At 33.2% G+C, this 57,671-nt stretch carries 54 protein-coding genes (2 of these 54 only partly in view); 25 read left to right on the top strand and 29 right to left on the bottom strand.

Annotated elements, in window-relative coordinates; all coding sequences use genetic code 11:
• Positions 1-216 carry the 3' end of an HTTM domain-containing protein gene (locus AA088_RS10200; RefSeq protein WP_046744874.1) on the top strand. 1,152 nt of this gene lie to the left of the window's left edge, so the window shows 216 of its 1,368 coding nt (coding positions 1,153-1,368); the start codon falls outside the window, past its left edge; it ends in the stop codon at positions 214-216.
• The gene (locus tag AA088_RS10195) at positions 197-2,623 is read left to right on the top strand and encodes a TonB-dependent receptor domain-containing protein (protein WP_082106683.1); all 2,427 of its coding nucleotides are present in this window, start codon (positions 197-199) and stop codon (positions 2,621-2,623) included. The genes AA088_RS10200 and AA088_RS10195 overlap by 20 nt, the downstream gene beginning before the upstream one ends.
• A gap of 70 nt (positions 2,624-2,693) precedes the next feature.
• On the opposite strand, the gene AA088_RS10190 is transcribed toward AA088_RS10195, so the two are convergent.
• The gene (locus tag AA088_RS10190; RefSeq protein ID WP_046744873.1) at positions 2,694-3,515 is read right to left on the bottom strand and encodes a tetratricopeptide repeat protein; all 822 of its coding nucleotides are present in this window, start codon (positions 3,513-3,515) and stop codon (positions 2,694-2,696) included.
• Positions 3,500-4,123, bottom strand: coding sequence for an RNA polymerase sigma factor (locus AA088_RS10185; protein ID WP_162199683.1), 624 nt, complete (start codon positions 4,121-4,123; stop codon positions 3,500-3,502). The genes AA088_RS10190 and AA088_RS10185 overlap by 16 nt, the downstream gene beginning before the upstream one ends.
• Positions 4,124-4,146: 23 nt before the next feature.
• Here AA088_RS10185 and AA088_RS10180 point away from each other — a divergent pair, with 23 nt between their 5' ends.
• Positions 4,147-5,085: an NAD-dependent epimerase/dehydratase family protein gene (locus tag AA088_RS10180; protein ID WP_046744871.1), complete on the top strand. Its 939-nt coding sequence runs from the start codon at positions 4,147-4,149 to the stop codon at positions 5,083-5,085.
• 35 nt (positions 5,086-5,120) lie between these two features.
• Here the strand turns inward: AA088_RS10180 and AA088_RS10175 are convergent, their stop codons facing one another.
• From AA088_RS10175 to AA088_RS10130, 10 genes are all read right to left on the bottom strand, one after another.
• Positions 5,121-6,752, bottom strand: a complete 1,632-nt coding sequence (locus tag AA088_RS10175; RefSeq protein ID WP_046744870.1) for an ArnT family glycosyltransferase — start codon at positions 6,750-6,752, stop codon at positions 5,121-5,123.
• Positions 6,749-7,369 carry a lipid-A-disaccharide synthase N-terminal domain-containing protein gene (locus tag AA088_RS10170; protein WP_046744869.1) on the bottom strand — a complete coding sequence of 207 codons (621 nt, stop codon included), beginning with the start codon at positions 7,367-7,369 and terminating at the stop codon, positions 6,749-6,751. The genes AA088_RS10175 and AA088_RS10170 overlap by 4 nt, the downstream gene beginning before the upstream one ends.
• Positions 7,366-8,079: a glycosyltransferase gene (locus AA088_RS10165; RefSeq protein ID WP_046744868.1), complete on the bottom strand. Its 714-nt coding sequence runs from the start codon at positions 8,077-8,079 to the stop codon at positions 7,366-7,368. The genes AA088_RS10170 and AA088_RS10165 overlap by 4 nt, the downstream gene beginning before the upstream one ends.
• Before the next feature lie 97 nt (positions 8,080-8,176).
• The gene (locus AA088_RS10160) at positions 8,177-8,650 is read right to left on the bottom strand and encodes a DUF6428 family protein (RefSeq protein WP_046744867.1); all 474 of its coding nucleotides are present in this window, start codon (positions 8,648-8,650) and stop codon (positions 8,177-8,179) included.
• A gap of 20 nt (positions 8,651-8,670) precedes the next feature.
• On the bottom strand, positions 8,671-8,997 hold the full coding sequence (locus AA088_RS10155) for an ArsR/SmtB family transcription factor (protein WP_046744866.1): 327 nt from the start codon (positions 8,995-8,997) through the stop codon (positions 8,671-8,673).
• A 795-nt stretch (positions 8,998-9,792) separates the two neighbouring features.
• Positions 9,793-10,977 carry a class I SAM-dependent methyltransferase gene (locus AA088_RS10150; RefSeq protein WP_046744865.1) on the bottom strand — a complete coding sequence of 395 codons (1,185 nt, stop codon included), beginning with the start codon at positions 10,975-10,977 and terminating at the stop codon, positions 9,793-9,795.
• A 3-nt stretch (positions 10,978-10,980) separates the two neighbouring features.
• Positions 10,981-12,069 (bottom strand): AI-2E family transporter, encoded by a 1,089-nt coding sequence (locus AA088_RS10145; RefSeq protein ID WP_046744864.1) that lies wholly within the window; start codon positions 12,067-12,069, stop codon positions 10,981-10,983.
• A gap of 35 nt (positions 12,070-12,104) precedes the next feature.
• Positions 12,105-12,620, bottom strand: coding sequence for a TrmH family RNA methyltransferase (locus AA088_RS10140; RefSeq protein WP_046744863.1), 516 nt, complete (start codon positions 12,618-12,620; stop codon positions 12,105-12,107).
• A gap of 4 nt (positions 12,621-12,624) precedes the next feature.
• Positions 12,625-12,969, bottom strand: coding sequence for a cyclic-phosphate processing receiver domain-containing protein (locus AA088_RS10135; RefSeq protein ID WP_046744862.1), 345 nt, complete (start codon positions 12,967-12,969; stop codon positions 12,625-12,627).
• Positions 12,970-12,971: 2 nt separating this feature from the next.
• Positions 12,972-13,613, bottom strand: coding sequence for a DUF4159 domain-containing protein (locus AA088_RS10130; protein WP_046744861.1), 642 nt, complete (start codon positions 13,611-13,613; stop codon positions 12,972-12,974).
• Between the two features lie 40 nt (positions 13,614-13,653).
• On the opposite strand from AA088_RS10130, the gene AA088_RS10125 reads away from it, so the two are divergent.
• Positions 13,654-14,397: a DUF1223 domain-containing protein gene (locus AA088_RS10125; RefSeq protein WP_052752854.1), complete on the top strand. Its 744-nt coding sequence runs from the start codon at positions 13,654-13,656 to the stop codon at positions 14,395-14,397.
• A gap of 52 nt (positions 14,398-14,449) precedes the next feature.
• Here the strand turns inward: AA088_RS10125 and AA088_RS10120 are convergent, their stop codons facing one another.
• Together AA088_RS10120 and tsaD are read right to left on the bottom strand one after the other, a co-directional pair.
• Positions 14,450-15,157, bottom strand: coding sequence for a 16S rRNA (uracil(1498)-N(3))-methyltransferase (locus AA088_RS10120; protein WP_046744860.1), 708 nt, complete (start codon positions 15,155-15,157; stop codon positions 14,450-14,452).
• Positions 15,158-15,256: 99 nt separating this feature from the next.
• Positions 15,257-16,279, bottom strand: a complete 1,023-nt coding sequence (gene tsaD / locus AA088_RS10115) for a tRNA (adenosine(37)-N6)-threonylcarbamoyltransferase complex transferase subunit TsaD (protein ID WP_046744859.1) — start codon at positions 16,277-16,279, stop codon at positions 15,257-15,259.
• A 175-nt stretch (positions 16,280-16,454) separates the two neighbouring features.
• Here tsaD and AA088_RS10110 point away from each other — a divergent pair, with 175 nt between their 5' ends.
• From AA088_RS10110 to AA088_RS10090, 5 genes are all read left to right on the top strand, one after another.
• Positions 16,455-20,903, top strand: coding sequence for a translocation/assembly module TamB domain-containing protein (locus AA088_RS10110; RefSeq protein ID WP_046744858.1), 4,449 nt, complete (start codon positions 16,455-16,457; stop codon positions 20,901-20,903).
• A 270-nt stretch (positions 20,904-21,173) separates the two neighbouring features.
• A complete protein-coding gene (gene pfkA, locus AA088_RS10105; protein WP_046744857.1) occupies positions 21,174-22,160 on the top strand; it encodes a 6-phosphofructokinase in 987 nt (328 codons plus the stop codon).
• Between the two features lie 30 nt (positions 22,161-22,190).
• Positions 22,191-23,186: a type I glyceraldehyde-3-phosphate dehydrogenase gene (gene gap / locus AA088_RS10100; RefSeq protein WP_046744856.1), complete on the top strand. Its 996-nt coding sequence runs from the start codon at positions 22,191-22,193 to the stop codon at positions 23,184-23,186.
• Positions 23,187-23,269: 83 nt separating this feature from the next.
• Positions 23,270-24,139: an N-acetylglucosamine kinase gene (locus tag AA088_RS10095; protein WP_046744855.1), complete on the top strand. Its 870-nt coding sequence runs from the start codon at positions 23,270-23,272 to the stop codon at positions 24,137-24,139.
• Positions 24,140-24,142: 3 nt separating this feature from the next.
• On the top strand, positions 24,143-24,514 hold the full coding sequence (locus tag AA088_RS10090; protein ID WP_046744854.1) for a methylglyoxal synthase: 372 nt from the start codon (positions 24,143-24,145) through the stop codon (positions 24,512-24,514).
• A 12-nt stretch (positions 24,515-24,526) separates the two neighbouring features.
• Here AA088_RS10090 and AA088_RS10085 read toward each other — a convergent pair whose 3' ends face one another.
• The 4 genes from AA088_RS10085 to AA088_RS10070 all read right to left on the bottom strand — a co-directional run bounded on the left by AA088_RS10085 (position 24,527) and on the right by AA088_RS10070 (position 27,903).
• Entirely contained in the window at positions 24,527-25,564 is a 1,038-nt protein-coding gene (locus AA088_RS10085; RefSeq protein ID WP_046744853.1) for a GMP reductase, read from the bottom strand.
• 96 nt (positions 25,565-25,660) lie between these two features.
• Positions 25,661-26,353 (bottom strand): RluA family pseudouridine synthase, encoded by a 693-nt coding sequence (locus tag AA088_RS10080; protein ID WP_046744852.1) that lies wholly within the window; start codon positions 26,351-26,353, stop codon positions 25,661-25,663.
• A 153-nt stretch (positions 26,354-26,506) separates the two neighbouring features.
• Complete coding sequence (panB, locus tag AA088_RS10075) at positions 26,507-27,325, bottom strand: 3-methyl-2-oxobutanoate hydroxymethyltransferase (protein ID WP_046744851.1); 819 nt, start codon at positions 27,323-27,325, stop codon at positions 26,507-26,509.
• A gap of 98 nt (positions 27,326-27,423) precedes the next feature.
• Positions 27,424-27,903, bottom strand: a complete 480-nt coding sequence (locus AA088_RS10070) for a GyrI-like domain-containing protein (RefSeq protein ID WP_082106677.1) — start codon at positions 27,901-27,903, stop codon at positions 27,424-27,426.
• Between the two features lie 98 nt (positions 27,904-28,001).
• Here AA088_RS10070 and AA088_RS10065 point away from each other — a divergent pair, with 98 nt between their 5' ends.
• Positions 28,002-28,460, top strand: coding sequence for a nuclear transport factor 2 family protein (locus AA088_RS10065; RefSeq protein WP_046744850.1), 459 nt, complete (start codon positions 28,002-28,004; stop codon positions 28,458-28,460).
• A gap of 69 nt (positions 28,461-28,529) precedes the next feature.
• Here the strand turns inward: AA088_RS10065 and AA088_RS10060 are convergent, their stop codons facing one another.
• On the bottom strand, positions 28,530-29,948 hold the full coding sequence (locus AA088_RS10060) for an L-serine ammonia-lyase (protein WP_046744849.1): 1,419 nt from the start codon (positions 29,946-29,948) through the stop codon (positions 28,530-28,532).
• 366 nt (positions 29,949-30,314) lie between these two features.
• Between AA088_RS10060 and AA088_RS18320 the strand changes: the two genes are divergently transcribed.
• Both AA088_RS18320 and dnaK read left to right on the top strand, forming a co-directional pair.
• The gene (locus AA088_RS18320; RefSeq protein WP_157547138.1) at positions 30,315-30,491 is read left to right on the top strand and encodes a hypothetical protein; all 177 of its coding nucleotides are present in this window, start codon (positions 30,315-30,317) and stop codon (positions 30,489-30,491) included.
• A 147-nt stretch (positions 30,492-30,638) separates the two neighbouring features.
• Positions 30,639-32,546: a molecular chaperone DnaK gene (gene dnaK / locus AA088_RS10055; RefSeq protein ID WP_046744848.1), complete on the top strand. Its 1,908-nt coding sequence runs from the start codon at positions 30,639-30,641 to the stop codon at positions 32,544-32,546.
• A 50-nt stretch (positions 32,547-32,596) separates the two neighbouring features.
• Here dnaK and recQ read toward each other — a convergent pair whose 3' ends face one another.
• Together recQ and AA088_RS10045 are read right to left on the bottom strand one after the other, a co-directional pair.
• Positions 32,597-34,702 (bottom strand): DNA helicase RecQ, encoded by a 2,106-nt coding sequence (recQ, locus tag AA088_RS10050; protein WP_046744847.1) that lies wholly within the window; start codon positions 34,700-34,702, stop codon positions 32,597-32,599.
• Positions 34,703-34,916: 214 nt separating this feature from the next.
• Positions 34,917-35,564 carry an alpha/beta hydrolase gene (locus AA088_RS10045; protein WP_316931683.1) on the bottom strand — a complete coding sequence of 216 codons (648 nt, stop codon included), beginning with the start codon at positions 35,562-35,564 and terminating at the stop codon, positions 34,917-34,919.
• 73 nt (positions 35,565-35,637) lie between these two features.
• Between AA088_RS10045 and AA088_RS10040 the strand changes: the two genes are divergently transcribed.
• The 5 genes from AA088_RS10040 to AA088_RS10020 all read left to right on the top strand — a co-directional run bounded on the left by AA088_RS10040 (position 35,638) and on the right by AA088_RS10020 (position 40,327).
• Positions 35,638-36,057, top strand: coding sequence for a hotdog fold thioesterase (locus AA088_RS10040; RefSeq protein WP_046744846.1), 420 nt, complete (start codon positions 35,638-35,640; stop codon positions 36,055-36,057).
• 12 nt (positions 36,058-36,069) lie between these two features.
• Positions 36,070-37,161: a chorismate-binding protein gene (locus AA088_RS10035; protein WP_046744845.1), complete on the top strand. Its 1,092-nt coding sequence runs from the start codon at positions 36,070-36,072 to the stop codon at positions 37,159-37,161.
• A 33-nt stretch (positions 37,162-37,194) separates the two neighbouring features.
• Positions 37,195-38,943 (top strand): 2-succinyl-5-enolpyruvyl-6-hydroxy-3-cyclohexene-1-carboxylic-acid synthase, encoded by a 1,749-nt coding sequence (gene menD / locus AA088_RS10030; RefSeq protein WP_046744844.1) that lies wholly within the window; start codon positions 37,195-37,197, stop codon positions 38,941-38,943.
• Positions 38,944-39,036: 93 nt separating this feature from the next.
• Positions 39,037-39,378 (top strand): DUF2853 family protein, encoded by a 342-nt coding sequence (locus AA088_RS10025; RefSeq protein WP_046744843.1) that lies wholly within the window; start codon positions 39,037-39,039, stop codon positions 39,376-39,378.
• 118 nt (positions 39,379-39,496) lie between these two features.
• Positions 39,497-40,327, top strand: a complete 831-nt coding sequence (locus AA088_RS10020; RefSeq protein ID WP_046744842.1) for a CvfB family protein — start codon at positions 39,497-39,499, stop codon at positions 40,325-40,327.
• Between the two features lie 83 nt (positions 40,328-40,410).
• Here the strand turns inward: AA088_RS10020 and AA088_RS10015 are convergent, their stop codons facing one another.
• The 3 genes from AA088_RS10015 to AA088_RS10005 all read right to left on the bottom strand — a co-directional run bounded on the left by AA088_RS10015 (position 40,411) and on the right by AA088_RS10005 (position 43,624).
• Entirely contained in the window at positions 40,411-41,142 is a 732-nt protein-coding gene (locus AA088_RS10015) for a LamG domain-containing protein (protein ID WP_046744841.1), read from the bottom strand.
• Between the two features lie 76 nt (positions 41,143-41,218).
• The gene (locus AA088_RS10010; RefSeq protein WP_046744840.1) at positions 41,219-42,475 is read right to left on the bottom strand and encodes a hypothetical protein; all 1,257 of its coding nucleotides are present in this window, start codon (positions 42,473-42,475) and stop codon (positions 41,219-41,221) included.
• A 30-nt stretch (positions 42,476-42,505) separates the two neighbouring features.
• The gene (locus tag AA088_RS10005; RefSeq protein ID WP_046744839.1) at positions 42,506-43,624 is read right to left on the bottom strand and encodes a C1 family peptidase; all 1,119 of its coding nucleotides are present in this window, start codon (positions 43,622-43,624) and stop codon (positions 42,506-42,508) included.
• Positions 43,625-43,727: 103 nt separating this feature from the next.
• Here AA088_RS10005 and AA088_RS10000 point away from each other — a divergent pair, with 103 nt between their 5' ends.
• Both AA088_RS10000 and AA088_RS09995 read left to right on the top strand, forming a co-directional pair.
• A complete protein-coding gene (locus tag AA088_RS10000; RefSeq protein ID WP_046744838.1) occupies positions 43,728-44,567 on the top strand; it encodes a 1,4-dihydroxy-2-naphthoyl-CoA synthase in 840 nt (279 codons plus the stop codon).
• A gap of 134 nt (positions 44,568-44,701) precedes the next feature.
• Positions 44,702-45,307 carry an outer membrane beta-barrel protein gene (locus AA088_RS09995; RefSeq protein WP_082106675.1) on the top strand — a complete coding sequence of 202 codons (606 nt, stop codon included), beginning with the start codon at positions 44,702-44,704 and terminating at the stop codon, positions 45,305-45,307.
• A 20-nt stretch (positions 45,308-45,327) separates the two neighbouring features.
• Here AA088_RS09995 and AA088_RS09990 read toward each other — a convergent pair whose 3' ends face one another.
• A complete protein-coding gene (locus AA088_RS09990; RefSeq protein ID WP_162199682.1) occupies positions 45,328-46,143 on the bottom strand; it encodes a DUF695 domain-containing protein in 816 nt (271 codons plus the stop codon).
• A 155-nt stretch (positions 46,144-46,298) separates the two neighbouring features.
• On the opposite strand from AA088_RS09990, the gene menA reads away from it, so the two are divergent.
• The 5 genes from menA (at position 46,299) to AA088_RS09965 (ending at position 50,537) form a co-directional block, all read left to right on the top strand.
• Positions 46,299-47,228: a 1,4-dihydroxy-2-naphthoate octaprenyltransferase gene (menA, locus tag AA088_RS09985; RefSeq protein ID WP_046744835.1), complete on the top strand. Its 930-nt coding sequence runs from the start codon at positions 46,299-46,301 to the stop codon at positions 47,226-47,228.
• Positions 47,229-47,255: 27 nt separating this feature from the next.
• Positions 47,256-47,936, top strand: a complete 681-nt coding sequence (locus AA088_RS09980; RefSeq protein WP_046744834.1) for a metal-dependent hydrolase — start codon at positions 47,256-47,258, stop codon at positions 47,934-47,936.
• 95 nt (positions 47,937-48,031) lie between these two features.
• Complete coding sequence (locus AA088_RS09975) at positions 48,032-49,072, top strand: o-succinylbenzoate synthase (RefSeq protein WP_046744833.1); 1,041 nt, start codon at positions 48,032-48,034, stop codon at positions 49,070-49,072.
• 10 nt (positions 49,073-49,082) lie between these two features.
• Positions 49,083-50,018, top strand: a complete 936-nt coding sequence (locus AA088_RS09970) for a CPBP family intramembrane glutamic endopeptidase (protein WP_046744832.1) — start codon at positions 49,083-49,085, stop codon at positions 50,016-50,018.
• Between the two features lie 75 nt (positions 50,019-50,093).
• Positions 50,094-50,537, top strand: a complete 444-nt coding sequence (locus AA088_RS09965; RefSeq protein WP_046744831.1) for a DUF2500 domain-containing protein — start codon at positions 50,094-50,096, stop codon at positions 50,535-50,537.
• A gap of 125 nt (positions 50,538-50,662) precedes the next feature.
• Here AA088_RS09965 and AA088_RS09960 read toward each other — a convergent pair whose 3' ends face one another.
• The 3 genes from AA088_RS09960 to AA088_RS09950 all read right to left on the bottom strand — a co-directional run bounded on the left by AA088_RS09960 (position 50,663) and on the right by AA088_RS09950 (position 54,950).
• Positions 50,663-50,896 carry a hypothetical protein gene (locus AA088_RS09960; RefSeq protein WP_046744830.1) on the bottom strand — a complete coding sequence of 78 codons (234 nt, stop codon included), beginning with the start codon at positions 50,894-50,896 and terminating at the stop codon, positions 50,663-50,665.
• 216 nt (positions 50,897-51,112) lie between these two features.
• Entirely contained in the window at positions 51,113-53,041 is a 1,929-nt protein-coding gene (locus AA088_RS09955) for a DUF3857 domain-containing protein (RefSeq protein ID WP_046744829.1), read from the bottom strand.
• A gap of 13 nt (positions 53,042-53,054) precedes the next feature.
• Positions 53,055-54,950: a DUF3857 domain-containing protein gene (locus AA088_RS09950; RefSeq protein ID WP_046744828.1), complete on the bottom strand. Its 1,896-nt coding sequence runs from the start codon at positions 54,948-54,950 to the stop codon at positions 53,055-53,057.
• A 154-nt stretch (positions 54,951-55,104) separates the two neighbouring features.
• Between AA088_RS09950 and AA088_RS09945 the strand changes: the two genes are divergently transcribed.
• On the top strand, positions 55,105-56,193 hold the full coding sequence (locus tag AA088_RS09945; RefSeq protein WP_046744827.1) for an AMP-binding protein: 1,089 nt from the start codon (positions 55,105-55,107) through the stop codon (positions 56,191-56,193).
• Positions 56,194-56,544: 351 nt separating this feature from the next.
• On the opposite strand, the gene AA088_RS09940 is transcribed toward AA088_RS09945, so the two are convergent.
• Positions 56,545-57,671: the 3' portion of an acyl-CoA carboxylase subunit beta gene (locus tag AA088_RS09940; RefSeq protein WP_046744826.1), read on the bottom strand. 502 nt of this gene lie beyond the right edge of the window; 1,127 of the gene's 1,629 nt are visible here — the last part of the coding sequence; its start codon lies beyond the right edge, outside the window; it ends in the stop codon at positions 56,545-56,547.

Below are 57,671 nucleotides of genomic sequence, written 5' to 3'. Positions count from 1 at the left end.
CCCGATTTTATTCTCGAATATGCACATTATTTGGGAAATCATTTTACGAGTCAAGGACATGAAAATGTAGGAGTATATGTAGAAAGTTACGTGGCACTAAACGGACGTTTGAGTCAGCCATTTATCGATAAAAACGTCGATTTATATCAACAAAAAGAATCATTCAAACATAAACATTGGATTTTACCATTTAACGATGAAATTAAAGGATTTTAGCATACTTAGTATACTTTGTTTGTTCAGTATTTCCCTTGCTGCACAACAAAAAATTTCTGGAACAGTAATTTCTGCTACAACAAATCAACCAATTGCAGATGTAGCAATTTATGATGCAGGTTCTGGAAAATTAGCAGCAACAAATGAATCGGGTTATTACGAATTTGTGACAGAAGAAAAAAAGTTGACAGTAATTTTCTTTTCTTATGAATTTGAAGTTTTTGAAAAACAACTCACAGTTGCACAAGACATGCTGCTTAACGTAACATTAAATCCGCTAGGAGAACAACTCTCTGAAGTGCAATTGAATGTACGTAAAAAGAAAGTATTTGCTCTCAAACGTTTAAAAGATGTGGAAGAAACTGCCATCTATGCAGGAAAAAAAACAGAAGTTGTTTTAGTAGAGCAGTCAATGGCAAATTTGGCGTCAAACAATGCGCGACAAATTTATAGTCAAGTAGTTGGATTGAATATATATCAAAATGATGATGCTGGTTTGCAATTAAATATAGGCGGTAGAGGATTAGATCCTAATAGAACAGCAAATTTTAATACACGTCAAAATGGTTATGATATCAGTGCAGATGTGTTGGGATATCCAGAAAGTTATTATTCGCCACCAGCAGAAGGATTACAAGAAATTCAAATTATCCGTGGTGCAGCATCTTTGCAATACGGAACACAATTTGGCGGACTGGTCAATTTTGTGATGAAAAAACCAAATCAAGCCAAACCTTTCGAATTCATTACTAGAAATACCATTGGTAGCAATAACTTGTTTACAAATTTTACGAGTGTTAGTGGAACAAGTGGAAAATTTAGTTACTATTCATTTTTTAATTACAAAAAAGGAGATGGATTTCGTCCTAACTCCGAATTTGAATCTAAAAATGCGTATGTTCATTTAGGATATCAATTAAGTGATCAAACCAAAGTAGAAGCAGAAGTAACCTATTTGCGTTATCTAGCAAAACAAGGAGGCGGATTGACTGATGCTATGTTTGCAGACAATCCTTTTCAAAGCAATCGTGAACGCAATTGGTTTCAAATTGATTGGTTGTTGTATAACGTGAAATTTGCACATCAATTTTCGGATGACACCAACTTTACATTTAACTTTTTTGGACTAAATGCCTCTAGAAATGCTCTTGGATTCCGTAGCAATCGTGTGAATCAAGTTGATCCAGGTGTTGAACGTGATTTGATTAAAGGAGATTTTAATAATTTTGGATTTGAAACTCGTCTTGTAAGTAAATATGAAGTTTTTGGAAAAGAAGCGACATTCTTAGTCGGGTCAAAATTCTATAAGGCAGACAATACGGGACAACAAGGTCCAGGTTCTGCGGGAAGTGATCCTAATTTTGAATTCCAATTAGACGATTATCCCAATTACCCAAATCAATCGGCTTACGATTATCCAAATTTGAATATTGCAGTTTTTGGAGAGAATATTTTTTATGTAAATGATAAATTATCAATTACACCAGGTTTTCGTTTTGAACACATTAAAACTGAAAGTGATGGGTTTTTTAAACGAATCAATACAGATGCAGCCGGAAACGTAATATTGAATGAAACAGTAGACAATAGTGAAGTGCGTGAACGTTCTTTTGTGCTTCTCGGGTTAGGAGCGAGTTACAAACCGACAAAATCAATAGAAATCTATGGAAATGTATCACAAAACTATCGTTCGGTAACGTTTACAGATATTAGTATTATCAATCCTGCGTTTGCAATTAGCCCAACCATTGACGACGAAAAAGGAATGACAATTGACTTAGGTTTGCGTGGAAATTACAACAATAAAATCTCGTATGATATTGGTGCTTTTGGATTGTTTTACAATGACCGAATTGGTTTTATTCAACGTGCATTTGCCGATGGAAGTGTGAAGAGCGAACGTGGCAATATTGGAAACGCAGTCATGTATGGAATTGAGTCTTTGGTAGATTTCAACCTGAACGAATTGTTTCTCAAAAATGAAGAATATAGCTTTAATTATTTTATCAATGTTGCTTTGACCGATTCAAAGTATACTGATTCGCAAGAAAATGGCGTAGAAGGGAACAAGGTAGAATTTGTACCCAATGTGAATTTAAAAACAGGGTTGCTATTTGGGTATAAAAACTTACTATCAAACATTCAGTATACATATATCTCACAACAATTTACAGATGCGTCCAATGCGGTAGAAAGTAACTTGAGTGGTGTAATTGGGGAAATTCCAGCCTACGATATTTTAGATATTTCGCTGTCATATACGTATAAAAATTTCAAACTTGAAACTGGAATTAATAATGTGTTGGATAATGAATATTTTACGCGTCGTGCTACAGGATATCCAGGTCCCGGAATCATTCCGTCCAACAACCGGAACTTTTATGCAACCTTGCAGGTAAAGTTTTAAATATTTGTGTTTGAAATTTTAAAAAACGAAAGCAGTAAAGTTAGATAAAACTGTACTTTAAACCTCTTTGCTAATCTAGTTTACGTACTAATATTTTAGCTTTTTGATAGTTGAAATCGTCAGGGTTATCCGTGTTTTTTTGTAGCGCTTTGATGGCATTTTCTTTGTCGTTCATTTTGAGATATATCATGGCTTCGTACCAAGTCCCTTGAGAACTAATCAGAGAATTTTCCAAGTTTGCCAATTGTTGAAATGTAGCGATTGCTTTTTTGTTTTCATCTAGTTTATCATAACACGCACCTAAATACAATACACTATACGGATACAGTTCATCAGTGGCTTCAATTGTGCTAAAAAGTGCCACCGCTTCTGTATAATTACCTCGTTTAAAAGCTATTTCTGCATTAGAGAAAGTATTTTTTGGCTGACTTTTTTCTATAAAAGAAGGCAATTCTTCCCAGTTTACATATTGATTATAATACGTAGCATATGAATTAACACTTTGAAAAAAATAGATTGTCACAAATAATATAATCATTCCGGCAATGCCAAAGTAACGATAATACTTTTGAATAGGTTTTACTTTCGTTTTTTGATTAAAATATACTTTTTCTGCTTTTCGGATATTTATAGATAAATCTTGATATTCTTTACTACGCAATTTAGCTTTCAATACATTGATTTCAGAACGGTTCAAATTGTCTTTAAATAGCGAATAATCTTCCGAATTATCAAATGTTTCATATAATCCTATTTGTAAGCGCAATTCATTTCGTAATTCTTCATCAGAAGCTAAATTTTCTTCAAATTGTTGGCGTTCGATACCAGTCATTTTGCCTTTTAAATAGCGTTCTAGATCTTCTAAAAGTTTTTCGGTTAGTTTTGAAGCCATTGCTTTATTTTTTGATATGTTTGATCTTCTTTAATTAATTTAATTAGTTTTGCTCGACACTTAAATACGCGCTGTCGTACCGTATTTATCGAGGCATAGGCGTATTCTGCAGCCAATTCTTCATAACTCAATCCGTTAAAATAACTACTTAAAATTTCTTTGCAATTTTCAGAAAGTTCGTCGAATTTTTTTATATAAAAATCGTGCATTTGTTGTTCAAGTATAAACGTACTTAATTCTTCTTCTTTATCTGTAAGGGTAATTGAATCGTTTTTTATTACCTGATTTTTTAAACTTCTTTTCCAGATATTTTTGCAAACCACAAAAAGATACGCTTCAAACGATTTAATTTCCGTTCTTTTTTCTTTTTGTGTCACAATAATATACAGTAATCCGTCGTGAAAAACATCCGAAGCATCTTGAGAATCGCCTCTGTTTTTTAATACATACGCTTGCACTTTAGGAAATAATTTGGTGTAAATTTCTAGTGTAACTTTTTCATTTCCAGTTATAAGACCTGTAATAAATCTTTCACTATCTTCCATAAAACTACTGATGATTAAAAAAATAAACAAGGCATTCCATAAATTATTTATACTTTTATGCATCAAATACATTACCCAAGCTATTAATGAAGATACTTATCACAGGAATCGCCGGATTTATCGGTTCGCATGTTGCAGAACATTTACATGAATTAGGACACGAAGTAGTCGGAATAGATAACTTCTCAGATTATTATCCAATAGCTTTAAAAACGGAAAATGCAAAAGTACTAACTACTAAAGGAATTCAAATTATAAAGGCTGATTTACGCGAAAGTTCTGCTACGTATGAGTTGCCAAATGATGTTGAATATATATTTCACTTTGCAGCACAACCTGGTATTGCGGCAACTTCTACTTTTCATGATTACTTAACTAATAATGTAATTGCAACACAGCATTTGCTCTCTTATGCTTTAGCTCAAAATTCACTTCGGATGTTTGTAAATATTGGAACTTCGTCTATTTACGGACTCAATGCCACTTTTCCCGAAACAGTAGCGCCAAAACCTGCTTCACATTATGGGGTAACCAAATTGGCAGCAGAGCAATTGGTTTTATGTAGTTCTAGGCTTAATCAGTTGAAATCGTGTTCTTTACGATTGTATTCGGTATATGGTTCACGGGAGCGACCAGACAAGCTGTTTACCAAATTATTAGATTGCGGATTGAATGGTAAAAAATTTCCATTATTTGAAGGAAGTTTATCTCATTTACGAAGTTTTACTCATGTGAGTGATATTGTAAAAGGAATTGTAAGCGTTATTGGAAAGGAATCTATTTGTAATGGAGAAATTTTCAATATTGGGACTGAAGCAGAATATACTACACAACAAGGTGTTGATGCTGTAGAGAAATTAGTAAACACTACCATTGAATTTGAACATTTGCCACCGCGTTCAGGAGATCAACAACGAACCAAAGCCAATATTGACAAAGCAAGAAGACTTCTAAATTACAATCCGACAGTATCGCTTGAAGAAGGTGTTGCTGAGCAACTTACTTGGTTTCAATCTCTTAAATAGCTGAATTCAATTGCGAATTTAAAAACAATACGACATTAATTTTGTTCAATTAAATACATTTCAGTTCGTAAACGATCTTTATATCCACTATTTTCAGCATTTACCGGATTCAAATCGTAGGTTCGCATGTACATAATCTTTGCGTTAGGAAAAGCTTTCTGCAAACTTTTCTTAGCACCAATCATAATGAGAGCTTTAAATTTTGTTTCTTCTGGAGTTTTTAAATCATGACTATGTAGCAGCGGAATTTTTTGTCCATAATCCCATACCAATTCAGGGGACTGAATATTAAACATATATACAGGAATGTTTTCTTCAATAGTTTCTTGTGGAATTGTAGCCAATGATTTATATGCAGGATTGTCTAAAAAAGAATTTGCCAATGGAAAACCAAAAGTAATGGCAGACATTAAAAAGGCAATAATTAGATAAAAAACCAATTGTATTTTTCGTTGAATCAAATATTTAAGGATAAAAATACCAATCAAAAACAAAACGAATGAAGTCAAAAAGAACGGTGTGTAAAAACCTGTAAGCTTTTCTTTTAAAAATACATAGCCAGCAATAGGAAACGCAATACCTACGATTCCAATCAATCCAAAATTGAGATATACTGGAATACGTTCTACATTTTTCATAGTTGTTTTGAAACTTTCAAAAACATATGTAATATAAAAGCTTGTCGTGTATGCTAATGGTATGAGAACAGGCAGTAAATATCGCGATTTTTTTTCTGGTATAATAGACAATAAGATTACAGCAAAAAGTGTCCAGAACAGGCTAAATTTATACGCTTTTAAGTTCTTTACACGTGATTTTAAGTACGGATATAACAAACTTACAAAGGCTACGACTGTCCAAACTCCTGACTGTACAAAGAAACTCCAATAATAATAAAATGGCCGCACATTACGATCTTTCCAAGCTGTCGTTTCCTTTTCTGCAATTGCTTTGGCTGTTTCTCCATCAAAAGTATTAATGTACAATGGCCACCAAACAGACAAAATAATAGCAATAAGTACTAATACAATCAATGGAACCCATTTTTGCTTAAAATTAGAATAGTGATATACTATGCTATACGAAATAATGAATGGTAAAAATAAAGCAAAGTGAGAAACGGGACCTTTACTCATAAAAGATAAACCGATAAATGTTCCTGCCAGAAGCGCATTACGCCAAATCGTTTCATTGCTAGAAAAGAATTGAAAAATATAATAAATTCCAATAATCATAAAGCCGTGCGCAAAAATATCCCACGTACCATTTCGACCAGCAAATATGAGGTAAAATGATGTTGCTAACACAAGCGCATTAATAAAAGCTTGTTTTTTATCTTTTAAAAAGTAAATACCAAATCGATAGGAAAAAAATACAAGCACCAATGTAATAATTGCAGAAGGAATTCGTAAAGCAGCCAAACTTTTGAAACTTACCAACATCCCAGCAATTGCAGCTAACCAAGTAGGAAGTGGAGGTTTCTCGTAGCGAGGTTCGCCGTTCATAGTGGTTAATAACCAATGATCATCTGTAACCATTTCACGCGCAGTAATAAAATTTCGAGCTTCCATGATGTTGGGATATAATACATCCAAGTTCATGAAAAAAATAAAGAAACAGACAATGATTAATATCCAGACGTAATTTTTTTCGTGTAGTAAGTTCATGATTGATTTCTTAAAAGCATCATATTTCGAACATACGTAATTATTCCAAAAATATGACCTGCAATTAGTATTGGATCTTTCCTAAAAACAGCATACGTAAAAATTAAACTTGCTCCAAGTAAGCTTAACATCCAAAACCCTAAAGGTAAACTAGATTGTTTTTGTTTTTCAGAATAAATCCATTGATAAATAAAACGTAAGGTAAAAATAATTTGCCCAACAATTCCCAACACAAACAACCAATCTGCAATAGCTTCATTATTGAATAAGTTGTATAAATCTTGTTTGTTATTGTTATACCCAATGATAATTATGATTAAAGGAAAAATCAATATAAAATTGCGAACAAATCGATGCATCCTTCGCCATTCTCCTTGTAATTGCATATTTCTCACATAAATGAAATAAGTAAGCATTTGACCAAGCATAATAGCAAAGTCGTTTCGAAGATAACCGTAAACAAAGAGTAAAAAGGAAGCAATTAAACTAAGTTTCCAAAACAGAGAAGGTGTCAATACCTTTTTATTTCGTTCAGAAATGATCCATTGTAACAGTGTTCTGGCTGAAAATAATAGTTGAGCAATAGCGCCAATTCCGTAAATGAGCCAAGTCATCATCCTTTTTTAGCTATCGAATAGTTGATGTACTTCTTTTTCATCCAAACATACGCAAAACAGTCCATTAAAGGACCTAATAAACGATTCCATAATCCGTATTTGGCTTGCCCAGCAATTCGAGGAAAATGTTGTACAGGCACTTGCTTTACTTTTCCTTCTTGAAGAAGAATCATAGCAGGTAAAAAACGATGCAATCCTTTAAACATAGGAATTCGTTTAGCATAGTCAGTTTTTATAATTTTCAACGGACAGCCTGTGTCGTCCATACCGTCACTAGTAAATGCACGGCGAATACCATTTGCTATCTTTGATGACATATTTTTTACAAATGAATCCTTCCTATTAGCTCGAACACCTGTAACTAAATCGTATGCATCAATATGTTCTAGCAACAAGTTAAAATCGCTAGGAGTCGTTTGTAAATCCGAATCAATATAGCCAACCAGACTGGTTTGTGTCTCGTCAAAACCAGCTTTAATAGCAGCACTTAATCCACGGTTTTCAGCAAAAGAAACATAATTAAAAATAGGACTGTCTAAACAGATTTTTTCAATCATTTCTTGACTTTTATCCTTTGATCCATCGTTCACAAAAAGTACTTGTACAGGGATAGGAGCCGATTGAGCGTAAGCAGTAAGCTCTTTTTCAACTCTTTCTAAATTATCTTCTTCGTTATATACAGGAACGACGATAGTAAGTGCTTTGTCCATTTGAAAAAACTTTGTGGCTTTATAGCATATAATTTGCGCCAAAGGTATAGTTTTTTTGTAATATCGACTCTACAGAAAAGAATTTAATAACAACTACTTAGCAACAACCCGAATCAGGATTACAACAAGCGTTCATATTTGCTTGCAAGTCTGAAAGTTTCATTTTAGGCTTTTGGGTTGGAATTCCGCAGGCATCTTTCGCTAAGCAATCCGTTTGCTTTTGAGTGAGTACAAAATGCCCATTTTTAAAATCAAGACCATATTTTCCAATAGTTTCTGCTTGATATTCTACTTCAACTTCCAAATCTTCAATACCTAAAACTTCCTCAGAAAGTTTAATGATATTCAATAGTTTAGCAGGTTCCAAGTGGTGATCTATATCATCTGCAGACCATAACTGAAAATTAACCAATCGTTCAGTACGAACAGTTCCACCACAATCAATAAAATGTTTAGAAACTTTTCCAACTTCAGTAACATGAAAATGACTTTCAACTTTTTGTGAGTTAGGTAAATAAAAATCTAAAGTTTCTAGATGTGCTAACTGTTTTTTTACTTCTGATAATTTCATAATTGTTTATTTTATAGTGACTAACACTTTTTAGAGGTTGTTATTGAATGTGTAATTGTACGTAAATGCTCTAGTACTTCGTTCCATTTTTTTAAGTTGATACAATAGCAAATATTCTTACCTGTTATTTCTCCTTGTATTAGACCTACTTTTTTAAGTTCTGATAAATGTCTCGAAATAGTAGGTTGTGCTAAAGGCAGTTCCATCACAATGTCGTTACAAATACATGATGGACTTTTGGCTAAAAATGCCATAATAGACAAACGTGCAGGATGTCCTAATGCCTTTAAAATTTCTGCCATAGAATTGATTTCTTCTGAAAATCCTATTGTTTTTGTTATTCCCATATTGCAATATTAGAATATATTATTTAATTTTTAATTCTTTTTAATGTTAAAATTTAATAAAAAAGGGAGAAAATGTAGAAAAAGAAAGGGAGGCCCTACCATAAACCTCCCTTCTGTGTTGTATTTGCATACAACTATAAAAATTCGACATCGAATTTTTAAACTTACTGCTTAGTTAACGTGTATTATTATGGCTTACTAAATAATACTGAGTAAAAATATATTGTTTTCTATGATGTAAGTCTGACTATACTTGGTGATTGAGCCTATAAAACTATTGAATCCTTTATATAAAAAAGTCAAATTTTAACGCCATTCTATAAACTCCCCATTTCATCGTTCAACGTTCTTTATTGTAGGTTTTTTCTTTATATAAAAACTATTTAATTTGTTTATAAAGCTGTAAAAAAGCATGTGTTAAAAGACAAAAAGGCCGTATCATCCATAATAGGTGATACGGCTTTAAGTATCGTTAATTACTAGTTACCTAAAAGGATATTCAAACTTAGGAAATGTGTTGTAGTTCTGTATCTGGCGAAAAAGAAAAAATAAGAGAATCGTTGAAACGTCAAATTTGCCGACAGAAAACAGATAATGAGAGAAAAATCGAAATAGTAATAGAAAAGCGGTCTTTATAAAAGAAGTAAGGGGAACTTTTATCAAGTTCCCCAAAGTATAGTGGATTCCCCTAAATCCCTAAAACTGTATTGCATGTACCAAAAGTATGCAGAACTCTCTATTATGTGATAAGGTGACATATTATAAAAGCTACGGTAAAACCGTAAAAGCGTTTTCTTACACTTTTTTACAGTAGATCACGACTTTTTGATTTGTATGTAAGGTTGTGAAAAACAAGAAGTTATCACTTCCATCCGCAATGGACAATTTTTTTCTAATCGTCGCTACAGATTCTGGAAAATTTCGAGTCGTAATATTTGCTTTACTTATACCCAGTTCCTTTTTGATTACTTTTTTTGAGTAAGGAAGTATTTTTACTATTTCAAAGCGCCTTCCTGGAAAAGAAATTAGTGTTTGAGAAGTGTATAAATGTGAATGCTGGTGCAGTTTTTTTAAAGAGTATTTTTTTGCAACACTTGAAAACCCTCCAGCTTTCATTATAGCTGCATTGGGCTCGTATAGATATTGTTGCGGAAAATTGTATGTAACTTCAGTATTGCTTTCTTCTGAAAAGTGAAAACTAAATTCTTCCTGTTTGTCTTGTATTAAGTTTACAGTCTGAATTCGTACATCTGTGGTTTGTTTGTTTTTATTTACTACCCAAATCAATTCTTTTACTTCATTTTGCAATGCTACAACGTGAACTTCATTAACATTTGATAAGGCACGTAATCCATTAGTAATATCTAATAGAGGAGATGTTTTAATAAGTAGGGTAGTTGCTTTTTCGAGTAATAGGTTTTGATATGTTACTACGTCTGGCAAACAATCTTCTAAAAGGAATACTTTTCCTTTAGCTTCGTTTCTACGTGACGGATCAACATACAAACAATCATAAGTCTGTTTGTTTTTTTGTATATATTCAATTCCGTCTGAATGTACCGTTTTTATATTAGAAACTCCTAGTACCTTATAATTATGAGCAACAATTTGCGATAACTGTAAAGAGATTTCGCAGTGCGTTACATGGTCAAAATGTTTTGAGAAAGCCAAACAATCTACACCAAAACCACCAGTAATATCAATGAATTGGCTTCCTTGAACCAAGCTCGCTTTGTAAGCAGCCGTTTTTTCAGAGGAAGTCTGTTCAATATTTAATTTGTTTGGGTAGTAAATATTTTTAGTAGAAAACCATGTAGGCAGCTTTTTTTTACAACGAACTTTGGCTTCAATTTGCTCTAAGATTTCTGTAAAAGCAATACCATTTAGTTCTTTGTACTTTAAGAGAAGTTTGGTCGGATTGTCGTACAAATGTTCTTCAATGAATTGTTGAATCTCAGGTGTCAGAATTGCTTCGTTCAAAAGTTATAAGTCTTTGGTAATGGATTTTACAAATTTATTTTCAGATAAGAATTCTTTCAAAATCACTTTGATTGCTGTATAAGAAGGTACAGCAACGACCATACCTATAATACCAAATAAAATTCCCCATATTATAATAACTAGGAAAATTTCTAACGGATGTGATTTTACAGAATTAGAAAAAATAAGTGGCTGACTCAAAAAGTTATCAATCAATTGTCCTGCTATAAAAAAGATCATTACGCCAATAGTATTAGGTAGAATAACAGAACTAAAATCAGCTTCTAAGTTGCTCGTCATACATAACAATAAGATAAGTACACCACTAAATAAAGGTCCTATATATGGAATTAAATTCAATAAAGCTCCTAAAAAAGCAATTACAATGGCGTTTTTGATTCCGAAAATAAGCAATGCTATAGTATAAATTACAAATAGAATTAAGATTTGGAAAACCAATCCAACAAAGTAGCGCGATAGTAAATCTTTGATTTTATAAATTGAATTATTAACTCTTGTTTCGTTGCGATGAGGTACAAATACCAAAATCCCACTTTCTAACAGTTTACTGTCTTTTAGTAAAAAGAATGAAATAAAAAGTACAGATAGCAAGCCAATACTAAAGCTTCCTAATCCGCTGATAAGGGAATTGAAAAAGTTAGGAATAATGGAATAATCAAAGTTTGCGAATATTTTTGAATCTTTTATAGACTGTTCTAAATCAATATTTTTGGTTGATAAGTATTCTGAAATTTGCATATACAAACTTTCTACATTTTCCTGTAAAGCTTCAATATTTAGCAAAGATAGATTATGCCCTTGTTCTACAATGAGAGGAACAAACATTGAAATCAATCCAACAAAGAGTCCAATTAACAAGGTCATTGTAAAAATTACGGCTAATGTATTTGAAAATTTTAAGCGTCTTCTAAGGAAAATTACGATAGGCCGTCCAATCAATGAAATGACTGCCGCAATAGCAACATACACTATAACAATTTGAATTTTGTATAAAAAATAGAGCAATAAAAAAACGCCTAAAATAACCCCAAGGGCTTTTAAAATTCCGTTAGCAATAGTATTTGATGTCATTTTAATAGGTTTAAAGCTAAAATTAACATAAAAATTTATTTAGCCATTAGATATTGACGCGTAATTTCATAAAAAACAATATTTGTAGCTTGTACTACATTCATACTGCTATTTTGTCCAAACATATCAATGTGTACAATTACATTTGATTCGTATAGAGTTTCAGGATTTATGCCAAAGTTTTCATCGCCAATGACCAAAGCAATTTTTTCATATTGAGAAAAATCAATTGTGTGAATAGATTGACTCTTTTCGGTAATTTCTAATGAAATAATTGTGTAACCGTTGTTTTGTAATTGTTTAATGACTGAATGAATATCTTCAGTAATTTCAAAAGGAACTACTTTTTCTGTTGCGCGTGAAGTTTTTGTCATTCTTCTACCAAATACAGGAATATTTTCTCCGCAAAAAAAGATTTTTTCTATGCCAAAAGCATCAGCAATGCGGAATAACGAACCTATATTCGGTGCATTGGAAACTTGATCGGAAACCAAAACAATTGGAAACGAACGTTTTTCAAAATGTGTTGTGTAATGGGTAAGTTGCGACATGAAATCAGCGAGAAGTATATTTTAAATGATTGATGTAATTTGTTAACAAACCTTCTATTTGCTTAGCAGCTACTGGGTTTGCAGAATGAACATAAAATTCGAGATTTCTTAAATCTATACCAGAATGATACACTAGCCATTTTGCAGCTGCGTAGCCGTCTTCAGCTAGTTCTCCTTTAGCATTTAATCCCAAGTCATTATCAAAACTTATATAATTTGGAAGCCCATTTTCTTGTATATAACTAATAAATTTTTCATACGTACGAACCACCACGAAGTCAAAATTATCAGGGTTTTTATATACCATTTCGGGCACACGAATATCATCCAAAAAAAGATTATAACTCATATTTAGTGTTTAAACGCATAATTGATAATATTTGCCCCCATTTGCAAAGCTTTCAAACGAACTTCATCAGAATCGTTGTGAATTTCTTTATTTTCCCAACCATCACCTAAATCACTTTCAAAAGTAAATAATAATACCAATCGGTTTTCATAAAACAAACCAAAGGCTTGTGGACGTAATCCGTCGTGTTCATGAATTTTAGGTAACCCTTTTGGAAATGAATAGGGTTGCTTGAAAATTGGATGATCTGCAGGAATCTCTCTCAATTCTTGATTGGGAAATACTTTTTTTAATTCTTTTCGAATGTACTGGTTCATGCCATAGTTATCATCAATATGTAAAAAACCACCAGAAGTCAAATAGTTGCGTAAGTTAGTTGCGTCTTCATCTGAAAAGAATACATTTCCATGTCCTGTCATATGAACAAATGGATATTGAAACAAATCTGTACTGCCAACTTCTACTGTTTGCGGTGTTGTTTTGATTGTAGTACGAATATTTTCATTACAAAACTTAATCAAGTTTGGCAATGCTGTAGGATTAGAATACCAATCGCCACCACCAGCATATTTTAAAATAGCAATCTCTTGTGATGTTGCAAGTGAACAACTTAGTAGTAGAAGTAAAATAGTAAGCTTCTTCATTTTTAATCGTCTTATGTATTGCAAGGTAAACTTTCAAACGATGAAACGAAAATATTTAATAACACTTTCACTTTTTACACTTCTTTTTTTGACTTCTTTTATTGAGGACAATGAAAAAAAGAATCCATCTACAGTAGTTTTAGAACTATTCACATCGCAAGGATGTTCTAGTTGTCCCAAAGCAGATGCATTGTTAGGTGCGATAGCGAATGATTATACCAGTAAAGATATACTTGTATTGTCATATCATGTGGATTATTGGAACTATATAGGCTGGAAAGATCCATTTAGCAAAAAAGAATTTACCCAGAAACAGCGCGAATATGCATTAAAGTTTAATGATAACAGTATATATACTCCTGCAGTTGTCATTAACGGACAAGAACATTTTGTAGGTTCGAATCGTTCTAAAATGATGTCAAAAATTAAAGAATATCAACAAAAAATGTCCCCATATTTTGTAGCGCTTCAGGCAAAAAAAGAAACGACTAATTCAGTTGTTTTTCAATATGAAATAGAAGGAGATATTTCTGATTTAAACGCAAGAATAGTATTAGCAATCAAAGAAAGATTGACAAAAGTAACTCGTGGTGAAAATGCTCATAAAACACTTTCGAATCATCATATTGTTGTGCTTGAAAGTAATATTGCAGAAGTGTTAAAAAAGGGAAAGGTTGTTGTTCAAATTCCAGAAATAGTGAATGATAAAGATAAGTTAATCGCTTTTTTGATTTTGGAGAACAATCAAAAAGATATTTTAGGCGGAACTAAGTTACAGTTGTAAATAGATTTTATTTCTTAAATGAGCATTGAACCAATTATATTGCAAATGCGTATTATTTCTGATTCATAAATGCAACAGAATGACATGCAACAATTGCAGCTGTTTCAGTGCGTAATCTTGTATCGCCTAAGGTAACAGGAATATAATTTTTTGCAATTGCAGATTCGATTTCGGTTGGAGAAAAATCGCCTTCAGGACCAATTAAAATCGTAACATCTTTATTAGGTTGCAGTACTTGTTTGAGCGATTTCTTATGGGTTTCTTCACAATGTGCAATAAATAATTGCTCGTCGGTATGTTCTTTTAAAAAATCAACAAAAGAAATTGCAGGTTTTAATTCTGGAAAATACGCACTTAATGACTGCTTGGTGGCTGATTGCAAAATTTTAGTATAGCGTTCTTCCTTAATAACTTTTCGTTCCGAATGATCGCAAATAATAGGTGTAATTGTATCAATACCAATCTCTGTTGCTTTTTCCAAAAACCATTCATAACGATCGTTCATTTTTGTAGGTGCTACTGCCAAATGCAAACGGTAGTTTTTAGGCTCTTGAAACTCACAAGAAATTATTTCAACCGTGCAATTGCGTTGATCGCTAATTAAGATTTTTACCTTGAAAAAATAACCTTTTCCGTTGGTAGTATGCAATAGATCATCTTCTTTTTTACGCAACACTCGCACAATATGTTTACTCTCTTCTTTGGAAAACGTATAATGTTTTGTAGTTGCTGTAATTTCAGGAGTGTAAAAAAGTTGCATTTTTAATTATGAATTTTGGATTGAGAATGTTGAGAGGTGCATAAAAAAATATTTGAAATGCATAACAGGTCACATCAAGTACCATTAATTATTTAAAAATCAAATTTTAATTCGCGAACTCGCTGTTACTGCTTGATTTGTAAAATCTTTTTGTAAATATTTTAAATAACCTACAATTCCAATCATTGCAGCATTATCTGTCGTGTATGCAAACTTTGGAATATGCGCTATCCAGCCATACTTTCGTTCACCATCTTTCAATGCTTGGCGAATGGCAGAATTAGCTGAAACACCACCGCCAATTGCTATGGTTTTAATACCTGTTTGTTTAGATGCTTTTTTAAGCTTATCAATAATGATATTCACAATAGTATGTTGAATAGAAGCGCAAATATCTTTCAAATTCTCTTTCACAAAGTCTGGATTTTCCTGAGTTTGTTTTTGTACAAAATATAAAATTGCAGTTTTCAATCCTGAAAAACTAAAATTTAATCCAGGTACTTTAGGTTTTGGAAAAGAAAATGCTTTTGGATTTCCTTCACGAGCCAATTTATCAATAATGGGACCTGCAGGATACGACAAACCAAGAATTTTACCGCTTTTATCATACGCTTCTCCAACGGCATCATCAATCGTTTCTCCAATCACTTCCATGTCAAAATGATTTTTTACCACGACAATTTGTGTATGTCCACCAGAAATAGTCATCGCAATAAAAGGAAACTTCGGGATTGTTTGTGCTTCATCTTGAATGAAATGAGCTAATATGTGCGCTTGCATATGGTTTACTTCAATCAGAGGAATATTCAACCCTAAAGCTAACGATTTGGCAAAAGAAGTTCCTACTAATAACGAACCCATTAAGCCAGGTCCACGCGTAAAAGCTATGGCTGTTAGCTGTTTTTTGTCGATATTTGCTGTAGCTAACGCTTGATGTACAACAGGAACAATATTTTGTTGATGTGCTCGTGAAGCCAATTCAGGAACAACACCACCATACGCTTCATGTATTTTTTGATTGGCAACTACATTTGACAAAACAGTGTCGTTTCGCAATACAGCAGCAGACGTATCATCACAAGATGATTCAATAGCTAAAATATATACATCTTTTGTGCTCATATGTATTGTAAAGGCATAAAAATTGATATAGTTTCACAAAGATATGCTAAACATCGTGTTTTGTATTATTTTTTTTATGAATTTGCAGTATCAAAACAGATATATAAACTGAACTGTCATTAAAAAAGTCTGGAAAATAGTCAAACGTGTGTTGGTAGCAATTTTGCTGCTGTTTATGCTATTGCTTATTTTATTTTCAATACCAGCTGTACAAACTTCTCTTGGAAAAAAAGCGACCAATTGGTTGAATGATACTTATAAGACAAATATAAATATTGATCGTATCGGATTAAAATGGAACGGCGATATATCTCTTCGAAATATATATATTGAAGATTATCTGAAAGATACGTTAATTCATGTAAATCGGTTAGAAACATCTATTCTAAGCTTTAGAAACTTAGTAAATAACAAATTGCAATTTGGAACGGTTAATATTGAAGGACTTACTTTAAATATTTACACAGAAAAAGATTCTACCGACACAACTTTAGATGTTTTTATTGCCAAGCTAGATTCTGAACCTATAGATAGCACACCATCGAACTTTTTACTGACAAGTTCTAAAATGAATCTAAGCAATAGTAAATTTCGTTATACAGATGCCAACAATAGTTCGCCAGAAATGCTCAATTTTTCTGAGTTAGGCGGAACGGTCAATCAATTTAAAGTACAAGGGCCAAATGTGCATGGAAATGTGCAAGGACTTACATTTTTAGATAGTAATGGGTTGCGAATTGAAGAAATGAACACCGCGTTTGATTATACACTTAACCAAATGCGTTTTGATGAATTGACCGTAAAAACTAAGGGTTCTCATTTAAAAGGAGTAGTTGTTTTTGATTACGATCGAAAAGATTTTGCAAACTTTTTGGACAAAGTTCAAGTAACCGCAAAATTTGAAGATTCTGAAATCGATTTTAGTGAACTCAATTATTTTTACGATGAATTCGGAAATAAAAAAGGTTCTTTCAGTACCGAATTAACCGGTGTTTTGAATGATTTTACCACTAAAAATTTCGAATTTACTTCTCCTAGTACAGTTATTAAAGGAGATATTCGCTATAAAAACTTGTTCAAATCTTCTGCACCTTTTTATATGAAAGGTGATTTTGATCGATTATCTTCTAATTACTATCAATTGCGCACATTTTTGCCAAATATACTTGGAAGAACATTGCCTTCATCTTTTCAAAAGTTTGGGCAATTTAATATTCAAGGAGTTTCAGAAATTACAGAAGAAGAAATCGATGCACAATTAACAATTCAGACTGAAATAGGAAGCTCTATATCAGATCTTACTTTAACAAACATTGATGACATTGACAATGCTTCCTATGAAGGAAACATTACGTTGAAAGATTTTGATTTAGGTGTATATATTGATGATCCTACTATAGGAAAAGTAACCTTAGATGCGTTTGTTGATGGAAAGGGATTTAAAAAAGAAAATCTTAACACTGAAATAATAGGGAAAATCAATTCTATTAATTACAATAATTACAGTTATAAGAACTTAAACATTTCAGGAGTATTAAAAGATCAATTGTTTGATGGAAATTTAACCTCCAATGATCCTAATGCCAAATTCAACTTTCAAGGATTGGCAGACTTATCAGGGACTGAAAATGAATTTCGCTTTCAAGCTTCTATAGATTTGTTAAACTTAAACAAATTGAATTTTATCAAACGCGATAAAATATCTGTACTCAAAGGTGATGTTGTTATTGATGTGATAGGAAACACTATTGATGACATGGCAGGAGATGTTTTCTTTAAAAAAATAGCATATACCAATCAAAATGGAACGTATGCATTCGAAAATTTCACAATCAATTCAGAGTTTGAAGACGACATACGAAAAATAACTGTTGATTCACCAGATATCATTCAAGGAACGGTAACAGGTCGCTTTTACTTTGAAGAAGTTATTGACCTTGTTCAAAATTCTGTGGGTAGTATTTATGCTAATTACAGACCAATTGATGTACAACCGAATCAATATTTAACGTTTAACTTTAAAATCTATAATAAAATTGTAGATGTATTTTTCCCTGAGGTGAGTTTGGCTCAAAATACAACACTTAAAGGAAGTATTATTGGAAACGAAAATAAATTCAAACTCACCTTCAAAACACCACAAATTATAGCGTATGATAACACGATTGATGATGTGGAATTACAAATTGACAATAAAAATCCATTATTTAATACCTATCTTGAAATAGCAGGTTTAAAAACTAAATGGTATGATGCGAAAGAGTTTCGTTTGATTAACACAACATTGAATGACACTTTATTCTTTAAGACAGAGTTTAAGGGCGGAAAAGATTTTGCAGATAACTATAATTTAAGCTTCTACCATACTATTGATAATACTAACAAATCTGTAGTAGGAATCAAAAAATCAGATGTATCTTTTAGAGGGAATACTTGGTATATTAACGCAAATAACAATCGGAAAAATCGTTTCATTTTTGACAAAGAATTAGATTCTATCTATATTGAAAAATTTGTCATGAACCATCAAAAAGAAGAAATTCAACTTGAAGGACAATTGTTTGGAGAAAATAACAAAAATATCAATCTACAATTCATCGACGTAGGTTTAGAGAAAATTACTCCTTCTATTGATAGTATTCGTCTAGGAGGTATTGTGAATGGAAAACTTGATATCAAGCAAATTAATGGTGGTTATATTCCAAAATCAAAACTAAATATTGCAAATTTAGAAGTAAATGATAAAAAGCTAGGAAACTTAAATATTGACATTACAGGCGATGATTTATTAGAACAATTTGATGTAAATGCCAAACTTGTCAATAAAAATGTTGAATCACTTCTAGCTGAAGGAACAATAAACTTTTCTGGAGATCAAAACACTATTAATGTAGCAACTACGATTGATAAATTTGATATTTCACCATTTAGTCCTTTGGGCGAAGATGTCATCCAAGACATTCGGGGATTAATATCAGGAAAAGCGCAAATACAAGGAAATCTGAGGAATCCTGCTGTAAATGGAGAATTAAGTATTTTGGGAGGAGGTTTATACATTCCGTATCTCAATGTCGATTTGGATATGGCAAATAGTTCTGTAGTCAAATTGTACAATCAAACATTTGAATTTGTTGATGTAACAGTACTAGATACACAAGATTATACAAAAGCTCAATTGGATGGAACAATTTCACATACAGCTTTTGGCGATTGGCGATTAGGGTTGCATCTCATTACAGATCGTTTGTTAGTACTCAATACAACACTTGATGATGAAGAAGAAACCTTATATTATGGAACAGGCTATATAAGTGGTGAAGCTTGGCTTACAGGACCAACAGATCAACTCACAATCAAAGTAGAAGGCACAACAGAAAAAGGAACATCTCTTAAAATTCCAATCAGTGATGTTGCTTCTGTTGGAGATGCATCTTTTATAAAATTTGTGACCAAAGAAGAGTTTTATGATCCAGAAAGACAAGAAGAAAATATAATTGATGATTTTAAAGGTGTAGAACTAGCATTTGAACTGGATGTAACGCCTGAGGCTGAAATAGAAATAGAAATAGATCGAAAAGCAGGGAGCTCTATTAAAGGAAGTGGGTTTGGAAGTTTGTTGATGGAAATCAACACCAATGGTAAATTCAATATGTATGGTGACTTTATTACGTATAAAGGAGAATATAATTTCAAGTACAGAGGAATTATCAACAAAAAATTCACCCTAAAACCTGATGGAACGATAACTTGGGAAGGCGATCCATTTAAGGCACAATTAAATGTTGAAGCTGTTTACAATTTGCAAGCCAATCCAGATGTCTTATTAGACACACCTACGTATAATAGAAAAATACCAGTAGAAGTTGGTATCAAACTTACAGGAGATCTTATGAAACCTGATCCTGTATTTAATATTTCTTTCCCAACAACGCAAGGTGTGGCAGAATCTGAATTGACGGATTTCTTATTAAATGATGATGATAAACGTAGATTGCAAGCACTTTCATTGCTTTCGCAAGGGCGTTTTGTAAATGAGGTCAATATCAATCAAACAGCAGTAACTGGAAACTTAATAGAAACTGCTACCGGACTCTTTAATGAGGCTTTATCAGGAGAAGGAAATGGTAAATTGGACGTGAATCTTAATTATAGTCAAGCTGATCGTTCCTTAAATCTTGAAACGTCTGATCAATTAGGACTTACGGTTTCAAGTCAGATTAGTGATAAAATTACGTTCAATGGACAAATAGGAGTTCCTGTAGGAGGTGTAACTCAAACTGCTATTGTAGGAGATGCGCAGATAGAAATTTCACTAAACGAAGATCGTACACTGACAGCAAAAATTTTCAATCGACAAAATCAAATACAATACGTAGGTGAAGTAGAAGGTTTTACACAAGGAATTGGGCTCTCTTATCAGGTAGATTTTGATACCTTAAAAGAATTAGTTGATAAAGTATTCAAAGGAAAAAAGAAACGTGCCGAAGAAACCCAAGAGTCAAAGGAAGAAACCAACCAAGTCGGCGATCAAGTCGTAAACTTTTCCAGTAAAAAAGACGTAAAAAAAGAAGCTAAAAAAGCAACAGAAAAAAAGTCTGAGAAAAAATCAGACAAAGAAAAATAAATACGTTTTTCACTATATTCTTTACGCAGTTTTTTTACATAAAATCCAATCTTTCCAAAGCAAAAATAAACAAGTAGCTCAGTGTAAAATCGCTCATTTTCAATAATGCAAACATTGATAAAAGTGAAAAAAAACCTAAGCAAAACGTTAAAATTCTGAGAACTTATTAACGAAAACGTTTGAAATTTCTCAACAATTTAAAATTCGCGTAAAGCGTGCTACAAAATCAAAATAAGTTTCCTAGCTTTACTACTCTAAACAAAAAATTGCATGCAACATAACATCAAAAAAATAGGCGTAATGACCTCTGGAGGCGATGCTCCAGGAATGAATGCTGCGATCAGAGCAGTGGCACGTGCTTGTGCGTATTACAACATACAATGTGTTGGATATTATCGTGGTTATCAAGGCATGATAGAAGGTGATACTGTTGAATTGTCTGCACGTAGTGTAAAAAATATAGTTAGTAAAGGAGGAACCATATTAAAATCGGCTCGTTCTATGGAATTTAAAACCAAAGAAGGACGAAAAAAAGCATACGACAACCTTAAAGAACAAGGTGTTGATGCTATGATTTTAATAGGTGGAGATGGAACTTTTACAGGCGGAATGATTTTTAGCTCCGAATATGATATTCCAGTAATCGGAGTTCCAGGGACCATAGATAATGACATTTTTGGAACAAACTTTACCATTGGATATGATACTGCATTAAATACGGTAGTTGAAGCCATAGATAAAATTCGTGATACAGCTAGTTCTCACAACCGATTATTCTTTGTAGAAGTAATGGGAAGAGATGCTGGTTTTATTGCATTAAATGCAGGAATTGGAGCAGGAGCAGAAGAAATATTAATTCCTGAAGAAGATTTAGGATTAGATCGTCTATTAGAATCTCTTCAACGTAGCCGTCGTAGCGGAAAATCCTCGAGTATTGTAGTGGTTTCAGAAGGTGATAAAATAGGAAAAAATGTCTTCGAATTAGCAGAATATGTAACTGAAAATTTGCCTGATTATGAAGCCCGCGTATCTGTGTTAGGACACATGCAAAGAGGAGGAAAACCAACGTGTTTTGATAGAGTTTTGGCGAGTAGACTAGGAGTAAAGGCAGTAGAATTGGTGCTTGACGGACAATCAAACGTGATGGTAGGTCTTGCAGATAATAAAGTAGTGGTAACTAGTATAGAAAAAGCTGTAAAAGGAAAACATACCATTAATAAAGAATTACTTAAAATCTCTGATATTCTATCAGTGTAATACTAAAAATACAAAGCAAAAGAAAATAAAATGACAAAATTAGGAATTAACGGATTTGGACGAATAGGAAGAATAGTTTTTAGAGCAACACTAAAGCGTGACAATGTGGACGTGGTAGCGATTAATGACTTACTTGACGTCAATCATCTAGCATATTTATTAGAATACGATTCAGTTCATGGACGTTTTGATGGAAAAATTGAAGTAAAAGATGGAAACTTAATTGTTGATGGAAAAACAATTCGTGTTACTGCCGAAAGAGATCCACGTAACTTAAAATGGGATGAAGCAGGAGTTGATGTAGTAGCAGAATGTACAGGAATTTTCACTACATTAGAAAGTGCTGATTATCACATTCAAGCAGGAGCAAAAAAAGTAGTAATTTCTGCTCCTTCTAAAGATGCTCCAATGTTTGTAATGGGCGTAAATCATCATGAAGTAAAAGCTACTGATAATATTGTTTCCAATGCATCTTGTACAACCAACTGTTTGGCTCCAATAGCAAAAGTATTAGATGACAATTTTGGAATTGAAGAAGCTTTAATGACAACAATTCACGCATCAACATCTACTCAATATACTGTTGATTCTCCTTCAAAAAAGAACTATCGTCTTGGACGTTCTGCAATGGTAAATATCATACCGACTAGTACAGGAGCAGCAAAAGCGGTTGGAAAAGTAATTCCAAAACTAGATGGGAAATTAACTGGGATGGCGTTTCGTGTACCTACGGTAGATGTGTCTGTGGTTGACTTAACCGTTAGACTCGAAAAAGAAACGTCATATGAAGAAATCAAAAAAGCATTTAAAACGGCTTCTGAAGGCGAATTACAAGGAATTTTAGGATATACTGATGAACCAGTGGTATCTCAAGATTTTGTAAGCGATGAACGAACTAGTATTTTTGATGCAGAAGCAGGAATCGAACTAACTCCTAAGTTTTATAAAATCGTTTCTTGGTATGACAATGAGTTTGGATATTCAAACAAATTAGTAGACTTAGCATTATACGTAAACAATTTATAAGAAACCTTTAAAAGCGTAGTCATGCTAATTTTTGACTACGCTTTTTTATTTTATAAAAAAAGACATCATTATACACTCACTCTATGATTTTAGTAGTAGATAGCGGCTCCACCAAATGTGATTGGATTGCAGTAGACAAAGAAGGGAATCAATTATTAGACAAACTTCGAACCAAAGGATTAAATCCTGCTATTCTTACGGAGAAAAAGCTAAAAAAAACCATTAAAAAAAGTAAAGAACTCTCTGCACATCGTCATACTGTGACACATATCTTTTTCTATGGAGCTGGATGTGGAACAGAAAATCCGCGCCTATTACTAAAAGGTGTTTTGGAAGACTTTTTTCCAAATGCATTGGTAGAGGTCAACGAAGATACATTAGCAGCTGTATATGCTACGATTAATCATGCCGATGAAGCAGCAGTAGTTTGTATTCAAGGTACTGGTTCTAATTGTAGCTATTATGATGGAAATCAATTGCATCAACGGGTAAATTCGTTGGGATATACCTTAATGGACGATGCAAGCGGAAATTACTACGGAAAACAATTAATTCGTGATTACTATTTCCATAAAATGCCAACAGCTATCCGAGTTGCTTTTGAAGAACGCTACAATTTAGATAGTGATTACATTAAATACAATCTCTATAAACAACCCAATCCTAATGCATATTTAGCCAACTTTGCAGAATTCATGTTTCTGAATAAAGACTCCGATTATGTAGTTGAATTGATAAAAAAAGGATTTCGTCTCTTCGCAGAAAATATGATTATGCAATTTAAAGAAGAAATCAAAACAGTTCCTGTTCATTTTGCAGGTTCAATAGCGTTCTTTTCAGAAGCTGAAATCAGAGAAGTAGCTCAAGAGTTTGGATTTACCGTTGGTAATTTTATTCGCAGACCAATTGAAGGTTTAGTAGCTTTTCATACGAAACAATTAAGAAAAAGTTAGTTAATGGAAATTGCAATTATTGCGCATGATGGGAAAAAAGCAGAAATGGTTCAATTTCTTAACGAACATGCGGAAATATTACATAGCAAGAAAATTAAATTAATAGCAACTGGTACTACCGGTGGAAAAGTTGAGAAAGCAGGTTTTGAAGTTTTAAAACTACTTTCTGGGCCACATGGAGGTGATGCTCAAATAGCTGCGCGTGTGGCCGAAGGAACTTGTAATTTGGTATTGTTTTTTCGTGATCCGCTAGAAAAACATCCACATGAGCCAGATGTATTAATGTTAATGCGTTTGTGCGATGTGCATAATGTTCCGTTAGCCACTAATCCAGCTGCAGCTGAATTATTGATGAAAGCAATTTCAGTGCAATAAAATAGTAAGTTGTTAAGAATAAACTCTATTCTCTTGTTCTGATACACGTATAAAAGTGGTGCGTTTTGTCAATTCTTTTAAACGAGAAGCACCTACATAAGTACATGTACTTCGAATACCTCCTAAAATATCCTGAACAGTAGCAGATACAGGACCTTTCAATGGTATTTCGACAGTTTTTCCTTCAGAAGCTCGGTAATCTGCTACACCACCAACATGTTTTTCCATTGCCGTTGCAGAACTCATTCCATAAAATTGTTTGTACTTTTGGCCATTTCGTTCAATCAATTCACCTCCACTTTCGTCATGTCCAGAAAGCATTCCACCAAGCATGACAAAGTCTGCACCAGCGCCAAAAGCTTTGGCAACATCACCTGGAGTAGTACATCCGCCATCTGAAATAATATGTCCACCTAAACCATGCGCAGCATCGGCACATTCAATAATAGCAGAAAGTTGCGGATAACCAACACCTGTTTTTACACGTGTGGTGCAAACTGAACCAGGACCAATACCTACTTTTACGATATCTGCTCCAGATAGGATTAATTCTTCTACCATTTCGCCAGTAACCACATTTCCGGCAATGATAACCTTATCAGGAAATTGAGTACGTGCATTTTTTACAAAATCAACGAAGTGTTGTGAATATCCATTCGCAACATCTATGCAAATAAATTTGAGCTGTGGATATACACCAAAAATTGTTCGTAGTTTCTCATTGTCATTTTCTCCAGTTCCAGTGCTAACAGCGATATGTGGAATGTAATGTTGCGGTATAGAAGCCATAAAATCATTCCATTGATCTAATGAATAGTGCTTATGGATTGCAGTGAATAAATTTTTAGAGGCTAATGCTTTTGCCATGTCAAAGGTGCCTACAGTGTCCATATTGGCAGCCATAATAGGAATTCCTGCCCATTCGTAGGAACTATGTAAAAATTTATAAGTACGCTCTAAAGAAACTTGCGAACGACTTTTTAAGGTAGATCGCTTTGGTCGAATCATGACATCTTTAAAACCTAACTTTAATCCACTTTCAATACGCATGTTAAAAATAGTTTGATTATGATTAAAAGTAGAAATTTATCTTTAAAAATGGGAGCTGTCTATAAATGACTTTTGAGCAAGGTTATCAACAGTATATTAAATACACGCATTCCATATTGAATCGTTAGGTAAAGGCGCTATAATTTCTAAGGGTTCTTTTTTTACAGGATGTGTAAATACTAATTTTCGTGCATGCAAATGAATACTACCGTCTTTATTACTTCGATCAAAGCCATACTTTAAGTCGCCTTTTATAGGACAACCTATACTTGCTAATTGCGCTCTGATTTGATGATGACGACCTGTGTGGAGTAAAACTTCTAACCATACATATCGATCTAGCTTTTTCTTAACTGTGTACTCTAAGATTGCTTTTTTGCTATCTTTTACTTCAGTCTGAAAAGCAGAAGATTTGTTATTTTTTGGATTTTTTCGAAGCCAATGGATTAGCGTATCTTGTTTTTTTTGCGGCTCATTTTTTACAATTGCCCAATACGTTTTTTTGGCTTTTTTTTCTGCAAAAAGAGAATTTAATCGTGGTAAGGCTTTCGAAGTTCTAGCAAAAACAACAATTCCAGTAGTAGGTCTGTCAAGTCTATGTACAACACCAAGAAACACATTGCCTGGTTTCTGATATTTTTCTGCAATATATTCTTTTACAACTTCGCTTAAAGGTTTGTCACCGGTTTTGTCTCCTTGCACAATATCACCCGCACGTTTATTGACAATAATGATATGATTGTCTTCATATAGTACTTGGAGATTGTGTTTGTTGGAAACGGTTTTCAATGGATTTTCGAAGGTTTTTATAAAATTTCAAAGTATTTCTTGATACAATCTTTTGTCAACTCGATTGAACTCAATGCAGCAAAAAATCACTCGAAATTGGATAATGTGTGGGTAAAAATATTTGTCAAAACAATAATTCAACAGTCAAAATTTTTAATACTGCTCTTTCTCATTCGGAAAATCATGTGACTTGACATCAGCGGAATATTGTTTGATAGCATTTGTCATTTCTTCATACATGTTCAAGTAACGTCGTAAAAAACGAGGATTAAATTCGTGTGTCATCCCTAACATGTCATGTGTTACAAGTACTTGTCCGTCAACTCCATTTCCAGCTCCGATTCCAATAACAGGAATGGTTAAACTTTCAGCAACTTCTTTGGCTAATTTGGCAGGAACTTTTTCTAATACAATTGCAAAACAACCTGCTTTTTCTAGCATTTTAGCATCCTCTTTTAGTTGATCAGCTTCCTCTTCTTCTTTAGCGCGAACTGTATATGTTCCAAATTTGTAAATGGATTGTGGAGTTAATCCTAAATGCCCCATTACAGGAATTCCTGCGTTTAAAATACGTTTAATAGATTCTTTAATTTCTTTTCCACCTTCAACTTTTACAGCATGTCCTCCAGATTCTTTCATGATGCGAATTGCAGAACGCAACGCTTCTTTCGGATCTGATTGATACGTTCCAAAAGGCAAATCAACTACTACTAATGCTCGCGTGATTGCCCTAACAACAGAGGATGCATGATAAATCATCTGATCAAGGGTAATTGGGAGTGTCGTTTCATGTCCTGCCATAACATTACTTGCAGAATCACCAACAAGAATTACGTCAATTCCAGCACCATCAACAATCTTTGCCATGGTGTAATCGTATGCGGTTAGCATGGAGATTTTTTCTCCATTATTCTTCATTTCAACTACCGACTTTGTAGTAACTCTCTTGTATTGTTTTTTTGCGACAGACATACGTTAATTTTTCTATGGACGTAAAAATAATAATAAAAATATAAGCTGGCAGGAGAACTGTTTGTTTTTTTAGCTTAGTTAGGAAGAAAAAGATTGGGTTATTTGATAGGAATCCAAATTTCTTCTTCAGATTCTTCACTCGTAGGATTGTATTTTTCTCCTAAAACTTCAAAATGAGGTCGATGATCTAATTCATATTCTGAATTTGGTAACCATTCATGAAAAATAAATTGAAATGCTTCTGCAAAATTTTGAGGAAGGCCTTTGTAACGAAACACTACATACAATCCGCTTTTAAGTGTAAAGCATTCCATGTTTTTTGGAACAGATTCAAAATCAGAAACTTCAGTCAATGCGTACTTTGTGAATTTTGTTTGCGGATTAAAATCTGTAAAGTACATTTTATCATATACTTGAAGCGAATACAAGTGGTTCCCAATTGTATTTTGAATGGATTTTCGTTCTTGCATGAAGTTTTTCCAAAGTAGGGGAGTTGTGTTTTGTAAAAGTGACATCTGAGCAGATTTCCCGATGAGTTTCTTTTCTGCTAAAATTTGTACGCTAGGAGTAGACAACATTAAATGTATAATTAGGATTTGCTTTTATTTCTTAAAACTATCGTAAAACTAAGTAGTTTTTTAAATTTTTGAATTATTTTTCAAAAAAATCACCAATCATGAAACAATATCTCTACTTCGTATTTTTTTTAGTTAGTTTTTATACACAAGCACAAACTGACGATGAAAAAGCAGCTAAACAAGCTGTTATTCAGTTTTTTGAAGGTTTTCATCAAAAAGATTCAACTTTGATGCAACGGGTTGTTCATAAAGATATCATACTACAAACTACTTTTATTAATCAAGAGGGAAAAGCCATACTTCGGAATCAAAAAGCAGACGGTTTTATAACTGCAGTTGTAAGCAGAGCTGAAAATCCTATTTGGGAAGAAAAAATCCTTTCGTACAATGTCCAAGTAGATGGCACAATGGCAAATGTATGGACTCCTTACGAATTTTGGTTGGATGGAAAGTTTCTCCATTGTGGAGTCAATTCGTTTCAACTATTCAAAGACAATGGACAATGGAAAATAATTTACTTAATAGATACTAGACATAAAAAAGGCTGTCAGAGTTAGTTATTGATATCTCTATCCTAATGCTGTTCAGTAAAAAGGGGCAAAAAATAAAATATACACATTTTCAGACTAACAATCTGCCAAATGTACACCAACGGCCAATCCACCTTCAGATGTTTCTTTATATTTAGAATTCATATCTTTTGCCGTTTCCCACATGGTACTAATTACTTTATCTAATGGAACTTTAACATCTTTAGGATCTGTTTCCATGGCCAATTCGGCAGCATTGATAGCTTTAATAGCACCCATGGAATTTCGTTCAATACACGGAACTTGTACCAAACCACCAATAGGATCACAAGTCATTCCTAAATGATGTTCCATCGCTATCTCAGCGGCAATCATCACTTGTTCAGGCGAACCGCCAAATAATTCTGTAAGTGCGCCAGCTGCCATAGCAGAAGATACACCAATCTCGGCTTGGCAACCACCCATTGCAGCAGAAATAGTTGCTCCTTTTTTGAAAATACTTCCAATTTCGCCAGCAACTAGCAAAAAACGTTTAATATGTTTAAAATCTGCTTTATGATTTTCTATAACCATATAATACATTAAAACTGCAGGAATAACACCTGCACTTCCATTGGTAGGAGCTGTTACGACACGCCCTAAAGAAGCATTTACTTCATTTACAGCAAGAGCAAAACAACTTACCCATTTAAAAATCTGTCTGAATTTTACTTCTGTTTTGCGAATTGTTTCCAGCCATTCTTCGGGAGAACTATATGGTAAATCACTTTTTAACTTTTGATGGATATCGTAGGCTCTTCGTCTTACATTAAGACCTCCAGGCAATACTCCTTCAGTATGGCAACCAATATACATACATTCTAACATGGTTTTCCAAACACGACGCAATTCAGCATCAATCTCTTCTGGGAAGCGCAACAACGTTTCATTTAATAAAACAATTTCAGAAATTTTCTTTTTCTCTTTTGTACAAAAATTGATAAGATCTGTTGCTTTGTTAATAGAGTACGGGAAAATTCGAATAGGATGGTCTGTATCAGCATGTGTTTCATGTTCCTTTACTACAAAACCGCCACCGATAGAATAAAAAGTTGAAGAATAAACTTTATGATCAACAATTGCATGAAACGTAATTCCGTTGGGATGAAATGGTAAAAAATCGTTGTTGAATACTACATCTTTGCTAGGAGTAAAAACAATTTCTTTTTCTTGATTAAGAGGTAAAATGTTTTTCGTTTTGATTGCATTCACTATTACAGGAATATCTTGTGTAGGAATAGTTTCTGGATCTGCTCCATAGAGACCTAGTAAAACTGCCAAATCGGTAGCATGTCCTTTCCCAGTAAGTGACAAAGAGCCATACAAATCAACTTTTACAGAAGTAACTTTGTCAAAAAGATGGGCAGCCTTCAATTCTTTAATCCAACTTTCTGCAGCTCGCCACGGACCTAATGTGTGTGAACTTGAAGGACCTATACCAATTTTGAGCATGTCAAAAACACTAATGTATTCCATAACGTGAACATTCTTTTTAGAAGTGTAAATATAAAGGGAAAGTTTGAATATATACGTCTTTTTTTGCCCTTATAATATCTTTATGAAAAGTCAGTTTAGAAATAAAAAATACCAAAATGGTAATTTCCAAACAATACAAAGACGACATGCGAAAGGAATGTTTTGTGTAAGTTATGATTCAGAGAATCAATGAGTTAAATTTTTTATAAAGTTGTAGGAATCTACACCTGATATTCATAGTTTTATGTATAGCTATATTAAGAAAGATTTCTCTTGTAATTAAAAGAAGAAAATCTTTTTAGGTGAATTCATCAATCATTCTATATTAACGAACTTTTACTAAAAGTTCATTAAAATCAATTTATTATGAAAAATAAAACGAACAGAAAACTAAGCTTTAAAAAAATTAAAGTTTCTGAATTGAGAACAATTGACATTAAAGGAGGCGGATCATTATTTACTTGCTATTGTTGTACTTCCGACCATTGCCCGAATTCGGCAGATGAATGTGAAACCATACGAGGAAATACATGTTTCTGTTAAACCGAACTAGAGATTTTTTAGAAATGCTGACATCATGTCAGCATTTTTTTGTTGGCATAATCATTGACTTATACGTGTTGACTTGAAAAAGTAACGATTAAAATAAAAGTATAACACAACACAATAGATAAAAGTATAAATAAAGTTATGAGTAAAATTATCGGAATTGATTTAGGAACAACCAACTCATGTGTTTCTGTAATGGAAGGAAACGAGCCAGTGGTAATTGCAAATGCTGAGGGAAGACGTACAACGCCTTCTGTGATTGCTTTTGTAGATGGTGGCGAAATTAAAGTTGGAGATCCAGCAAAAAGACAAGCAGTAACAAACCCTACAAAAACGGTATATTCTATCAAGCGTTTTATGGGGAATAAGTATTCAGAATCTACAAAAGAAGCTGGACGCGTACCATATAAAGTAGTAAAAGGTGATAATGATACACCAAGAGTTGATATTGATGGTCGTTTGTACACACCTCAAGAATTATCGGCAATGATTCTTCAAAAAATGAAGAAAACTGCAGAAGAGTTCTTAGGACAAGATGTGTCAGAAGCGGTAATTACAGTGCCAGCATATTTTAACGATGCACAGCGTCAAGCAACGAAAGAAGCTGGAGAAATTGCAGGTTTAAAAGTTAGAAGAATTATCAACGAACCAACAGCTGCCGCGTTAGCGTATGGTTTAGATAAAAAAGGTCAGGATCAAAAAATTGTTGTTTTTGACTTTGGTGGAGGAACACACGACGTGTCTATTTTAGAACTTGGTGATGGTGTATTTGAAGTATTATCAACAGATGGAGATACGCACTTAGGTGGAGACGATGTAGACGAAAAAATCATCAATTGGTTAGCAGAAGAATTCAATAATGAAGAAGGAATTGATCTTCGTAAAGACGCTATGGCGTTGCAACGTTTGAAAGAGGCTGCTGAGAAAGCTAAGATTGAATTGTCTAGTTCAACAGCTACTGAGATTAACTTACCATACATCACAGCTACGGCAAGTGGTCCAAAACACTTGGTACGTTCATTATCAAGAGCTAAATTTGAGCAATTGATTGATGATTTGGTGAAAAGAACTATTGAGCCATGTCAAACAGCATTAAAGAATGCTGGATTATCAACTGGAGATATTGATGAGATTATCTTAGTAGGTGGATCAACACGTATTCCTGCAGTACAAGAAGCTGTTGAAAAATTCTTTGGAAAGAAACCAAGCAAAGGGGTAAACCCTGATGAGGTAGTTGCAGTCGGAGCAGCTATTCAAGGTGGAGTTTTAACAGGAGATGTCAAAGATGTATTATTACTTGATGTAACACCACTTTCGTTAGGAATTGAAACAATGGGGAATGTGATGACAAAGTTGATTGAAGCAAATACAACGATTCCAACTAAGAAATCACAAGTATTCTCAACAGCGGCAGATAATCAACCTTCGGTAGAGATTCACGTATTACAAGGTGAGCGTCCAATGGCTGCAGATAACAAAACGATTGGCCGTTTCCACTTAGACGGAATTCCACCAGCGCAACGAGGAGTTCCTCAAATTGAAGTAACTTTTGATATTGATGCAAACGGAATTATCAATGTATCTGCCAAAGACAAAGGAACAAACAAAGAGCAAAATATTCGTATCGAAGCTTCTTCAGGGTTAACAGAAGAAGAGATTGCGAAAATGAAGCAAGAAGCAGAAGCAAATGCGGAAGCGGATAAGAAAGCAAAAGAAACTGCAGATAAATTGAATAGTGCAGATTCTATGATTTTCCAAACAGAAAAACAATTAAAAGAGTTTGGTGATAAATTATCAGATGATAAGAAAAAGCCAATCGAAGCTGCATTGGAAGAATTGAAGAAAGCTTACGAAACGAAAGATGTTGCAGTAATCGATCCTGCATTGGAGAAGATTAATGAAGCTTGGAAAATAGCTAGTGAAGAAATGTACAAAGCACAAGCGGAAGCGCAACAAGCTGGCGAAGCAGGACAAGAAGTTTCTTCTGCAACAGCAGATAATAAAGATGGAGAAGATGTACAAGATGTAGACTTCGAAGAAGTAAAATAATCTTACATATTCATTTATAAAAAAACCGCTCACTGAGCGGTTTTTTTATATCAAGTTTCTTCTTTTTCTAAAATTGTTAATGCTATACGAATCGTAGCATATGGAATCGCTTCTTCAAAATAATCGTAATAAGGTTTTAATGCATCTGGACTATCAAGCTCTTTTTTCGCTTTGCGAATACTTTCTAAATCTTGTATGTCAATAAATTGCATCATGTCAATGTCTTTTCCTTGTGCATATAATTTAGAAAGATGTGAATAAATCGTGGTTTCTGCTAACTTTCGCTCGATGGCAATTTCTTCAATAGACATCCCTTTTTGGTACAATTCGTAGGTTTTCAGAGTCGTATCTACTTTGCGTGTCTTTTTCTTTTTTTCTTTGGAGAATGCTATAATTTCTTTGATGAAATCATATCCATAATTCATCATTTTTGCACGTCCAACACCATTAATTCGGATAAATTCTTCGTCAGACATTGGTCGCTCAGCTTCCATTTCTCGCAAAGTCGCATCGTTAAAAATTTGATACGCAGGAACATCTTCTTCTTGGGCAATTTGCAAACGTAATTTTCGCAGGCGTTCAAATAATGAATCTTTTTTTGCTTTTGTCTTTTTTGTTTGCTGTGCTTCTGTAATTTCTTTGATTTCAATTAAATTAGCCAACGCAACTTTTTTTCCTTTAAATAAAACGTCTTTAGCAAAAGTTGTTAACTTTAGTTTGTTGCTATCGTGAAATGCAATTTCTAAAAAACCTTGGTTGACTAATTGTGTGATGTATTGTTTCCAATCAAGCCAAGCAATATTTTTAGCGATTCCGTAGGTTTTTAATTCTTGATAGCCTTTATTCAAAATCGTTGCATTTTGTGCACCACGCAACACATCAATTACAGTACCAATAGGTTCTTGCTCTTTTACACGAGCCACAGCAGACAATGCTTTTTGCGCAATGACTGTTCCATCGAAAAATTGAGGAGGATTCAAACAGACATCACAATTACCACAGTCTTCACTAATGAGTTCGCCAAAATAGTTGAGCAAGATTTTTCGACGACAACTCAAAGCGTCTGCGTATTCTTTCATACGGTTTAACTTGGCAAGCTGTACATCTACATTTCCAGAATTTTCAGCAAATTTTTGTAATTGAATCACATCTCCGTAGCTGTGAAATAGTAATGTATCAGATGGTAGTCCATCACGACCAGCTCTACCAATTTCTTGATAATATCCTTCAATATTTTTTGGTAAATTATAATGAATTACCCAACGTACATTCGATTTGTCAATACCCATACCAAAAGCAATGGTGGCACAAATTATCTGGCAAGTATCATTGATAAAATCTTCTTGAATTTGCGAACGTTGTTCATGAGAAATTCCAGCATGGTATGCTATTGCATTAAACCCCACGTTTTGTAGTTTTTCTGCAACTTGCTCAGTGGTTTTTCTGCTCAAACAATATATAATCCCACTTTCAGCAGAACGCTTTGTAATGAAATTAGTAATTTGTTGAATGCGATTATTGGCAGGACGCACTTCCAACTTTAAATTTTTTCGATCAAAAGAAGCAATATGTTGTATGGCATTCGGAATATTCAACTGATTCACAATATCCTCACGAGTAGCCTTATCTGCTGTAGCGGTAAGAGCAATCATAGGAACTGTAGGAAAACGATTTTTCAAATACCCTAGATTTGTATAGGCAGGTCTAAAATCATGTCCCCATGAAGAAATACAATGTGCTTCATCAATTGCTATTAAGCTTATTTTTTGGCGATTAAAAATAGGTTCTAAATAAGATAAACTTTCTGGAGCAGTATACAATAAGTGAATTGTGCCTTCATCGATTTTTGCAAAAATATCTTGTTGTTCCGTTTCAGATTGACTACTATTAAGAAAAGCAGCCGAAATGCCATTAGTGGTCAGTCCGTCTACCTGATCTTTCATTAAAGCAATCAAAGGAGAAACAACAATTGTAATACCTTCTAATAATAATGCAGGCAGTTGATAACAAATCGATTTTCCACCACCGGTGGGCATAATTACCAGATTGTCATTTCCTTCAAAAATTGATTGTATAATCTCTTTTTGTAAAGGTCTGAAACTATCATAACCAAAATATTCTTTTAAAGTACTTGTAAGAGTAGTGTGAGCAATCATAGCTTACAAAGAAAATAAAAAAACGCATACTATTACTAATATGCGTTTTTTATGGATTGGTTGATTGGTTATTATAGTAAGCCTGAGTTATCTTAGGTTTTTTAGGAACACTATGATAGATGCTCAGTAATATTTTCTATATTCAAATGTAATGATAAACTACAATTATAAATTACGTGATATCCGTACTTAATGTAGGTATCAACAATACGATTTACTTTTTATCAAGTGTTTCAATCACTTTTCTAGACATTATATGTGCCCCATCAAAGATGTCAAATATATATTCATTACCAAATAAGGTTTGTACTTTTTTATGTTCGAGTTGCATACGTTCTTCTGTAAGGTATTCATCTCTATTCCCTACAATCAGGATTATTTTAGTTTCATTGGTATCAATATGACTGAAATCTTCTTTCTTTAACTCTGTGGGAATACTTCCTGCGTAAATAATCAATTGATCACAGACAATTTTTCTTCGAGCAATCCATCGCATAGCGACAGAAACTCCTTGAGAAAACCCCAATACATAAAAATTAACATGTGCAGGAACTTGCTCTGCTTGATATATTGCATCAAAGTTTCTTAGTACGTTTTCAATTTCTTGGGCTGTATTCTCTTTAGTTAACCAACTTGCGCCAACATATTTGTATTCATTCTTTAAATAATATTTAGAAGAAGCTTGTGGCGCAATGATATAATTTTCATCTGCGTTCAACGAACTAAAATAAGTAATAAAGTAGCGACTTAAATACCCAATTCCATGACAAACCCACCACACATTCTTTGTTTTAGGAGTTAATTTATTTAGGGTTGAATAGGTATTTGTAACTTGATAAGAGATTTCTTTTTCGTTCATCATATAATTTGTGTTCCTGTTTCGTATTTTTATGCTTTCAAAAATACAATACATTCTATCACTGTAAATAAAACAAATGAATTTTAATAAAGAAGCTCTTTTACAAAAACTCAATGCTATTATTCCGAACACGTTATTGGACACACTGCAAATTTCGTATACAGATGTGGGAGAAGATTATTTAACAGCTAAAATGCCTGTGAGTCCTCGAGTACATCAACCGCAAGGATTATTACACGGAGGAGCTACAATTGCTTTAGCAGAAACCGTAGGAAGTACAGCTTCTCATCTATTTATTGATGCTTCAAAATATAAAGTAAAAGGATTGGAAATTTCTGCGAATCACCTAAAAAGTAAAAGTGAAGGAGAAGTTTTTGCCACAGCTAGACCAATTCATAAAGGGAGAACAACACATTTGTGGGAAATTAGAGTAGAAGATGAAGAAGGTGTTTTAATCTCGCTTTGTAAACTCACGACAATCGTTTTAGAAAAATAGAATGATAAAATAATGATTGACAAACTTTCTGTTCATATAGAAAATAGGCTTCCTTTTGTAGTTTACCGAAAACCTAATGCTACCAATGTAAAAGCAGTGCTACAGAAAACCGATAAGTTGCATACAGTTTCGGATTTTACGGAAAGTGGTTTTGTAATGGCTCCATTTGATCATACAAGAGAAGCTATATTATTGCCTTTTGATGTAGTTTTTATGGGGAATTTAGACGATTTTCCAACCGCAGAAATGTCAAGTCAAACTGCAAATCCTTCTGCGGAAGCGAAAAAAGAACACCTGCAATTAGTAGCAAATGCTGTGCACCAAATTCAAAATTCTGTAGTTGAAAAAATTGTTGTATCTCGTAAGGAAGAAATCATTTCCGATACTGAACCGCTTGTATTGTTTAGACGCTTATGCGAAGCATATCCCACAGCATTTGTATACCTTTGGTTTCATCCTAAAGTGGGAATGTGGATTGGAGCAACTCCAGAGACTTTAGTACACTCTAGGGGAAAAACAATGACGACCATGTCACTTGCAGGAACGCGAAAATTTGAAGAAAACACTAAGGTTGCATGGAGCTCTAAGGAAATCGAAGAACAGCAAATCGTTACAGAATACATTTTAGATCGATTGAAAGAAGTAACTACACAAGTATCAGTAGATAAAGCAGAAACGCATCGAGCGGGTAGTTTATTGCATTTACGCTCTGTCATTATAGCTCGCATGAAACCTTCTACAACTATAGGCGATGTACTAAAAACATTGCATCCAACCCCTGCAATATGTGGTTATCCAATGGAAATGGCAAAACAATTCATTTTACAGGAAGAACATTATGATCGTGCTTTTTACACAGGATATTTGGGGGAACTAAATATACAAGAAGAAATAGCAAGAAATCGAAATCAAAAAAATCAAGAAAATAGCGCTTACCGAACAATTAGAACCCATTCGGAGTTGTATGTCAATCTTCGTTGCATGCAACTGATTCATACTAAAAGAATTCTATATATTGGAGGTGGAATTACCAAAGATTCTAATCCCGAATCTGAATGGCAAGAAACAGTTGCAAAATCGCAAATAATGAAACGTGTATTATAAAAAATGCATTGAAAATTGTATTTTTGCGAGTTGATGATATACTCTAAAATTCCACTAGCTCAAACCTTAGTTTCGCTTTGTATTGCCAAAGGTATTAATCATGTTGTGATTTCTCCTGGTTCGCGAAATGCACCGTTAACTCTTAGTTTTTCTCAACATCCGCAAATTCACGCCTATAGTATTGTTGATGAGCGATGTGCTGCATTTTTTGCAATGGGTATGGCACAGCAGTTATGTAAGCCTGTGGCTGTTATTTGTACATCTGGTTCTGCCATGCTCAATTATTATCCTGCTGTTGCGGAAGCTTTTTATAGCAATATTCCTTTAGTAGTAATTTCTGCTGATCGTCCTGAATACTTAATTGATGTAGGAGATGGACAAACGATTCGACAAAAACATATCTTTAAAAATCATATTAATTACGAAGCTAATCTTAAACAAGATATTACACATAAGCGTACCATTTTGGCCGAAACTCACCAACTTTCTCCAACTATGGAGCGTGAATTACAATTGGGAATTCAACAATACAATGAAAAAGAAATCAATAATGCATTAAATGCTGCAGTAGAACAAAAAGGTCCTGTACACATCAATGCTCCATTTGATGAACCGTTGTACGAAATGATATCAGAACCAACGGTTTTTCCAGATGTTTTTGAGCCAAAAATTGCTCAGGAGATTGATAGTGAAAAAATAGAGCAAGCGGCTAATATATGGAATTCGTCTACTAGAAAAATGGTACTTGTGGGAACTTTGCCTCCTAATACAATTGCTAAGGAATATTTAGAAATATTGGCACATGACCCGTCAGTATTGGTATTTACGGAAACAACTTCCAACTTACGTGATGATGAATTTTTCAATAAAATTGATCAGATGATTTTGCCTATTGAAAAAAATGAGGAAATGTTGGATAAATTTCAGCCAGAAGTATTGCTCACTCTAGGCGGAATGATTGTTTCAAAAAAAATAAAAGCAATTCTTCGGAAACGACAACCCAAACATCATTGGCACATTCACGAACACAGAGTATTTGATACATTTTTTTGTTTGGAATATTTCTTTAAGATGAATCCAAACCACTTTTTTGAGCTGTTTTTTGAAAAAAAACAACATATTGAAAGTTCGTACAAGTCATTTTGGAACGCTGTAAAGATAGATAGAGAAGAGAAGCAGCAAAAATATATGCAGCAAGTTCATTTTTCTGATCTTAAGGCGTTTGAAACAATTTTGTCTACCCTTCCTTCTTCATTAATTCTACATTTAGGAAATAGCTCAACTGTGCGCTATGCACAATTATTCGAAATTGATGCAGGAATTGAATTATTTTGCAATCGAGGAACGAGTGGAATTGACGGTAGTACTTCAACAGCTATAGGAAGCGCCGTCGTTTCAAAAAAGCAGGCAATGATTATTACAGGCGACTTGAGTTTCTTTTATGACAGTAATGCCTTATGGAACACTTATATTCCCAAAGATTTTCGTATTATCTTAATCAATAACCATGGAGGAGGAATATTTAGAATTCTTCCAGGAAATAAGAATACGGACAATTTTGATACGTATTTTGAAACTATTCATGGATTTACAGCTGAAAAATTAGCTGATATGTATCAATTCGAATATCTTACAGCTTCAGATGCGTCATCATTGACAAAAGCACTTGAAACTTTTTATAAAACAAGTGATACACCTAAGCTTTTAGAAGTTTTTACTCCTAGAACAGTGAATGATGAGGTGTTAATCGATTATTTTAAGTTTTTCAACGAAAAAAAATAACAAGTCCTTCCCCAAAAGTAAAAACTCTTGTAAGTCAATTACATTTGAAATGTATATTATTAATCAAATTTTATAATCAAAAATCAAAGTAAAATGAGCAAGAGAGACGAGCTAATTGCAAAATACGCAGCAGATTTAAAAGAAAAATGTGGTGTGACTGCAGATATGGATTTATTAAGAAAAGTAACAATTGGATGTGGTCCAGCTATTTATAACAAAGATGCTGCTACAGTTTCAGGGTCTGATCAGAAAGAATTGGCAACTGTAAAAAATAACTTTTTAATCAAAAAGTTAGGATTGGCTAACACCAACGAACTAGATAAAGGAATAGATGCAGTAATGGAGCAATATGGTCGTTCAAACAGATCAAAGTATAGAGCAGTAGTATATTATTTACTTACTGTACACTTTGGAAAAGAGGCAATCTACAATTAATTAGATTGTACTTCAATACTATTATATAATTCTTTTTAAGAACGTCATTCTTTTTGAATGGCGTTTTTTTATGAAATAACTTCACAGAAAGCGTACCTTTGGCGGAAATTTAAAGTTTATGATTCATTTAGGACAACTCAATATATTAGAAATTTTACGAGAAACACCTCCGGGACTTTTTTTGGGTGATGAGGAAGGAAACGAAATTTTGTTGCCTAACAAATATGTGCCTAAATCATTTGAGATAGGAGAAAAACTTACCGTTTTTGCGTATTTAGACAGTCACGAACGTCCTGTAACAACTACACTAAAGCCTTATACAAAGGTCAATGAATTTGCTTTATTGAGAGTGACAGCAGTAAGTGATTATGGGGCTTTTTTAGATTGGGGATTGGAAAAAGATTTATTTGTTCCTTTCAAAGAGCAAGCACGAGAAATGCAAGAAGGTAAATGGTATGTTGTATATTGTTATCTAGACGCAGAAACGAATCGTTTGGTTGCTTCAAGTAAAACAAATAAGTTTTTAAGCAATGAGGAGTTGACTGTAGAAAAGTTTGATGAAGTAGAGCTTATGGTGTCACGCTTTACTGAATTGGGTGTTGAAATGATTGTAAATCAGAAGCACAAAGGATTGGTGTATAATGATGAAATCTTCAGAGAGCTAAAATTAGGAGAAAAGTTAAAAGGCATTGTAAAAAAAATTAGAGAAGACCATAAAATTGATCTTTCTTTACAACAAATTGGCTATAAAAATATAGAACCTTCTGCACAAAAAGTATTGGATGCGTTACAACGAAACGGAGGACATTTGCCTTTACACGATAAAAGTGATCCAGAAGATGTGAAAAGGCATCTGCAAATGAGTAAAAAGAGCTTTAAGAAAGCCATTGGAAGTTTATACAAAAACAAACAAATTATTATCAATTCTGATGGAATTGAACTAAAGTAGTACGGTATTATTTCCCGACACAAAAAAAGGTTGTTTCATATTTTGAAACAACCTTTTTTAGATATAATACTTTGACAACTTACTTACTGTTCGTACAAGAACGAAACAAATTCGGTTGACTTGGCTTTACTATAAATACGAATATCGTCAATACTTCCGCTAAAAGGAAATTCGCCAGACAAATCGTTTCCGATTAGTAAAGGAGCAGAAGTAGTTTCTAATTCCCCTTTAATATATTTCATCATGGCAGGTTTTCCGTTAATATATAAATACATAGTATCATCCTTTAGAGTACATGTAACCATATACCATGTGTCTTTTATGTAGTCAAATTTTCGTAACTCTTGATTGATTCCGTAAGGAGCAATAGAAAAAATGATATCTTCAGTCACAACTTCATTATCATCTAATGGAGTATAACCAATTGAAATTCCGTAAGCAGCTTGATTCTTAGATTCGTCAGAAACATTTTTGTGAAGTACTTGTTGTAAGTGTTGAGCATTTGTTTTTACCCATAAATTAATCGTAAATTCATTGGTAAAATTCAAATGTTCGTTTGCAGGAATTTGAATATAATCATTGATTCCATCAAAGGCATACGCAAAGTTTGCATTACCAAAGCGATCTGAAGTTGGAGTTGCTCCTTTAGTTTGTGCATTGACTTGATAAGCACTTTCATCATTGGTATTGCCATCAAGTGGATAATAAGCAACCAAACTTTCAGAAAGATCAAAAATTGGCTCTTCTTCTTCAATACTGCAACTGCTGAAGACAAGAACGATTGCCAAACAGCTAATTAGTGAAATGGTTTTCATGTTGAATTAGTTTTTTTGATGATTGATGATAAAAAAAACTATATCAAAAATAATACCAAAGAAAGATTTATAAAGTTTAATTTTGCAGTTCTGGAAAATGTTCTTTTGCCCAAAGGCGATCAAATATATTTAGTGGAGCTGGCTGTGGTAACGAAATAGTTGAGTTAAAAAGTGGATGGTGCTCATACATGCCTAATTTTTTAAGTGTATACACAAGAAAAAAAGTTTGATTTGCCATTCTTGTGAAAGGTTCGTCTGTGCCAGGACTGTGAAAGTTATATAAAAGTATATTTGTCTTTCTGCTATCTAGTGTTAGATTATATTTATCAAGGTAATTATCCCGCATATATACAATGATACTTAGTTGATGAAACTCCTCTAAAATATTCAATAACTCTATAGCTTCATGAGATTTAGGGGCAACTTTTCGAAGGTGCAAATATGCTTGAAACGGAGTAATATAGGCATAGGATTCTCTTTTGTTTTTGTAAAATCCTTTGAAATTGTGAATCAAGATTTTTTCCATAATAATCGTATCAAGAGAAATGTTATCATTTGTATAAAAAGCCCCACGAGTTTTTTCGAGCAAGTCTAAAGCACGTTCTGTACGTAATTCTTTTAAAGAAAGAATGGTTTCTGCCGAAAATTCAATGCTGTAAGCACGTTTTGCATATTCAACTTCTTGTGCCACATACACAATTTCTTCATTGTGAACTTTCTCAAAAGCAATTTCCGCTATTTTGTATTGAGAAACATCTACAAAACTTATCAAAGCTGCCAATATATAACTAATCACAAACGCTTTCCACATCCATGATTGCGCTTTTATAGTTCGTATAATTTCTGTCCAAGAAACAAAAAATAGGTATATAGGAATACAGATAAATAGATATCCAAAAGTTTCGAAAATCGACAAGTCTATTTCGGGAAATTGAAACAAAAAGCGAGTAATATATACCATCGTAGCATACCAAACCATATATTCGATAAATAGTGAATGCTTCGTGATTTTTATAGAAGAGAAATGATTTTTACCATTAAAATACTTGGAAGGTATTGAAAACCAACAACGAATCATGGCACTATTTCCGAAGGCAATTGAGAGCGTTATCAAAAACAGTTTTTGGTAAAATAAACTAGCTTCGGAAACCTTGGGAACATCATAACCCCATAAAACCATAAAAAGATCAACAGCTTCTGTAAATAGAAAAACAAAGCAAAAAAATAATGCAGCGTATAGAAAACCGTAGACAATACCTAACCAAAATCGGAAAACTCCAATCTTGGATATTGTTAGCTCCTGTTTATATATGATTTTTTCCTTTGATCGCATATTCTATCAGTCAAAAACTGATAGTGTATGTTACAAATTCAATTTTTTACGTAAGGTTTTTGGCAATGCATCCTTGTGAACCATAATTGAGATTGTTTTCAGTTTAAAAAATGCTTCACTCATGTTGACATGTCCATCGTTTGGCACGCGCTCTGTATTGCTTCCCCATGAATTTTTTACTCTAAAATAGTCATTTCCGTTTTGATCTGTAGCCATACCAGTAATATGCATTAAATGGTCGTCAGTTGTGGTATAGTTTTCAAATTCTTGTTGACGATAATTGGGAGTAATGTTTTTTTCTTTGCGAATTTCTGCAGAAAATTCTTCTCTGCGAATAGCATCTTCAGGAATTGTAGCAACAGCATACTTTGCAGAAAAAGTTGATTCTGAAACATCGCAATCGAGCTCTACAGTATATCCTGTTTTTAAAGCATTTTTCGTTGCAGCAACCAATTCATCTAAAGTGACATTATAAAAGCTTCCGTTAGAAAAATTATCAGGAATGTTTAAAATAAATGGTTTATAATATGGTTGGTGCGTAAATGAAGTCAGGGTTACGTAATCATCAGGATTAATTTTAGTCATTTCTAAAAAAGACTTCGGAGTATATGTTTTTCCTTGATATGTAAACGATTCTGGTCGCTTTCCTAAATATACATCTAACACATTTTCAATAGCGGCTTTCCAGTTTGAAGACAATTTTCCAGCAGGATTTTTAATATACACGTCCAACATCGCTTTTAAAACAGCAACCATTTCAGCGTGATTATGATATTGCTGCAGCGCTTGCAAACCACTGTACGCACTAGTAGGAACCAATCCATGTGATTTAACCGAATTCATCACATCATGCGCCAATCCGCCTTCGCTAAATTGTGCTTTTCCTTGTCGCATCACATAATTCCATGCTTTTTTTGGGTATGTATTACGAACGTTGTACATTTCTGAAATATCAATCTGTTTTCCAGTCAATCGAATAATTTCAGATTCTAAAAATGAAGAAGTTGAGAAGCTCCAGCAAGTTCCTGTTTGTCCTTGACTAATTACGGGAGTAGCTTCTAAATCTACCGTTGTTGTAAATTGGTAATCTTGTGCAAAAGTCACCATTGTAAAGCAACTTAAAAAAGCAGAAATAAATATTCTTTTCATTAGAAATGTATGTGTTTTATGTTTATCAACAGATTAGAATTTGAATAGATAATTCTTGAAAACTGTGTAAAATGAATTATTTTTACGCAAAATACCAAAAACTATGAGTAAACCAAACTGGAAAACGGTAAAAGAATACGATGATATCACCTATAAAAAAGCAGATGGCGTTGCCAGAATAGCTTTTAATCGACCAGATGTGCGCAACGCATTTCGTCCGCATACCACAAGCGAATTGTTGGATGCCTTTAAAGATGCGCATGAAGATGTAACTATTGGCGTAGTATTGCTTTCTGCAGAAGGTCCTTCGTCAAAAGATGGTGTGTATTCGTTTTGCAGCGGTGGTGATCAAAAAGCACGTGGACATCAAGGGTATGTTGGCGAAGATGGATACCATAGATTAAACATTCTAGAGGTACAGCGTTTAATTCGTTTTATGCCTAAGGCCGTAATTTGTGTAGTACCAGGTTGGGCAGTTGGTGGCGGACATAGTTTGCATGTAGTATGTGATTTGACTTTGGCTAGTAAAGAACATGCAATTTTTAAACAAACCGATGCAGATGTAACTAGTTTTGATGCAGGTTATGGTTCTGCTTATTTGGCTAAAATGGTAGGACAGAAAAAAGCGCGTGAAATCTTCTTTTTAGGAAGAAATTACTCTGCACAAGAAGCCTACGAAATGGGCATGGTCAATGCCGTGATTCCGCATGATGAGTTGGAAGATACAGCGTTTGAATGGGCGCAGGAAATATTGGCAAAATCGCCAACTTCTATAAAAATGCTCAAGTTTGCCATGAATTTGACTGACGATGGAATGGTTGGACAACAAGTATTTGCAGGTGAAGCGACTCGTTTGGCATATATGACTGATGAAGCCAAAGAAGGACGTGATGCCTTTTTGGAAAAACGTAAGCCTAACTTTGAGAAAAAGTGGATTCCATAAATTAGTTAAGGAGAAGTAAACTGTTATTTCTGTGAGTTGTATTGAGTGCTGTCAAAAATTAGGCAACAATCTTTGATGTCTTCTATTTTTGATAAAATTAGATTCATCAATCAAATAGTTAAAAGTATTTACCTATGAAAAAACTATTTTTTGTCTGTTTGTTTTTTCTGAGTTTCTCGGTTGTACAAGCCCAAAATAAAGAACGAAAGTTTGATATAGGAATTCATTATCCGTTATCTACAGGTGATAATTTTATGGTGTTTGCGTATGACGGATTGATTGGTTTGGATATTCGATATCAGGTTACAGATACGAAACTTATTTCGCCAAAACTTGCTTTTTCAGTAGATTATTTCATTTATAATTTTGTGGAAGGTGTTAATGGAGGTGCATTGTTATTAAAACCCAAAGTTATTGGAGAATTCAATCTTGAAAAATTTCCACGATTAAAACCGTTTGTATTACTTGGATACAGTTTTTTTACGACGTCTCTCAATGCTGCCAATCGAAACTTCGATTTTGGAAATCCGGATCCAATTATACAACCCAATGGGGATCGTTTTACAGATACTCAAAATGGTATAAATTGGGGATTTGGTGCTGCATATGATGTTTCAGATAAGTTCTATATAGAAGTTTCTGCTGATTTTATTAAATTAGATTTAGATGGTGAAACTTCGGGAAATCGCTATAACGAAAACATTCATACGGTGAATTTTGGTATAGGTTTTAGATTATAGTTAAAAAAAAAACAGAAAGTTTAATTATTTTTCTTTACTACATAAGTTTCCCAACCATCATATTTTCCATTAAATTGTTTGGTAAGTTTGATGATTTCTGTAGTGAATTTCATGACATTTTCTAAAGTAGTAGAATTGTTTCTAGAGAATTTTATTTCATAAGGAAAAGATGTGCTATTTACATTCTTTTGATGTTCAATTGTAAACGATAATTTTTCAATTTCACGAGCAAATAAATTCATGTCATTTTGCGAAGTAAATGTTGCGTAATGTTCTATCTTTCTAGGAGTAGTTACATCATCTCCAGCATTTTTTAATTGAATTACCGTATCTCGATTTGACATGAAATTTTTAATCTCATCATTCGGATATAAAAAATTACGGTACAAGTCCCATGAAGAATCATCTTTTACAAATACCTCATATTTTTCACCACGAAATTGCTCTCGAAATAATTTGTCAATATGTCGTTCAATATCGGAAGCATCTTTTACATAATAATATTCAAAACGGCTACCATCATACATAAACGACCCCACATATTTACTGTCTGAAACTGATTGCATTTTATCGTAAATAGCATCTTTAATGCGGTACAATTTCTTTAGTTTATTTCCAATTGGAAAATCACTTTCTTGGGTTACTCTATACTTAATTTTTACATAAAATAGAAAATCATAGCCATTAATTGGCGCTTTATCAATCAAATCCATTCGTAAATTGGTAGAACTCACACCTTTTTCCTGTTTGGCTTGATACGTATTCCAAACCTGTGCTTCTTGGGCATTCATAAGAAATGTGCACATTAAAAGTAGTACGAAAATAGAATTTTTCATGTTTTGTATGCGTAATGAAGTTGCAAAGTACATAAAACTGCGAGTTTGTGTAGCAAAATTAATAGAATATTATCATTTTAATCAGAATCAAAAACAGCATGTATACTCTTTTGCATCGCTTTATAAAAGTGTATCTTTACAAAAATTAAGCACACATGATAAAACCTTGGCTAGCCGCCGCACGATTACGCACATTACCTTTATCTGTTTCTGGAATTATTGTAGGCTGTGCATTGGCTGATTTTTCAACTTTTGATCGTTCATTATCACATCTAAATTTTCCAACACGAGAAGGAGCAAATTATACAATTTTTATACTTTCTATTCTCACAACCATTGGGTTTCAAGTATTATCAAATTTTGCGAACGATTATGGTGATGGCATTCGTGGAACAGACGCTGATAGAGAAGGCGAGCAACGCATGGTTGCTTCGGGAATCATTTCTCCTAAGCAAATGAAAAGCGCAATGGTTATTACAGCAATCATCACGTTGCTACTTGCTTTATGTGTTATTTATGTTGCTTTTGGAAGTGAAAATTTTAAGTATTCAATACTATTTCTCTTTTTAGGAATCACAGCAATCATTGCTGCGGTGAAATATACTGTTGGAAAAAGTGCCTATGGATATTCAGGCTTGGGTGATGTATTTGTATTTCTCTTTTTTGGATGGTTAAGCGTAGTTGGAAGTTACTTTTTATACACAAAATCATTGAATTTTGATATTTTCTTACCTGCAACGGCTGTGGGATTGTTAAGTGCGGCTGTACTAAATTTAAACAACATGCGCGATCGAATTAAGGATAAAGCACACGGAAAAAATACTTTAGTCGTTAAAATTGGAAGTCAGAACGCAAAATTATATCATTACTCGTTGATTATTGGTGCATTGTTGATTACCGCATGGTATATCGGTAGAAACTATCATTCGCCAACGCAATTCATCATTTTTATTGCTTTTATTCCATTGGTCATGAATATGATTGTTGTTGGCAAAAATATCATTCTCAAAGAATTAGATTCTGAACTTAAAAAAGTGGCACTAAGTACCTTTTTATATGCGATAGTATTCGCTATTTTTAATTAGAAATCAACTTTAAAAAAACAAAAAACCATGAAAATTACATATTTAGGACATGCTTCATTACACATTGAATTTGAAGAAACAAATATTATTGTAGATCCTTTTATTTCAGGAAATTCATTAGCATCGGCGATTAACATTAGCGATTTAAAAGCAGATTATATTTTGGTAACACATGCGCATCAAGATCATATTTTGGACGTTGAACAAATTGCAAAAAGTAATAATGCAACAGTAGTTGCCAATTATGAAGTTGCAAATCATTTCGGAGAAAAAGGAATAGATGTATTTGCAATGAATCATGGAGGAACGTATAAAACAGAAACGTTTTCGGCTAAATATGTAAATGCAATACACACCTCGTCATTTCCTGATGGCTCATATGGAGGGCAACCTGGAGGATTTGTGGTTACTAGCAAAAGTGGAAAATCTATTTACATAGCAGGAGATACAGCTTTAACTTTTGATATGAAGTTGATTCCGCTTCAAACTACATTAGATTTGGCTATTTTTCCAATAGGAGATACTTTTACAATGGGTGTAGATGATGCGATTATAGCAAGTGATTTTGTGGAGTGTGATACAATACTAGGATATCATTATGATTCTTTCCCGCCTATACAAATTGACAAAGAAGAGGCTAAACAAAAGTTTGCAAACAGACATAAAGAATTACTTCTTCTAGAAATAGGAAAAAGCATAGAATTATAGGATATCTTAACTTAAGAAACACACTAAAAAAGTATAAATAGGAGTTAAATTCTAACAAAACTTACAAAGTCAGCATGTACGTTTAGCAATTATACATGAAAGCAACCTATTACAAACATATCTTAGATTTTAAAAGGCCTAGTGGAACATCTCGGGGAATTTTAATGCAAAAAGAAACATGGTTTATTCATATTGTCTCTGGCGAAAAGCAAGGAATAGGAGAGTGTGGAATTTTACGAGGATTGAGCATTGATGATGTGCCAGAATATGAAGAACAATTGCGTTGGACTTGTGAAAATATTGAACTTGGAAAAGACCAATTATTAGAAAAATTGATGGAGTTTCCATCAATTCAATTTGGTGTAGAACAAGCATTTCTTTCTCTCAATTCAGAATTTCCGTATGAATTGTTTCCTTCTGCCTTTACAAAAGGAACAGCAGCTATAAGTATTAATGGCTTGATATGGATGGGTGATGAACAATTCATGAAACATCAAATAAAGGAAAAATTAACCGCAGGTTTTTCGTGTATAAAAATGAAAATTGGAGCGATTGATTTTGATACTGAAATCCGTTTATTAAAAAGTATTCGAAAAGAATATTCAGTGAATGATATAGAACTTCGTGTAGATGCTAATGGCGCATTTACTCCTGAAAATGCATTGGAAAAACTGAAACGTTTAGCGGAGTTAGAACTTCATTCTATTGAGCAACCAATCAAACAAGGACAGTTTGCGGAAATGGCACAACTTTGTGAAAGGACACCATTACCCATTGCATTTGATGAAGAATTAATAGGAGTTTTTCATTTAGAAGAAAAGAAAAAAATTATAGAAACGATACAACCACAGTATATTATTCTAAAACCAAGTTTAGTTGGTGGTTATAAGGGAAGCAATGAATGGATTTCAATTGCAGAAAATAATCAAGTTGGATGGTGGATTACCAGTGCTCTTGAAAGCAATATTGGTCTCAATGCTATAGCGCAATGGGCATACACGCTAAACAATCATTTGCCGCAAGGGCTAGGAACTGGAAGTTTGTATACGAACAATTTTAATTCACCATTACGCATAGAAAAAGGCGCTTTACAATACGACAACAATAAATTGTGGGAAGTTCCATATATTCAATAAAACTATAATTATGTACATACAGCAAGCATACAAAGGCGATAATGCCACATGGAAAGTACTACTTACTTCATTTTTAGTTCTTTTTATATTCATTGCAAATATCATTATGTTTTTTACAAGTGATATTGATACATTAGAAGAAATGGACAAGATGTACGAAATGTTGCCAAGTAACAATTTTTGGCTATTAGTCAATTTGTCAATTTTCGTATTTCTACTTTTAATGTTATTTGGCTTAGTAGTCTATTTACATCAACGGAGTTTGGTTTCGTTGACAACTTCACGAAAAAAGATAGATTATAAGCGAATTGCATTTTCTTTTGGATTGGTGTTTTCGTTGCAAATAATCAGTTTTGCAATTGAGTATTACATGAATCCAGAAAGTATTGTGTTTGATTTTAAGCCAGTTAGTTTTATAATTTTGGTTGTATTAAGTTTGATTCTTTTTCCATTTCAAATTGGCTTGGAAGAATATATTTTTCGTGGTTTTTTAATGCAGCAAATAGGAATTGTGGTAAAAAACAGATGGTTTCCTTTAATTGTGACTTCGGTAGCATTTGGATTATTACACTCTGCAAACCCTGAAGTTGCGACTATGGGAGGGATTACTATGATTTTTTATATCGGAACAGGGCTGTTATTGGGTATCATGACTTTAATGGATGAAGGTTTGGAATTGGCACTAGGGTTTCACTTTGCAAATAATTTTTTGGCAGCAACTTTAGTTACTGCAGAATATTCTGCTTTACGAACAGATTCATTATTTAAGTATGTTTCAGAAGGAAATGAGGTTACAACCTTTTGGGATATCTTACTACCAATCTTGATTTCGTATCCAATCATTCTCTTCATTTTGGCTAAAAAATATAAATGGCACAATTGGAAAGATAGGTTATTTGGTCGTGTACCTGCTAAGGAAGACGCCGTCGTAATAGATGAAAAATAATATATATAGGTTATTTTTGTAACGCTTTGTAAGAATTAATGTCTTATTTGCGTGTTCTAAACTAAAATGTATTATATGTCACACGAATCGATGTTTTCAGTCTTTTACTTTATTTTTGGACTTGCTCTAGTATATATCATTGGAAGTCTACTGCTAAAAGCGTTTAAGAGTATCAATGAAAAAACGCTTAATGACCAATCACCTGTTTTGAAAATTCCCGCGATTGTTGTTGAAAAAAGAGTGCAAACTCAAAATCAAACGCATTACGGAGATGATGACAATTATGTTTTTTTCAAAAATGAATTCATCATTATTTTTGAAAATATTCAAAATGGTAATCGACTCGCTTTTGAAGTTCATGAAGATGTATATAATACCATCGTAAAAGATGATGTTGGTTATTTAACGTACCAACGCAAACGTTTTTTAGATTTTGAAATTGATTTTACAGCGCAACATGTAGATTTTGGTGTTCAAAATGAATCTGATACGATTACAGAACTTCGTATTGATCAATAGTGTTTAGGATATATTGTGCCAATACATAATTGCTAGCTTCAATATTTATACATAATTTATAGTAGAATATAAAACAAAAAAAGTCCAGCTTTACGCCGGACTTTTCCAAATCTAAAATTTTCAGTCTACCTTCCGTTACACCAATCTGCATTTTGACTTAAACAAATAGAGCCATCATCGTGTCCAATTGTTGGCAAATCACATCCATCCCAACGTGTACATTGGTTGATTGTAACTTGGATTGTGATTGTACAAATGACACCAAGAGTAGGAACTGTTCCTCCTTTTACAGCATTTGTTGTCACGTTTGAAATTGATTGCTTGTTCAACTTTAAGTGTTTGATTTGTTTTTTCTTCATGTCGTGAGATTTTTGATTAATAATGATTGAAAATTAGCATAACAAAACAACAAATGAAAGAAAAGTACTAGCTGCTTTATCAAATAAAACTGTTTGTTTTATAAATTATGAAGTGAATTTTTAAACTTACGATGAGTCTTTTTTGAAAGAAATTTCATAAAAAAAGCGCTATATTTTCAATAGCGCGCTGGGTAAATTATAATTATTATTTACTTTTTACTCTTTTGGGTTCATCAGGATGGCAGCTTTATTGAAATCTGAAGCGGCATTGATAACTTCTCTAAATCCTTCATATTCAGAAATATCGTATTCAAATTCTTTATAGAACTCTTCAATAGTAATAATCAATTTGTTGCCTTCAAGTCGATAATTAGACTCAAATTTACATTTTTGAACTCCTTCTTCATTGAGCAATTCTTTTTTGATTACTAATGATTCTAAACCTTCTACTTCATATGCTGCTGGAACGTCAACAATAATCTCATAATTGTAACGATTTGGATATTGCATGTGTATCGGATTGATACGCTCGGTTTCTTGATATAATTCACTCTGTGTTCCAATCACTTTTCCTACTTGAAAAATATAACTGTCACCAGCTTCTTCCAATAAAGATTCAGAGGTAATTGAAGTACTTACCAAAAAAGGAATATTGTATTCCAATTGTTTCATTTCTTGGTTTTTTGTTTCATATTTTTTTACCACTTTGTCTTCAATTCCAGAACTTGTTAAATAATCTTCAAACTCTTTAATAGATTGTTCGGGAGCTAAGTTTAAAAACGCACGATTGCTCATTGCCCAATGCCCATAATATTCTTGCTCTTGATTAATTTGTACATATTCCATGTCTTCTTTAAAAGAAATATTCATATTGCGAACTATGCGACTATAATCAGGATCTTTTTGGGTAATTTTATAAAAGTTATATTGCTTCTTATTGTTTACAAAAATTCCTGTATTTCCTAAGATACTAGGAGGAATTTCACTCAAACGATAATCAATTCTATTGGGAGCGATATAGTTATATGCTTTAGGAATGTAAATCAAAAATTCGCGTAAAGCTCCAGGATTAAAAAATGCTGAATCAAATTTATGTTCGTAAACATTAGACGTGATAACAGGCATATATTCAACATTGGCAGCTTTTAAAAAATGAGCATATACTTGAATAATTCCAAGCTCACTTGCTGATTTATTTTTTAAAATATAATCAATATCAGAGAGTTGCGCATTGTTATTTTTAACAATGGTGTAGTTTTTCTTTATATAATCATCGACTAAATATGCTTTGGTATAATCGTCTGTTTTTTGTTCTTTTAAGATTGTTTCTACAATGCTAGCAACATCAGTATTGGCTGTTTCTGGAAATAGACCTTGCGTAATATTAGTAACCACATTGTTCCAAAGCATACTATCAGTTACATTAGTTCCAGGGCCAAAGCATTGAAAAGCGACATAGGTTTTATTAGCGTCTGGAGTAGCGTATTCTTCTTCAATCATAGGAACTATATTTTCAAGAACGAGTTGTTTTCCTGTTTTTTTGTTGTATGACTTCTCGACAAACTCACCTTTTGCATTGTAGGCTTTGATACGACCTGGCATTTCGCCGTATATAAAATTATATTCTACTTTACGTATAGGATAACTTTTTTGCAAAACATCGCGACCAAAAGCAGAATACTCTTTTTCGAGCGTATATAAAACTTCAATTTCAGCTCCTTTTTCTGCACCTTCAATCGCAAATATTTTAAAATCGCCATATTCTTCCACATTCTTTACTTCTTTGATGTTATCTTTATTTAATAAAGTAATTTTTCCATCAGGAGTAATGGTTCGTGCTTTTATATCAATAATGTCAATTACATCATACATAGAAATGTACACTGTATTATGAGTTTTAATTCCTTTTTCATCCAATACACGAGCAATGGTGTGTGTGGTTTCAAATTTCTGAACCTGATTGCCAAATGTAGGAACTTTGTATTCTACGATGTATTTCTCTAAAATTCCTACAGAAGACTCTTTAGCTTCTTTTTCAGAGAGTTTATGAAGTGTTGGTTTTTTTGCCCAATTATATTCTTTATAATATTGCGAAAATGCTTGTGAAGTACACAAACACAACATAAAAACGATAATTTTTTTCATATAGATATTGCGTTTACTTTTCAATGATAATGCTTTTTTTATAGGCTTTAATTAATTTTTTGATGAACGTGTTCCAATCTTCAAAATCTTCTTTTTCGATGCGTAAAGTTTTAATATAAAGCGTTTTGTGTTGAATAATTTTTCCTTCTTTTTGTTCATATGAAATATCAAAACCATACGCTTTTCCATCATATGTAATTCGTTTAGGTATCGAAGTCACTGTGTATCCGTCAGGAATAACAAAAGTGGTTGTATATTCTTTTAAGAATTGATGATCAATTTTTTTAGCATATTTTCGGTTTTCAATATCAATTTTTTGCTTTGATAGAGCACGATCTATGTTAAGGTTAAGAATTGTTTTTGAACCAATGGTTTTTGCATAATTCTCTATTAATAAATCAAAAGATAGTGTCAGTGTTTTGTGTTTTGACTCTACGGGAGATACTTGAATATTTTGATATTTTGTTTTATTATTACCTAGCGCTAAGGTTGTATTAAGAAATTCTTCTTCAGTATTATTCTTTTTCTTGTATAGATACTCTGTGATAAAGTCAACACGTTCATATCCTGTCATAATACGTTTTTCGCCTGCTTTTATCGTGCCGTTTTCAAAATTAATTTCGGTTTCAATAACTGTTTTACTTTTCTCGGCTGCTTGCGCTGGTACTTTTTTCAATACAAATCGTTCTGGCGAAATTCCAATTAAAGCTTCTTTTGTTTGCGTGAATGAACTTGGCATACCAAAATTTACATAGCTATCTGTTCCATCAATAAAAATAGTATCATTATCAATCACAGTTGCTGTAATCATATGATTGTCAACAATAGGCGTAGGAACTTCGGCATATAAATATGGCCGATCCCGTGTTCCAATCCACGTTCTATATGAAGGAATCCCTACGTGATTTAGCATTACATATAGTACATTTGCCATGTCTTTACAATCTCCATATCGATTGTTGCAAACACTTGCAGCTCCTCTAGGAATAAACCCGCCTAAACCATCTTCAAAAGCTACATAGGTAATATTTTCTTGTACCCAATTATAGATAGCTTCTGCTTTTTCTCGTTTGCTAGTCAACTTTTTTGTAATGTCTTCTGCAATCTTATACACTTTATCTAGCTCATTATCATCTACTTGTTTTGCTAGAGAAGCATACCAACTATACAAATCGTTTACATTGTTGAGAATTGGAAATGTTTTTCCGTTTTCGGTATAATTTTTAATATGAAGAATGATGTGAGGTAAATGATACAACGCAGCTTCTGCATCGTCTTCACCACTATATTTTTCAACATTTTCCGTTGTCCATGTATAAATATGACCGTTTTTAGTTTCTTGTTTGGTAAAATTGACACTAATATTTTCTGTATGAAATTCTTTATATCCAATTTCTACATTTTTAGGAAATTCAATTCGAAGAACCGCTTTTTTTGTAGGCGCATAAGTTCCAAAACGAAACATGCCCAAAAAGTGAGGTTCAGTGATAACTTCTTTATATTTTAAATTTGTAATTGCTCCTTTTGTAACAGCAGGAAAAGTAAAGTTTTTTGTTTGTTGATCGCTATAAAAAATTCCATCATCAAACTCGTGCTTAGTTTCAAAATAATCTACTTTTAGTGTTTTGTCGGAAGCAGGTAAATAAGTAGTTGCTTCAATATCTTCTAGTTTGGTAAAACTATCAAAACGAAGCGTTTCGTTTGCAAAATACAATTTGTTTGCAGTCAAGTATTCAGCTTTTTCGTGAATACTCTTTACGATTTTAAAATCACCTTTATTAAAATTGATTTTAATGTTTTCGGTACGTTCTAAAAACTGAAAATCTTCGGAAGAGTCATTCTGCCCAAAGGCAAAAGAAATGAATATTAGAAAAAATGCGAAAGGGAATTTTGAATGTATTATAGTCATAAAAAATAAATTGCTGTAAGGTACAATAGTATCATAAACTCATTTCAAAATGTGCCACACTATAAAAAGAGTACGCACTAAATTACTAAAAAGGAGTTAAGAAATTATTGATTTTTTCACGTGAATCTTTAATTTTATAGAACAATTAACAAAAATGATTCCAAGTTTTAAAGACATCCATCAAAAGTTTCAATTAGAAGGTACCTATTTTAACCGAGAAGCATTGAAAGAAGTGGCATATAGTTTTGTAAAAGAAGGAAAACCGTATGAGCAAACCTTAGGAAATTTTTTAATGGATTGGTTGGATGATAAAACTCATGTAGATGTATATACTTCAGGTTCTACGGGAGTTCCAAAATTGATTCGTTTGCAAAAACAGGCAATGGTCAATTCTGCTATAGCTACCGGAGATATTTTTGGACTAGAGCCAGGAAATACAGCATTACAGTGTTTGCCTTCAAACTTTATTGCAGGAAAAATGATGTTGGTGCGTGCTGTGGTGTTGGGACTTTCACTTGATATTGCAGAACCTATAGCCAATCCGTTAGCAACTAATCAAAAGCACTACGATTTTTGTGCAATGGTTCCGTTACAAGTTGAAGCATCAATAGAATATTTATCAAAAATACATACATTAATTGTTGGAGGAGCGCCAAGTTCTGCTGCGTTGATACAAAAAATACAATCAGTTTCAACAAAAGTTTTTGCAACTTACGGAATGACAGAGACAATTACTCATATTGCTGTAAAACCATTAAACCATCTTCCAAAAGGAAAAAGAGCAGTATACACTGTTTTGCCAGATGTATATATTACAAAAGATGACAGAAACTGTTTGGTAGTTAATGCTCCACGAATTTCTGAGGAACAAATTATAACCAATGATGTGGTTGAAATTCTTTCTGAAAAAGAGTTTGAATGGCTGGGAAGAATTGATAATGTAATCAATAGTGGTGGTATAAAATTGCATCCAGAACAAATAGAGGAGAAGCTAAGTTCGTTAATTACGAATCGTTATTTTGTTTCATCTGTAAGTGATAAAAAACTAGGAGAGAAATTAATTTTAGTTGTCGAAGATACAGAAGCAAGTATTGATATCGCTCAGTTACAAGAAAATATAGAAGCGTCAAAAAAGTTTTCTAAATATGAGATTCCTAAACAAATCTATACACTTCCAAAATTCAAAGAAACCAATACAGGTAAAGTCCAAAGATTTCAAACACTAGCGTCTTTAAAACTATAATGTAACGCAAAAACAGGGATTTTACTCAGTTTACTCATTGAAATTGCTAGTTGACTCACTTTCCATTTTACAATCAATATAACTACTGTACTTTTAAGATAGAATTAACGAAAGGTTGGTTGTTTAGTTGTTTCATGAAAAACCTAGTAGAATTCACATTTATTAGGTTTTTCTTTTTGTTAAAAAAATCATAAAAAATGCAAAGATTGGCACAAAGTTTGTGACTTATTTAAAATATATCTTTGCTTTTTCAGAAAGAATAAAGATTAGGTTATTTTAGGTTTTTTAGGGAGAAAAGGTCTAGCGTTTAGTTGCTAGGCCTTTTCTTATTCTGTAAATAAAGAAGTATGTTTACACTTGAATGACTCCTAAGTTGAATGGTTTTTCAATTGGAGCTTGATTGGCAGCTTCAATTCCCATAGAAATCCATGTGCGAGTATCTAATGGATTGATAATGGCATCTGTCCATAAGCGAGCAGCTGCGTAATAAGGAGAAATCTGTTTGTCATAACGAGATTTAATTTCATCATACAGTTTTTCTTCTTTTTCTTTAGTAATCTCTTCTCCTTGTTTTTTCAAAGAAGCTGTCTCAATCTGCAATAATACTTTTGCCGCCGAATTTCCACTCATTACCGCCAATTCAGCACTTGGCCAAGCAAAAATTAATCGAGGATCATATGCTTTTCCACACATAGCATAGTTTCCTGCACCATAGGAATTTCCAATTACTACAGTAAATTTAGGAACAACACTATTGCTTACAGCGTTTACCATTTTTGCTCCATCTTTAATAATTCCTCCATGTTCAGATTTGCTCCCTACCATAAAACCTGTAACATCTTGCAAGAAAACCAACGGAATCTTTTTTTGGTTACAATTGGCAATGAAACGTGTAGCTTTATCAGCAGAGTCAGAATAAATGACACCGCCAAATTGCATCTCTCCTTTTTTGTTTTTTACTAGTTTTCGTTGATTAGCAACAATACCAACAGCCCAACCATCAATTCTAGCATAAGCTGTAATAATGCTTTGTCCATACCCTTCTTTATATTCATCAAATTCAGAATTATCAACCAAGCGTTTGATGATTTCTTTCATATCATATTGTTCATGACGTGCTTTAGGAAGGATACCAAAAATTTCGTCAGGGTTTTCTTTTGGTTTAAGAGCTTTTACACGATTAAAACCAGTTGGTGTATAATCGCCAATTTTACTAACAATACTTTTGATTGTTGTCAACGCATCTTTGTCATCTTTTGATTTATAATCGGTAACACCTGAAATTTCACAGTGAGTTGTAGCTCCGCCTAGAGTTTCATTATCAATACTTTCACCAATAGCAGCTTTTACCAAGTAACTTCCGGCTAAAAAGATACTCCCTGTTTTATCTACAATCAACGCTTCATCACTCATAATAGGTAAGTAAGCACCGCCTGCTACGCAGCTTCCCATTACGGCAGCAATTTGGGTAATTCCCA

This window comes from Kordia zhangzhouensis (genome assembly GCF_001005305.1).
Classification (GTDB): Bacteria; Bacteroidota; Bacteroidia; order Flavobacteriales; family Flavobacteriaceae; genus Kordia; species Kordia zhangzhouensis.
This window is presented reverse-complemented; position numbering and strand designations above follow the sequence as displayed.

Coding starts and splice junctions, on each gene's coding strand:
- AA088_RS10195 (WP_082106683.1), top strand. CDS start 197: ATGAAATTAAAGGATTTTAGCATACTTAGTATACTTTGTTTGTTCAGT.
- AA088_RS10190 (WP_046744873.1), bottom strand. CDS start 3,515: ATGGCTTCAAAACTAACCGAAAAACTTTTAGAAGATCTAGAACGCTAT.
- AA088_RS10185 (WP_162199683.1), bottom strand. CDS start 4,123: ATGCATAAAAGTATAAATAATTTATGGAATGCCTTGTTTATTTTTTTA.
- AA088_RS10180 (WP_046744871.1), top strand. CDS start 4,147: ATGAAGATACTTATCACAGGAATCGCCGGATTTATCGGTTCGCATGTT.
- AA088_RS10175 (WP_046744870.1), bottom strand. CDS start 6,752: ATGAACTTACTACACGAAAAAAATTACGTCTGGATATTAATCATTGTC.
- AA088_RS10170 (WP_046744869.1), bottom strand. CDS start 7,369: ATGATGACTTGGCTCATTTACGGAATTGGCGCTATTGCTCAACTATTA.
- AA088_RS10165 (WP_046744868.1), bottom strand. CDS start 8,079: ATGGACAAAGCACTTACTATCGTCGTTCCTGTATATAACGAAGAAGAT.
- AA088_RS10160 (WP_046744867.1), bottom strand. CDS start 8,650: ATGAAATTATCAGAAGTAAAAAAACAGTTAGCACATCTAGAAACTTTA.
- AA088_RS10155 (WP_046744866.1), bottom strand. CDS start 8,997: ATGGGAATAACAAAAACAATAGGATTTTCAGAAGAAATCAATTCTATG.
- AA088_RS10145 (WP_046744864.1), bottom strand. CDS start 12,069: ATGACATCAAATACTATTGCTAACGGAATTTTAAAAGCCCTTGGGGTT.
- AA088_RS10140 (WP_046744863.1), bottom strand. CDS start 12,620: ATGTCGCAACTTACCCATTACACAACACATTTTGAAAAACGTTCGTTT.
- AA088_RS10135 (WP_046744862.1), bottom strand. CDS start 12,969: ATGAGTTATAATCTTTTTTTGGATGATATTCGTGTGCCCGAAATGGTA.
- AA088_RS10130 (WP_046744861.1), bottom strand. CDS start 13,613: ATGAAGAAGCTTACTATTTTACTTCTACTACTAAGTTGTTCACTTGCA.
- AA088_RS10125 (WP_052752854.1), top strand. CDS start 13,654: ATGAAACGAAAATATTTAATAACACTTTCACTTTTTACACTTCTTTTT.
- AA088_RS10120 (WP_046744860.1), bottom strand. CDS start 15,157: ATGCAACTTTTTTACACTCCTGAAATTACAGCAACTACAAAACATTAT.
- tsaD (WP_046744859.1), bottom strand. CDS start 16,279: ATGAGCACAAAAGATGTATATATTTTAGCTATTGAATCATCTTGTGAT.
- AA088_RS10110 (WP_046744858.1), top strand. CDS start 16,455: ATGCTATTGCTTATTTTATTTTCAATACCAGCTGTACAAACTTCTCTT.
- pfkA (WP_046744857.1), top strand. CDS start 21,174: ATGCAACATAACATCAAAAAAATAGGCGTAATGACCTCTGGAGGCGAT.
- gap (WP_046744856.1), top strand. CDS start 22,191: ATGACAAAATTAGGAATTAACGGATTTGGACGAATAGGAAGAATAGTT.
- AA088_RS10095 (WP_046744855.1), top strand. CDS start 23,270: ATGATTTTAGTAGTAGATAGCGGCTCCACCAAATGTGATTGGATTGCA.
- AA088_RS10090 (WP_046744854.1), top strand. CDS start 24,143: ATGGAAATTGCAATTATTGCGCATGATGGGAAAAAAGCAGAAATGGTT.
- AA088_RS10085 (WP_046744853.1), bottom strand. CDS start 25,564: ATGCGTATTGAAAGTGGATTAAAGTTAGGTTTTAAAGATGTCATGATT.
- panB (WP_046744851.1), bottom strand. CDS start 27,325: ATGTCTGTCGCAAAAAAACAATACAAGAGAGTTACTACAAAGTCGGTA.
- AA088_RS10070 (WP_082106677.1), bottom strand. CDS start 27,903: ATGTTGTCTACTCCTAGCGTACAAATTTTAGCAGAAAAGAAACTCATC.
- AA088_RS10065 (WP_046744850.1), top strand. CDS start 28,002: ATGAAACAATATCTCTACTTCGTATTTTTTTTAGTTAGTTTTTATACA.
- AA088_RS10060 (WP_046744849.1), bottom strand. CDS start 29,948: ATGGAATACATTAGTGTTTTTGACATGCTCAAAATTGGTATAGGTCCT.
- AA088_RS18320 (WP_157547138.1), top strand. CDS start 30,315: ATGAAAAATAAAACGAACAGAAAACTAAGCTTTAAAAAAATTAAAGTT.
- dnaK (WP_046744848.1), top strand. CDS start 30,639: ATGAGTAAAATTATCGGAATTGATTTAGGAACAACCAACTCATGTGTT.
- recQ (WP_046744847.1), bottom strand. CDS start 34,702: ATGATTGCTCACACTACTCTTACAAGTACTTTAAAAGAATATTTTGGT.
- AA088_RS10045 (WP_316931683.1), bottom strand. CDS start 35,564: ATGATGAACGAAAAAGAAATCTCTTATCAAGTTACAAATACCTATTCA.
- AA088_RS10040 (WP_046744846.1), top strand. CDS start 35,638: ATGAATTTTAATAAAGAAGCTCTTTTACAAAAACTCAATGCTATTATT.
- AA088_RS10035 (WP_046744845.1), top strand. CDS start 36,070: ATGATTGACAAACTTTCTGTTCATATAGAAAATAGGCTTCCTTTTGTA.
- menD (WP_046744844.1), top strand. CDS start 37,195: ATGATATACTCTAAAATTCCACTAGCTCAAACCTTAGTTTCGCTTTGT.
- AA088_RS10025 (WP_046744843.1), top strand. CDS start 39,037: ATGAGCAAGAGAGACGAGCTAATTGCAAAATACGCAGCAGATTTAAAA.
- AA088_RS10020 (WP_046744842.1), top strand. CDS start 39,497: ATGATTCATTTAGGACAACTCAATATATTAGAAATTTTACGAGAAACA.
- AA088_RS10015 (WP_046744841.1), bottom strand. CDS start 41,142: ATGAAAACCATTTCACTAATTAGCTGTTTGGCAATCGTTCTTGTCTTC.
- AA088_RS10010 (WP_046744840.1), bottom strand. CDS start 42,475: ATGCGATCAAAGGAAAAAATCATATATAAACAGGAGCTAACAATATCC.
- AA088_RS10005 (WP_046744839.1), bottom strand. CDS start 43,624: ATGAAAAGAATATTTATTTCTGCTTTTTTAAGTTGCTTTACAATGGTG.
- AA088_RS10000 (WP_046744838.1), top strand. CDS start 43,728: ATGAGTAAACCAAACTGGAAAACGGTAAAAGAATACGATGATATCACC.
- AA088_RS09995 (WP_082106675.1), top strand. CDS start 44,702: ATGAAAAAACTATTTTTTGTCTGTTTGTTTTTTCTGAGTTTCTCGGTT.
- AA088_RS09990 (WP_162199682.1), bottom strand. CDS start 46,143: ATGAAAAATTCTATTTTCGTACTACTTTTAATGTGCACATTTCTTATG.
- menA (WP_046744835.1), top strand. CDS start 46,299: ATGATAAAACCTTGGCTAGCCGCCGCACGATTACGCACATTACCTTTA.
- AA088_RS09980 (WP_046744834.1), top strand. CDS start 47,256: ATGAAAATTACATATTTAGGACATGCTTCATTACACATTGAATTTGAA.
- AA088_RS09975 (WP_046744833.1), top strand. CDS start 48,032: ATGAAAGCAACCTATTACAAACATATCTTAGATTTTAAAAGGCCTAGT.
- AA088_RS09970 (WP_046744832.1), top strand. CDS start 49,083: ATGTACATACAGCAAGCATACAAAGGCGATAATGCCACATGGAAAGTA.
- AA088_RS09965 (WP_046744831.1), top strand. CDS start 50,094: ATGTCACACGAATCGATGTTTTCAGTCTTTTACTTTATTTTTGGACTT.
- AA088_RS09960 (WP_046744830.1), bottom strand. CDS start 50,896: ATGAAGAAAAAACAAATCAAACACTTAAAGTTGAACAAGCAATCAATT.
- AA088_RS09955 (WP_046744829.1), bottom strand. CDS start 53,041: ATGAAAAAAATTATCGTTTTTATGTTGTGTTTGTGTACTTCACAAGCA.
- AA088_RS09950 (WP_046744828.1), bottom strand. CDS start 54,950: ATGACTATAATACATTCAAAATTCCCTTTCGCATTTTTTCTAATATTC.
- AA088_RS09945 (WP_046744827.1), top strand. CDS start 55,105: ATGATTCCAAGTTTTAAAGACATCCATCAAAAGTTTCAATTAGAAGGT.